The organism is Pandoraea pneumonica (assembly GCF_902459645.1).
GTDB classification, from domain to species: domain Bacteria; phylum Pseudomonadota; class Gammaproteobacteria; order Burkholderiales; family Burkholderiaceae; genus Pandoraea; species Pandoraea pneumonica.
Map to the genome: position 1 here is coordinate 115,344 of NZ_CABPSK010000003.1, position 57,671 is coordinate 173,014.

A 57,671-nucleotide genomic window follows, 5' to 3' on the forward strand; every position below is an offset into this window, starting at 1 on the left:
GCGCTGACCCGGCAGGCTGCCGCCGCTGCGACCAGCGCGCAGACCTTCGTGACGGGTGTGGCGCTCACTGCGCTCACCACGTTCGCTACGGTCCGAACGCTCGGTTCGTTCGCTGCGCTCACCGCGCCCATCACGATCATCGCGCGAACGGCTACGGCGCTCCAGCACCAGTTCGCCGCGCTTGAGTTCGCGCTTAATCAGCTTCTCGATTTCGACGAGATGCTTGCGCTCGTCCGGTGCGCACAACGAGATGGCTTCACCCGACGCCCCGGCACGGCCCGTACGGCCAATGCGGTGAACATAGTCTTCCGGGTTGTACGGCAAATCGTAGTTGATCACGCCCGGCAGATCGGAGATATCCAGACCACGTGCTGCCACGTCGGTGGCCACTAGCGCCTGAATGCCGCCTTGCTTGAAGGCTTCGAGCGCTTGCATGCGCTCGTTCTGCGACTTGTCGCCGTGAATGGCCGCCGTCACCACGCCGTCGCGCTCGAGCTGACGCGCCAGACGGCTTGCACCGATCTTGCTGTTCACGAACACGATCACCTGCTTGAGGTCGCGTTCGTTGAGAATCTGCACCACAGCGGCGCGCTTGTCGTCTTCCGGCACTTCATAGACGACTTGCTCGACCGTATCGGCCGTCGCATTGCGACGCGCCACTTCGATGGTCAGCGGGTTGGTGAGATAGCTCGAAGCGAGCTTTTTGATTTCGTTGGAGAACGTTGCCGAGAACAGCAGCGTTTGGCGCTGCTTGGGCAGCAAATTCAGAATGCGCTGGAGATCGGGCAGGAAGCCCATGTCCAGCATGCGGTCGGCTTCGTCGAGCACCAGCATCTTGACCTGCCCCAGATTGACCGTCTTTTGCTCGACGTGATCGAGCAGACGTCCCGGGGTGGCGATCAGAATTTCGACGCCGCGGCGCAGCGCGTCCTTCTGCGGGTTCATGTCGACGCCACCGAACACGACCGTATTGCGCAGCGGCGTGTGCGAGGCATACAGGCGCACGTTTTCGGCCACTTGGTCGGCGAGCTCACGCGTAGGCGTGAGAATCAGGGCACGTACCGGGTGACGGGCGGGGGAAGCACTCGTATTCGCGTCGGGCAGCAGGCGCTGGATGATCGGCAGCGAGAAGCTGGCGGTCTTGCCGGTACCCGTTTGCGCAGCACCCATCACGTCACGGCCGGAAAGCACCACGGGAATCGCCTGCGCCTGGATCGGCGTGGGACTCGTGTACCCCTGCTCGGCGATGGCCCGCAAGATGTCCGCATGCAGCCCAAAGCTATCGAAGCCAGGGGTAGGAACAGCATTCACATCAGCCATGGTGAAGGGACATCTCTTTTAAAAAAAACGGGGGCCGCCACGCGGAAAAGGTCCGCATCAAAGCACACTCGCGAAGATTCAAGGGGCGCAGAGCGCCATGCTCAGGGCTGGCGCAGGAGGGGGCTGTCAGAGGACAGATGCGTCGGGCGCCGCCGGACCTGGGAGGTCATTAAGAAGCGAAACAGACGCAATTCTAGCACTTGCGCACGACCAACGTGTGACAGCGAGGCTTTGCGGCCCGATATCTCGGCCTGCGCAGCCCCGCGCCGCGCCTGATGGCACGGGATGCGGGACGCGGTTTTCGACGTGAGGATCGCTGCCGTGCTTAGCGGCCAGCGCCAGCGTTTGCGCTAGCGTCGGACTTGGCGGCCTTGGCCACTCCGGCCTTACCGGCTTTCGCCTGTGCGGCGCGCTGCTTGGTCGCATAACGTTGCGCGAGTACCGCGCAGACCATCAGTTGCATCTGGTGAAACAACATCAGCGGCAGCACAATCGCGCCGAGCGGGCCGGTGGCAAACAACACCTTGGCCATCGGGATACCGCTTGCCAGGCTCTTTTTCGAACCGCAGAAGACGATGGTGATTTCGTCTTCGCGCGAGAACCCGAGCCAGCGCGCCGCAAACGTGGTGAAGGCGAGCATCACCGCCAGAATGACCGCGCAGCAGCCCAGCAGGCCGAGCAACGCCAGCGGCGGAATCTGATGCCACAGGCCGGTATTGACCGCCTCGCTGAACGCCGTGTACACCACCAGCAGGATCGAGCCCTGGTCGACGAATTTGAGCAACGCACGATTGCGCTCGACCCAGCCGCCAATCGCCTTGCGCGACAACTGGCCGGCAATGAACGGCACGAGCAGTTGCAGCATGATGTTGCCGATGGAATCGAACGGCGACGCCCCGGTGTTGCCGTCGTGATGCACCACGATCAGGCCCACGAGTACCGGCGTAATGAAGATGCCAAACAGGCTGGAGGCCGACGCGCTGCAGACGGCGGCAGGCACGTTGCCGCGCGCGATCGACGTGAAGGCGATGGCCGACTGGACCGTGGCAGGCAAGGTGCACAGAAACAGAATGCCGAGATACAACTCAGGCGTCACCGCCCAAGAGAGCACCGGCTTGAGCACCACACCCACGAGCGGGAACACCGCGAACGTGCTGGCAAAGACGAGCAGGTGCAGGCGCCAGTGCGTAGCACCGGCCAACACCGCTTCACGCGAGAGTTTCGCGCCATGCAGGAAGAACAGCGCAGCAATTGCGACGTTCGTGAGCAGGTTGAAGGCAACTTCACCCTCACCGTGCGCCGGCAGGAAGCTGGCGAGCGCTACGGTCGCCACTAACATCAACGTAAAGTTGTCGGGAAGGAAACGCGGTCGGGCCATCGTCAATCTCGGGTCGATCTCGAGGAAATCTCGGCAGAGTTACAAAAGACAAAGCCCGTACGCCAAGACACAGCACGCTGCGGCGTGGGGCCGGCAGCGCCGTCGACAATCAATCGGTGCGCGATCGAATGTGACCGGAAGTGTGCGCTCGCGATACGGGTTTTCACGTATTAAAGCGCAACGACAGTTAAAATACAAATTCATTTAAAAAATTTATTCATACCAATAACGCATGAATATCTCGCTGCGCCAACTCAAGGTCTTCCTCGCCGTCGCCGAGCACGGCAGCTTCAGCCGGGCCGGCGAGGACATCGGTCTGACCCAACCGGCCGTGAGCCGCTGTATTCGAGAGTTGGAACAAGAACTCGGCCTCAAGCTGGTAGACCGCACCACGCGGGAGGTCACCCTCACCGAAGTGGGCGCTAGCCTCTCGGCCACGCTCGCCCGGGTGCTCGATGAACTCGAGAGCGCGTTGCGTGACACCCACGGCTTGGCGGAGGAGCGGCGCGGCCGCGTGCGTGTGGCCAGCGCGCCCACCATCTCGGCGAACCTCATGCCCGAGTGCATCTCGGCCTGCGCCGCCCGGTATCCGGACATCACCTTGATGTTGCGCGATCAGGTGCAGACGCTCGCCACCGACAGCGTGCGGCACGGCGAAGTGGACTTCGGCGTAATCGTCGCCTCGGAAGGGACCGACGACCTCGTGGGCGAGCCCATCATGGTCGAGCCGTTCCTCGTGGTATGCGACCGCTCACATCGCTTCGCCAAGCAGTCGCAAGTCACGTGGAAGGATTTGAACGGCGAGAAGCTCGTGCTGCTCGACTATGCCTCCGGCAGCCGACCGCTCATCGACCGGGCGCTGGCCGAGCATGGTGCCTACTGCCAGGTCGCGCAGGAAGTCGGCCATGCGATTACCGTGTTTCGCATGGTCGAAGCCGGAATCGGCATCAGCATCATGCCGGCGCTGGCCTTGCCCGCCATGCCCGGCCTGCCTGAGAGCGGCGGGCAGCTGGTCGCCCTGCCCCTCGTGCCGCAGATCGACCGCACGATCATGCTGGTGCGCCGGAAGAACCGCACGCTGTCACCCGCCGCGCAATCCGTGTGGGAGTTGATTCAGCAAATTACCGCCAACACGCCACATGCCCTCGCAGCGAAGGCAAGCAAGGCGGCCAAGACCTCCAAACCCAGCGACAAACCCTGACATCATTGGAGATAAGCGTGGTTACCTGACGTAACCCGCGCGTTGGCCGCCAATGAATTCACTTATTGCTCGTGCGACAGCTTTTTGGGGCGAAATGTAAGTGAGCACCTGCTACAATTGCCCTGCGTCGACTCCCCCCGAAAGCGCCTGACTGTCGTGTGAGGACTCACCAGCTTCTCACCCCACCATGCCTCGACGCCATGCCCGCACCCCTGCGGGCATTGTGTTTCCGGTATGGCGTCATGGACTTGTTCATCAAATACTTCAGCCCGCTGTGGCTTTTTCACGCGGCAGCCGATCTGTCGTTCTGGCAGCGGCATCAACTCGACGCGCGCATGCAAATCGTGAGCCGCTTCATGTGGCGTTACGTCATGCGCTGGTCTGTCGTCACTGCCGTGCTGCTGGTACCGGCGGCCGTGATGGCGCACGGTCTTGCTGCGACTGGATTCGCCCTCGCAGGCGGACTGTCGGCCAGCGTGGCGGTACTGATGGCCGCGCTCGCGCTGGGCTGCTTGATTGGTTCGCGCCTGCGCTGAGCGGTTCGCGCTTGCGCTAACCGGTCCGCTCCCGCGCCAAGCCTCGACGCGCCGCACCCAACACCCGAATCTCCGCGACAAATTGCCCCGGCACGGGACCGTGCCGACCGTATCGTCATGTGCGTCGACTATGATGAAACGGCTCGCATCGCACCGCCGATCGCCGGCCGGTTGTGACGCAAGCCACTTTGCCCCTTCACCCCCTTAGGAGCATTTCATGGCCAACGCCAAGATTCTGGTGGTGTTCTACAGCATGTACGGGCACATTTTTACGATGGCCGAAGCGGTCGTCGAAGGCGCGAAGAGCGTCGCCGGTGCCGACGTCACCCTGATGCAAGTCCCCGAACTGGTTCCCGACGAAGTCCTGGAGAAGAGCGGCGCCAAGGCAGCGCGCGCGGCGTTCGCCCACGTGCCCGTGGCGCGCGTCGAGCAGTTGGCCGATTACGACGCGATCATTTTCGGCACCCCCACGCGCTTCGGCAATATGACCGCGCAGATGCGCAACTTCCTCGATCAAACCGGCGGCCTATGGGCCAAGGGTGCGCTGATCGGCAAAGTCGGGAGCGTGTTCGCGAGTACCGGCACGCAACACGGCGGGCAGGAAACCACGATCACGAGTTTTCATACGACGCTGTTGCACCAAGGCATGGTGATCGTCGGTGTGCCTTACTCCGAGCCGGGGCTCACCAATATGCAGGAAATCACGGGCGGCACGCCCTACGGCGCCACCACACTCGCGGGCGCCGATGGCTCGCGCCACCCCAGCGCTAACGAGTTGAAGATCGCCAAGACACAAGGCCGCCATGTGACGGAAATCGCGTCGGCGCTCAAACACGGCCGTACGCTGTAACCAGCGCCTGAATTCGGCAATCTCACGATGGCGGGAGCTGGCCTCCCGGCAAACTCCCGCCATCACGTAATGTCACGCGACATCAAAGCGCGACGTCAATCCGATGCCGCCGCAGCGGTGACACAACCTCAGATCAACTTCAAATCCTTCATCACTGCCCGTGCAATGCGCGCACGCTTGGGGGCATCGTCGTCGCTGTGCATGTCCATATTCATCGCCACGGTCGTAATCTTGCCGTCGCGCTCGACCCAGCCAACCCACCAGCCGATGTCGTGCTTACCGTCCACATACCAGCCGGTTTTGGCGTGCATCACGTAGTCCATGGTCGCTTCGGCAATGGAGATCTGCCGCACGATGTCTTGCGTGCGTGCCGAGAACGGCAACTGTCCACGGGCAAGCCGTTGCAGAAACACCACCTGTTCGCGCGCTGAAATTTGCAGGCTGTCGTCCACCCAGTACGCATCGGCGGCACGCCCGATCGTGTGGTTGCCGTAGCCGACCTCGTTGAGCTTGGCCTGCGCGTATTGACGGGGAATCTTGTGCGAGACGACCTGATAGCACGGCAGACACGACACCCGGAACGCATCGCGCAAATTCATCGCAGCATTCCAGCGCGCGAAGTGGCGCGGCTTGCCATCCCAAGGAATGATCTCGCGCTCGTTGTCGAGTGCCCCCGAATCGAGTGCCAACAGGCTATTGAAAATCTTGTAAGTCGATGCGGGCGACATGCGTTGGTTGGCGCGAATGCTGTCGTAGGCCTGATAAGCACCCGTGCGCTCGTCGAGCACGATGATCGTGCCCTTGGCGCCTTCCGCCTCGAAGTACTTGCCCCAGTCGGGTCGTTCTACGATTTTTGGGGCGACCGGGGCGGCATCGGCAGCAATTGCCGGCGCTACGAACCCGGCGGGAGACAGCAATGCGCAGACGATCCGTAAGACCGCGATCCGAGTGCACCAGCGAGAGAGATTCATCATTTTGGAGTCCTGATGTCAGTGGGTAGACGTACGCCATGAACGAATGTCATAGGCGGATATCGATAAGCGCTGGCCGGGCGCTCGCTTCCGAAAGCGCTTGCAGGATAGGAGGTGTTTCGGCACATGAAAAGACACACTGCCGTAACCGATGTAACCGCCGTATCATTGCCGCGAATCCGGCGCACAATGCCGGTTATTGCCGCCTCTTAGCGCACATTTTTCCGGCACGCCGCCATGCCAGATCCTCGCGTTCCCCCGTCATCCGCGACGCACGCCGCAGTCATCGAACCCGTCAGCGCCCCCGGCGGCGCGCCGCCCCTCGTCATTCGTCTCGACGCGCCTCAGCAGGTTGACGACCAGCCGGTGCGATATCAGAGCCTATGGCTGCTGATGCGCTTGTATTACGCGGCGCGCTACGAAGCGTCGCCCGTGCCGCTTGCCGCGCTCAAGTCGCGTTTCGCGCAGGCGGGCGACCTGCGCATGCTGGTCAGCCGGGCGTTTGCCGATTTCGGCGATTGGGGCGTGCAAGCGGGATGGGGCGACGACCGGCACGCCGACGCGCGCCTGTTACCCAAGCGCGGACGAGGCAAAGGGCCGTTCTGGCTAGCCGCCGATGAACTCGCGCGCATCGTGGTCACGATAGGCGGTGCCGCCCCCAGCGATGAGCAGCGCACGCTCGCCACGTTCCTCGGACTCGCCTTAGACGCACCGTCCACGCTCGACACCCCGGCACTCGACTACGTGATGCAGGACATCGCGTTCTGGCATCACGTCACGCTGGGCAAGCGCGATATGCAGGACGGCATCTTCTTCGCGCCCGCAGAACCCGCGCTCCAAGCCCGTTCGCGCACGCAACGCACGGGGGCCATTCCGTCGTTTCATGCGGCGCAAGTCTGCGCGGTCGACGACGTGCAGCGCGGCATCGCCTTGCTGGCTGAGACCATCGTTTGGCGGCGGATGGGCGACGTGGCGCGCGCAAAACGCACACTCACGGCGCTCGCGGAAACGTTCGGCACGCAGGCCACGACGCAGCATTCGTCACCGACATTGCGCGCGATGCACTGGATCGTGCAGGCGTGGCAAGCGTATGCCTTGCGCGATGAAGCCGGTGCGTTCGCGCACTTGCAGCGCATTAGCGACGACGCCACGCTCGCGCCCTGTCTCGTCTACAACCCGCGCATTCGCTTCGAAACACGCAATTTGCAGGCCTTGCTGTACAAAACGCATGCGGCGCGGCCCGGCCCGCAACCCGCGCGTGCGCAATCGGCAGCCGACGCCCTCGCCGCCTTTTCCGACGCGCTGCAAGCCGCCTTCGAAGCCGACTCCATCGAACTGGCGCAGCACGTGGCCGCCAACATCGGCTTGTCGTTGTGGCTGTTTTGGCAGGATTCGTTGATCGATCCGGCACGGCGTCTTGCGGTGGCCGATGTGCAGCGCCAGGCATTGCGCTGGATTGGCCTGTCCGAGTGGATCTGCGACCGCTTCGGTGTCGGTGGCAACTCGGTGTGGAATACGGTGTTTTTGCTGCGCATCGCGCGCGGCGCGGTGCCCGTGCGGCGCGATCCCGATTTGGCAACGCTGCGCGCGAGCACGCCGCTCGCCGTCGACGCGTTTCTCGACGCCGTGCAGCCGTTCGGCGCACCGTTCTCACGCGCCAAAGGTTTTTCGAAGTGGACCGATGTGGTGGCGACGACACTTGCCGATCACGAGGAAGGACGCGTGCGCTTCGAGCCGTTGCAGCTCGCCAACTTGTGGTTCGAAATGTTGTGGTTTGCGCTGCATCAGGATGGCGATTCGCCGCAGGCGACGCACGCGGCCCAATCGCTCGGGCGCGTGCTGCCCATGCTGCCCCCGCCCGACCGGCGGTTTTTCCGCGACGCGCTACGTCTCATGCCGCGCGAGTTTCAGCGCGAGGTGCGCATCGCGGAGTAATGCCAACGGCATCGCGCTTAGCGCACGCCTTGCGGTGTCTTCGGCAGCGGCGAGCGGAACGAGATCGCCAGACGATTCCATGCGTTGATGGTGCCGATGGCGAACGTCAAATCTGCAATTTGCTTGTCGTCGAAGTGCTCGCGCAGGTCGGCGAAAACAGCGTCGGGCACATGGCCGTCCTGCACGTTGGTCACGGCTTCGGTCCACGCCAGTGCTGCGCGCTCGGCCGGTGAATACAGTTCGGTTTCGCGCCACGCGTCGAGCAGATGCAAACGGCGCGCTTCGATACCGACTTTGAGCGCGTCGGCCACGTGCATATCGATGCAGAACGCACAGCCGTTCAGTTGCGAAGCGCGCAGCCACACGAGTTCCAGCAAGCCGCCCGGAAGGCCGCAATCGTGGAAGTAGCCGCTCAGTGCCGCCATGTGTTCGTAAGCGCGCGGGGCGGCTTTGATGTAGTTCAGTCGCATCATGATTCTTGTCTCCGTTAAAGGTCGGAAAACACCGCTGACGTCGGCCCGCCATCTGGGTGCCGATGCCGCCTGCGCTGTGCGTCGATGGATGCAACGATACGGGCTCTTGGCCCCCTTCGGAAGAGCCAAAACAGAATAGAATCGGTAGGCCAAAAAGTAGGCCAATCCACCCGAGATGCCGGTGCCTTAGCGGAGCCCCCTCACATGTCTGATTCGTCCAACGTGTCCGAAAGGTCCGAAAGATCAGAAAGCTCCGACCTCAGCGCCCTGCACCTCGGCGACGCCGCACACGCGACCGGCATGCCGACCTATCGCGCGCTGTACGAGCGAATTCGCGAAGGCATTCTCTCCGGCAAGCTCGCCCCGTCGTCGCGCTTACCGTCCACACGTGCGCTGGCGAGCGAACTAGGCGTGGCACGCGGCACCGTCGAGGCCGCCTACGAGCGGCTCGTTGCCGAAGGCTTCGTGATCGGACGCGGCGCGGCTGGTAGCCGCGTCAATCCCCAACTCAGCGCGGCCCGTCTGGACGCTGCCGCCAAGGTACTGACCAGCGATGCCGGTCGGCGCAAGGGTGTCGGCGCTAACGTCCCCAACAGCGCCCCCACTAGCGCCCCCAACAGCGCCGCCCTGCCGCCGTCGGTCTCGGCACGCACAAAGGACAGCCCACCGGCCCCAGGCCCCACCGCCGAGAGCCCGAGTCACGTGCCGCTCAGCGCACACGGCACGCCAATGCCGCTGCAAAACGGCATGCCAGCATTCGACGAGTTTCCCCGCAAGCTCTGGGCGCGACTGGCAGCGCGGCATGCCCGTCATCTCCCGTCCGACGCCTTGAGCTATCAAGACGCCGCCGGTATCGCCCCCCTTCGAGAGGCCATCGCAGGCTATCTGGCGATCGCGCGCGGCATTCACTGCGATCCGGCCCAAGTCATCGTCACCACCGGCTTTCAAGGCGCACTCGCGCTGATCACCCGCGTACTGCTCCAACCGGGCGACGCCGTGTGGTGTGAAGATCCCGGCTACTTCCGGGCGCATGAAGCCCTGCGGATGGCGGGTGCGGCGTTGGTACCGGTGCCCGTCGACAACGATGGCCTCGACGTTGCCGAGGGAGAGCGCCGAGCCCCGAATGCGCGGCTCGCCGTCATCACGCCATCGCACCAGTCGCCGCTGTCGGTCGCGCTGCCGCTTGAACGGCGTCTCGCCTTGCTGGCGTGGGCGCAGGCCAATCAAGCGTGGATCGTCGAAGACGACTACGACAGCGAATTCCGCTACACGGGCGCACCGCTGCCCGCGCTCAAGAGTCTGGATGGCGGCGAGCGCGTGCTTTATGCGGGGTCGTTCGGCAAGGTGTTGTTTCCTGGGTTGCGGCTCGGCTATCTCGTCGTGCCACCTGAGTTGTGCAACGCATTTATCGCGGCGACCGCCCTCCTCAGCCCCGTGCACGGATGGATCGAGCAGGCCACGGTTACCGACTTCATGACGCAAGGGCATTTCAGCCGCCACATCCGGCGCATGCGCCAGCTTTACGGCGAGCGTCGCGCCGCGCTGGCTGACGCGCTGCGACAACATCTCGGCGGCCGGATCGAGCTCGCGCAACAAGCGGGCGGCATGCATTTGCTGGGCTGGATCGAACCGCATCGCAACGATCGGGCGGTATCCCGTGCGGCCCACCCGCATGGTCTGGCGCCCGGGGCGCTGTCGTATTTCCGTATCGAGCGCGAGTTGCCGCCAGCGCTCGTGATGAGCTTCACCAATGTGCCCGTCGCCAGCGCAGACGACGTCGCGAAGCGGCTCGCCCGCGCCTTCGACGACGACGAAAAATTCCGCCTCGTATGACGCAGCGCACCATTTTTCGGATGTCGCATCGGAACAATTTTCGGATGGTTTTCGGGACACATCGCGCTTGTGTTCGCCCGTCATGTCGGTGTATCGTTGCCGCAAAGCTAGCGCAGGGGTCCTGCAACGTGAGTTGTGGGTGAGAAATACCCTTAGAACCTGATCTGGATAATGCCAGCGCAGGGAGCGTAGAAGTCACTCGCCCCCGTTCATGCTCCTGAGCCGCTTTGCGCCGAATTTGTCGGCGTCAACACGTGCCCCGCCAGGAGACATTGCATGAACGCCAATCCGAAGTTCCTCTCAGCCAACGCGCGCGTGGACGAAGCCGCGATCGCACCGCTGCCCAATTCCCGCAAGATCTACGTGAACGGTTCGCGCCCTGACCTGCGCGTTCCGATGCGTGAAATTTCGCAAGCCGATACGCCCACGAGCTTCGGCGGTGAAAAGAACCCGCCGATCTTCGTCTACGACACGTCGGGCCCGTACACCGATCCGGACGCCAAGATCGACATCCGCTCGGGCCTGCCCGCACTGCGCGCCGCCTGGATCGAAGAACGTGGCGACACCGAAGCGCTGCCCGGCCTCTCGTCGGCCTATGGCCGCGAGCGCGCCGACGACTCGGCCACGGCTGAACTGCGTTTCCCGGGCCTGCACCGCACGCCGCGCCGCGCCAAGGCCGGCAAGAACGTGACGCAGATGCACTACGCGCGTCAGGGCATCATCACGCCCGAGATGGAATACATCGCCATTCGCGAAAATCTGCGCCGTCAGGAATACATCGAGAGCGTGCGCAACGCCGGCCCGCAGGGCGAGCGTCTTGCCAAGCTGCTCTCGCGCCAGCATCCGGGCCAGCACTTCGGTGCCAGCCTGCCCGCCGAAATCACGCCTGAATTCGTGCGTAGCGAAATCGCCCGTGGCCGCGCCATCATCCCGAACAACATCAACCACCCGGAATCGGAGCCGATGATCATCGGCCGTAACTTCCTCGTGAAGATCAACGCGAACATCGGCAACTCGGCCGTGACGTCGTCGATCGGCGAAGAAGTCGACAAGATGACGTGGGCCATCCGTTGGGGCGGCGATACGGTCATGGATCTGTCGACCGGCAAGCACATTCACGAAACGCGTGAATGGATTCTGCGTAACAGCCCGGTGCCCATCGGCACGGTGCCGATTTATCAGGCGCTCGAAAAGGTCAACGGCAAGGCCGAAGACCTGACGTGGGAAATGTTCCGCGACACGCTCATCGAGCAGGCCGAGCAGGGCGTCGACTATTTCACCATCCACGCCGGTGTGCGCCTCGCGTACGTGCCGATGACCGCTAACCGCATGACCGGCATCGTGAGCCGTGGCGGCTCGATCATGGCCAAGTGGTGCCTGGCTCACCACAAGGAAAGCTTCCTGTACACGCACTTCGAAGAGATTTGCGAAATCATGAAGGCCTACGACGTGGCGTTCTCGCTGGGCGACGGCCTGCGTCCTGGCTCGATTTACGATGCCAACGACGAAGCGCAGCTCTCGGAGCTCAAGACGCTGGGCGAACTCACGCAAATCGCCTGGAAGCACGACGTGCAGGTGATGATCGAAGGCCCGGGCCACGTGCCGATGCAGCTCATCAAGGAGAACATGGATCTCCAGCTCGAGTACTGCGACGAAGCCCCGTTCTACACGCTCGGACCGCTCACGACGGACATCGCCCCCGGCTACGACCACATCACGTCGGGCATCGGCGCCGCGACGATCGGCTGGTACGGCACGGCCATGCTCTGCTACGTCACGCCGAAGGAGCACTTGGGTCTGCCGAACAAGGACGACGTGAAGGAAGGCATCATCACGTACAAGCTCGCTGCGCACGCCGCCGATCTGGCCAAGGGTCACCCGGGCGCACAAATTCGCGATAACGCGCTGTCGAAGGCACGCTTCGAATTCCGTTGGGAAGACCAGTTCAATCTCGGTCTCGATCCGGACAAGGCGCGTGAATTCCACGACGAGACGCTGCCGAAGGACTCCGCCAAGGTGGCGCACTTCTGCTCGATGTGCGGCCCGCACTTCTGCTCGATGAAGATCACGCAGGACGTGCGCGACTACGCGGCCAAGCAAGGTATCTCGGACGAAGCCGCGCTCAAGCAAGGCATGGAAGTCAAAGCGGTCGAGTTCGTGAAGAAGGGTGCCGAGATCTATCAACGCACCTGAAGCCCACGGCTTTGATAGCTTGCGTATGAAAAACGCGCCCGGAGCGATCCGGGCGCGTTTTTTTATGCAGCGTTAAATGGTGGCGGTGTCGGTGCCAGATCAGGCATCGGGATATTCGTAAGACACTTCGTCTTCATCCCCGCTCAGCGCACGCTGCGTTGGCACCCCCAGCGCCGTCATCTCGTTGCGTAGCCGCAGGCACGCCACCTCGGGGCGCAGCGACGTATGCATCGACGTCGCCAAGGCCATGAACGACGGCGTGTTGGTTTGCGGCAGCCGTGCCGACTGCATGACGTCGGTGTGGCGCATCCCCCAGTGCGCGTCGCCGGTCTGTTCGATACCCAGCGCCAGCTTCGCCCAGTCGTTGGAACACACCGCGACAGTTGCCGGAAGATCGGTACGCGCCATCGCTTGTTGCATCGGCGATCCGGTGGAAAGCGCCACGCGCAGCATCCACTCGGTGGCGTCGGCAGCCGGCAACGTACGCTTCCCCTCATGCAAGCGCTGATTGACCTGACTCACGAACGAATGCACCGGCTCGCGCACCAGACAGGCCCGTTCCCACTCCTTCTTGCCGACCAGATCGGGTTTGCCGGTCCAGCGGCGTGCCGTATCGCCAACCGTCTTGGCAACATCGGAACGAACGACCTCATAAACCGAAGTGCCGTTGCGTCCGTCCGTGCCGATTAGCGAGCCGCCCACGACGTCGTTGCATACCTGCCCGCGTTCGCTGCGTGCGTCCGGCATCAACACCGGATGATTCGCAAACTCCGTCGCCGCCGGGCGTGGCGATCCCACGGCGGGTCCGGCACAAACGTACAAGGTTTGCACCGACGACGGACACAGGACGGGCACTGCGCGCTGCGTGCCGTTTTTGGGGGCCTGCGCCGCAAACCCATCGCTCACACCGGAAAGTTGGCTCGCGCTCGATGCGTAGTCCGCACGAAACGCATCGCGCAGGGCACTGATTGACGGGCGGGCCGCTGCCAACGCCAACGCGCTTCCCAGACGCGCAAAAATCGGACGCCCGCCTTCGATGTTGCTCACGCCGTCCAACGCCGCGTCCGTCATGCGTTCCGGCGAAGGCGCCTGGGGCGAGTGAAAGGGAACCGGCGCAGGCGCGCCGGAAGCTTGCCCAAGGGCATTCCCGCCAAGTCCGCCATGTCCGCCCGGAAAAGCTTGTAAGCCATTCATCGTGAAACCCTCCATCAGTGCGGTGAACGTGGTGATCGACCACGGCCCCGACATGGTGTCGAAGCGGCGTTCACGATGCCCGACGGCGCTGAGCAACATTATCGGTTCTGCACGCCGCCCCGCTCAACTTGCGCAAGCCACCGCTCGTCAGGCGACAGTCAACGCCCGTCGGGAAACAGGAGGGGCGGCGGGAGGGGCGGCGGGTTGCCGCTGTCGGGGCGACACGGACTTATGGCATGCTATCGGTCAGCGGCACAGCCGACGCGGCTGCTGCGCTCCCGAGGATTCGCATTGCGCAACGCTTCCCGGGGACGCGCTTTCCGCACCCCAGCCCGAAGGCATCTCAAAATGACGGCCGTCCGGCCTTGTTTCGAAATGTCTCCGCGCAACCGGTCAAACCTCAGTTCCGAGGCGCGACCGCCTTGCTCCCGTCGCTGCTGTGCGCCTGACTTTGTACTTACAGGTGACAACAATATGAGTGGTTACGGCTTTCTTTTCAGTATCTTGTTGCTGGTTCTGGCGAGCGCCTTCTTTTCCGCCGCCGAAATTTCCCTGACCGCCGCCAAGCGCACCAAACTTCAGGTGCTCATGGAAAAGGGCGACCAACAGGCGATCAAAGTGCTCGCACTCAAGGAGCAACCCGGCAACTTCTTCACCGTCGTACAGATCGGCGTGAACGCGGTCGCGGTGCTGGGCGGTGTGCTCGGCGAGAGTTTTCTGACCGGCTATCTGTTCGACTGGCTCTCGTCCTTCACCGATCAGGCGATGGCCCTGCGTCTCGCAGGCATCGGTTCGTTCCTGTTCATCACGATTGCTTTCATTCAGTTTGCCGACCTGATTCCGAAACGGCTCGCCATGGTCAACCCGGAGCGCGTGGCGATGGCGATCATCGACCCGATGCTGCTCTGCCTGAAAGTGCTTCGCCCGCTGGTGTTCATCTTCAACGGCATCGCCAACATGTTTCTGCGCATTTTTAAGCTGCCGACGCATGCCATCGAAAACATCACGTCCGAGGACATTGCCGCTATGGTCGGTGCCGGTGCCGAAGCTGGCGTCCTGCGCAAACAAGAATTGCACCTGATCGAGAACGTGTTTGAGCTCGAATCGCGTACCGTCGGCTCGGTGATGACGTTTCGCGACGACGTGGTGTATTTCACCATCGCGGAAGAAGAGCGCAGCATTCGCCAGAAGATCACCGAAAGCCCGCATTCGAAGTATCTCGTGTGCCGCGGCGAAATCGACAACGTGCTGGGCTATGTCGATTCGAAAGACTTGCTCCAACGCATTGCCAGCGAAGATTTGTCGAGCGTGATCCGCAATCTGGACCGCCTCTACGCGAAAAAACTGCTCGTCATTCCCGACACACTCAACCTCTCGGAAGCGCTGGCCCGCTTCAAGGAAACCCGTGAGAGCTTTGCCGTCATCATCAACGAATACGGCATGGTGGTGGGCGTGGTCACCCTCAACGACATCGTCGGCGCGCTCATGGGCGACGTGGTCCACCCGGCGGACGAAGACCAAATCGTGCAACGCGACGAGCACTCATGGCTCGTCGACGGCGTGACCTCGGTCGAAGACGTGAAGAAGGCGCTCGATATCGACGAACTGCCCGGCGAGGGCGATTACGAAACCATCGCTGGCTTCATGATTTATCAGCTCAAACGCATTCCCAAGAAGTCGGAAGCGACAGAAGCGATGGGCTATAAGTTCGAAGTGGTCGACATCGATAACTACAAGATCGACCAGTTGCTCGTCACCCGTCTCGGGTCGCTCGCCGAAGCGGCGATTGCCGCGCAAAAGCAGACGTCCTGACGAACGCGCGGGTCATGAGGGTATCGCCTCGATGACCTGCGCCAGTCGATCGGTCAAACCACCATCGCGCTGTGTCGGGCGCAGAATCGCCGACGCGATCACTTGCCACGGCGCATACAGCCACGCCTGACGCCGCGCGCGCGTCACGCCGGTATAGATCAACTCACGCGACAGCACGCGGCTCGACTGTTCGGGCAGCACGATCGCCACGCGCTCGAATTCAGACCCTTGCGACTTGTGAATCGTCATCGCAAAGGCCGTCTCGTGCGCTGGCAGGCTCGCCGGTGAATATAGCCGGTACCCGCCGTCCGGCGTTGCAAACGCCACGCGCAACGCACCACCGGGCCCCAGCGGCAGTGCGATGCCGATATCGCCGTTGAACAGATTGAGTGCGTATTCGTTCTGCGTGATCAGTACCGGACGCCCCGCAAACCACGCACCGCCCCCGGCATTGAGGGCGACACCCGCGCGGCGCGCCAGTAACGCGGTGAGTTGCGCCCCAAGGAATTCAACGCCACGGCGTCCGCCTCGGGTCGCGCACAACACCCGGAACTGACCGAACGCCACGAAGACCGGCTGCGCCACCATGGCGATGTCGCCTGCCGTGGCCGCTCCCGGGTCACCGAGTTGACCGATCAGCGTGACAGCGTCGGTCAACGCGTCGAGGTACGCGCCGTAACCGTCGGCAAGTGCGTTGAGGTTCGCTGTGGAAAGTTGCACGCCGCCGTCTTCGCTCAAGCTCACGCGATCGGGTGCGGATGTCGACGACGCGCAATCGGTGGAAAACGCTTTGCGCGCGTCGGTCGCGCGTCCTGTTTTGATCGCCGTTGCCAATCGACCAATCGCCGAGTTCTCGCCGAACCGGTACGTACGCTCCAGCCAGACCACGGCATCTTCCAAACCGCGCGACGTGCTGCCTTGCGCACTGGCGGCTAATGGCCCCTGCACAGGCGGTGTCGCTTGCGGCCAGCCCAAGGCACCCAACAACTGCTCGCGCATGTCGGCAGAAAACACGCGTTTGGCACTCAACTCCCCGAACACGGCGCCCGCTTCGACGGCGGCCAACTGATCCTTATCGCCCAGCAGAATCAAGCGCGCGCCATCGGGCACCGCTTCGAGCAATTGCGTTGCCATCGACAAATCGATCATCGAGGCTTCGTCGACGACGATCAGATCGTAAGGCAGCGGATTGCCCGCGTGATGGCGAAAGCGGCGACCGACTTGCTCGGCCGACTCGGGTAGCACCCCCAGCAGGCGGTGGAGCGTGAGCGCCGCTTCCGGCAACGCCTGACGTACCGCTTCTGGTAGGTCCTGACGTGCAGTGAGGGCCTCCTGCATCCGCTGCGCCGCTTTCCCTGTGGGCGCGGCCAGCGCCACGCGCAAATTGGCATCACGTTCGAGCAGGCACGCGAGCAGGCCCACCACCGTCGTCGTTTTCCCCGTTCCCGGCCCGCCGCTGAGCACCACGAGCGAGCGTTGCAACGCCAATGCTGCGGCAGCCATCTGCCAATTGGGTTCGGGTTGACCGTCTGGCGAGGTAAGCACCCCGTCACCGAAATACTTGCGCAGGCGGGCGCGATCCTGTGCGGTGACAGGCGTCGTTTCCGAACTCGCCAGCTTGCGGCCTAGCGCTGCCGCAAGACGCGCTTCGTAGACGTAGTAGCGCGCAAGATAGAGGCGATCTTTCTCATCGAGCAAAAGCGGCCACGCGTCGGATTGCGCATCACTGGCCAACGTCAACGCGAGGTCGGCAGGTGCACACAGACCGCTGGCGAACAGCGCATCGCGCCAAACCGACAGCGAAGGTGCGTCGTCCGGAAACAGTTCGCCGCTCGCCTGCGCGTCGAGAAAGTTGTCGAGCGGCACGCACACATGCCCTTCGGCCGTTGCCAGACTGACCGCCAAGGCGGCACGCCAAACGTACCGACAAGTCGATTCGTCGGCTCCCCGCCCACGGGCGAGCATCGTCATGCGGCGCGCAAAACCCTGCGCTAGCCTAACAACGCCAGTGTCCGCGAGTGTGCTCGCTGCTGGATCGTTTTGATGGAGGACTTCGCTCATGCGTTCGTCTCCCCGGCATCGACGTCATCGCTACCATTACGGCCGTCCAGGGCCAGCGCCTCGGCCAACGCGGTGTTCTCGCCCGCAGAGAACAACCCGTCAAGCGCATCCACCATCTCGCGCGACGGCTTATCGAAGTACACCCCCGGCACATGGTCCTCCAACTGATTGGCCTCGGCCCAATCGGGGCGCACACCCCGCACAAAAAGGTAAAGACTTCCCGCCATATCGCGGTCGTAATCGTAGTCAGGCAAGCGGCGGCGCAAATAGCGATGCAACGCCAGCGTATAGAGCAGGTATTGCAGGTGATAACCGTGATCGGCCATGGCTTCGCGCAGGCCGTCCGGACCGTAGTTCTCGGGGGCGGTGCCCAGATAATTGGACTTCCAGTCGAGAATCCACCACTGCCCGTGATGACGAAACACCAAGTCGATGAAGCCCTTCAGATAGCCGCGTAATACCGTGGCGTCGAGCGGAAGATCGGGGTAACCGTGCTGACGCAGCAGACCGCGCAAGGCGTCGAGCGACACCGCGTCGGCCGGATACGTGAACTCCATTTCCGTGAGCCGCTCGGTCGTCGCCACGTCGGCCAGCCGAACACCTGGGCGAAGCGGTGTGGCCAATGTGTCGGCCAGCATGTTCATCATCATCGCCCGCCAGAGATCGTTCTGTTCCGCACCGCGCCCGGGGGGGCGCTCGCGCAACGCACGTGTGACGGCCTGCGGCCATTGGCTGCGCGAGGTGAAATCGGCCAGCTCGAACACTCGGTGCAAGCTTTCGCCCGCCGCCGGGCCACGGGGAAACCGCAGAATATCGTCGGCAGGCGGCCAGGTATCGTCGCCCTCGGGCGGTAGTGCAAACGTCGGGCCTGCGTTGGCTTGCGCATCGTAATCGGGGCGGGTGCGCTCTGGCGCACTGAGTTGACCGCCGCCCAATTGTGGTCCGGTATGCATGCCCGCCAACAAACCCGAGAAGCTGCCGATACGCCACACTTCCCGTAGCGCGCGCGTACTCGTGCGCGTGGCAAGCTCGGGAGCGGCATCGTGCCCAATGCGCTCGCCAGCCCCCAACGCGTCGCCGACAGGCAGCGGAATCACGTCGATGGGTCCACCGGCAAGGGCGGTCCATGCGGTGCGAATCGCGTCGACGCGTGCATCGGCATCGACGGTCGTGGCAATCCAATCGTCAAACGATGTGCCCTGCCCTGCGGCCAGCCAGTTGAGCATGCCGCCGCACGCCTCTTTCACGCTACGCCGCGAAGTGTAGATGCCCGCAGCGAGATAACACCGATAAACCGCCCGGGTGAGTGCCACGTACAACAGCCGTGCTTGTTCGGCCGATTGCTCACGTCGTAGCGCGGCATGGGCTGGCGAGCCCTTGGCGCCCGCTTCGGTGAAATCGATGACGGCATCCGGCCCGTCGTGATACTCCAGCCCGTCGAGACCGCCGCTGTCTCGCACCGCGCCGTCCCACAGGAATGGGCAGAACACGACACCGTATTCCAAGCCCTTCGACTTGTGGACCGTCACGATCTGCACGAGGTTTTGATCGGACTCGAGACGCAATTGCGCTTCTTCGCCGCCACTGCCGTTGCGCTGCGAGGCCAGCCAACGCAGCAAGGCGGGCATGCCGGGCTGCTCGGCCCAGCGGGCTTGCGCCAACTCGGCCAGATGCATGAAGTTGGTCAGACGGCGCTCACCACCGGACTGCGCCACCAGCCGCGCGGCCAGCCCAAGTTCGCGCATGAGCGTGCGCCACATCGCCGAGAAGCCGCGCTCGATCCACAACTGCCGATAGCGTTGCAGCCGTTCGATCCAGGCGATAGCCTCGGCGTCGGACGCGTCGCTCGTCTGCATACGGAACAGTGCCATGGCGTCGAGGCCGAACAATTCCGTAGCGAGCGCCGCGCGCAATGCGCGCACATCGCCCGGCGACTCCACGGCACGCAGCACGCGCAGCAGCGTTTCAGCCTCGTCGCTGGCGAACACGGAGTCCTGCGTGAGCTCGACGCTGCCTACGGCGTGTTCGGCAAGCATTGCCTTCATCAGCGCGCCCTGCCGGTGCGTTTGCACGATGACTGCGATGTCGCCCGGCGCTAACGCATCGTTGCCGATGAGGACATCACCGCGCGACGCATCGCCAAGCAAGCGTGCGACTTCAGCCGCCGTGGCCCGCGCGCAGGCTTGCTGTGCTTCGTCCTTGGACAGCGGGCCATCGCCTTTGCCTTCGTCACCGCTCTCGCCTTCCGGAAGCCACCATACGGTGAAGTCGGCTACCGCGCGCCCGTCGGTCAGCGGTTCCCGGCGGCGTTGCCCCGGACGTACCGGTGGATACTCAAGCCCGTCGAGCACAAACGCCCGGTCGTTCGCGCCGAACAATCGGTTGCCCGCTTCGATCATCGCGGGTGTCGAGCGTTGATTGACGGCAAGGGTGTACGCCGCGTCGGCATTCTCGCGCGCGGACAGATACGTGTGAAGATCGGCGGCGCGGAAGCTGTAAATCGCCTGCTTCGGATCGCCGACCATGAACATCGGGCCACTGCCGCCCCGCTCGCTTTCGGCGCTTTCGGCGCTTTCGGCGCTTTCGGCGCTTTCGGCGCTTTCGGCGCTTTCGGCGCTTTCGGCACGGTACACCGCGTTGAAGATGGCAAATTGCAGCGGGTCGGTATCTTGGAACTCGTCGATCAGCGCGCACGGATAACGAGTGCGCAGGGCTTCGGCCAAGTCGGGATGTTGCGTGAGCGCGCGCGCAATATTGCCCAGCAGATCGTCGAACGACACCACGCGCAGTTCGCGTTTTCGCTGTGCCAGTTGATCCGGCGCCTGCATCAGCCATTCACGCAAGATACGAAGCCACGCCATTGCATAGCGTTCGTCGGCGTCGGCGCGTGCCTGTACCAGCACGTCGGCCAGCCCGAAGAACCGGTGATCGGGCGGTGTCTCGCCTTTCTTGATGTCCTTGGCCAAGCGCGTCGTCGTCAGCAACTCAGCCTTCGCGTGAAGCAACGCACCGACATCCTGCGCATTGAGATACCGCTGCCACGCGGACACCGCCTGTGCGAGCGACGCCTCGTGATAGATATTCTTCTTGAACGACGGCAACGCCTTGCGCATCAATTCGGCAATACCCTGCGCGTCGGCCTCCCAGCACTCGCGAGCGTCCGCGTAGGTTGCCAGCAACGCGGCATCTACCGCCGTCGTCGCATCGGCTTGCACGGCTTCGGGCCAACGCAATGCCGACATGGGCTTCTTCAGACGCCGGGCCAGCTGATCGGTCAACGTCCCCGGCGAGCGCTTACGATCCACCAGCCACGCGGCGAACCCGTCGTCTTCGGCGGCCAGCGGCTCTACCACACGACGCCAGAACTCCACGGCCAAATCGTGCCGCACACCGTTATCGTCCGGCACCAATTCGTAAGCAAACGGCAAGCCCGCCGCAAAAGGCACTTCGGCAAGCGCCCGCTGGCAGAAGCCGTGAATCGTGTGAATCGACGCCTGATCGAAACCGCGCAACGCCGCTTGCAGGCACTCGCGAATCTGCTTCACGGACATCTCGCCGCGCTCGATCAACCCGGCAATCATTACCGTGAACAGCGGATCGTCGCTTGCATGGGGATCGAAGTCGGGAAAGTCATCGTCTCCGTCGGCTTCATCCTCGCCCGCGCCGTCATCCGCCGCATCGAACATCGGTGCCATCGCAGCGACCAGCCCCGACAACCGGCCGCGAATGCGCTCGCGCAGTTCGGCCGTCGCCGCATTGGTAAACGTCACCACGAGGATCTGCTCGACGGTGAGATTTCGCTCGAGCAAGAGCCGCACATAAAGCGCGCAGATATTCCACGTCTTGCCGGTCCCGGCCGACGCTTCGATCAGGCAGACCCCATCGAGATCGCAGTGAAAGACGTCAAGATCGATAAGCTGCGTCATGCGCCCTCCACGAGTTCGAGATGGGCGACCAACGGGCCGAAAACGGTATTCGCGAGCAGATCGAACGGCGAAGCCAGCGGATCTTCCACGCCTCGCCACACCAACCGGGTGTAGGGGTCATCGGCATCGCCGCGGGCAAATGCCGACCCCTCCCACTGGCTCTGCGCGTCGCTCGGCTTACCCGTACTTGCCAATTTCCACGCACTGCGTGCAAAGAACGGCAGCGGCCGCGTTTGCCCAAGCCGGTACAACGCGACCAATTGACCGAGCAATGTCTCGGCGTTCTCCACGGGGCGCAGCGCAAACGTATCGTCCTCGCCGTACCAAAGCGTGCGTGCCGCCACATCCAGCCCGGCGTGCTCCGGCTGCTGCAAATGGGCGCACAGCGCGAGGTGAGATAACCACGCCGCCAACAAATCGCTCGGCCGCAGGCTGCCGTAGCGGTACATCACCAAACCGTAACGCGACACGGGCGCGAGCCGTCCTTGCAACAGGCACGGTGCCGAAAGCGTCGCATCGCCGTGCCATGCTGCCCCGGTCGCCGCCTCCCATCCCTCAGGCAGCGCAGGTGCCACCGGCAACATCGTCAAGATCTCTTGCGTGCCTTCCGCCTGCGCTTCACGCACTTGCGAAGCCAACGCACGCAAGCCGCCCAGTTCCCGACGACGCCATACGGCACCCGTCGCGCCTCCGGGTAGTTCATGGCTGACGCGCGCAATGCGCTCAATCGCGTCGGCGCGCATTCTTGCGTCGCCATCTTCGGCACGCAGCAGGCGCGGTAAAAGCCGCGCCGCCAATGCGTCGCGTCCCGCCCAGTCGAGGACGAACGGTTCGTCGTCTTCGACTTCCGTGAGCACGTCACCCAGCGTGAGGCCCAGCCGGTCACGCGCCCACGCCCGCCCGGGATGCCGCCAGAAGCGCAGCAAATCATCGAGCGTGAGGTGCGTTTGCGCGACCGCCGGTAGCGGCTCGCTCACAAATGGGGCAGCCGGGGCTTCCGGTGCTGGCGCGGCCATTTGTGCCGCCAGTTGCCGCGCGGCTTCACCGTTGGAGACGTCGTAGCTGTATAGCGACGGATGCTGGCCGTCGAAATATGCGGGCGAGAACGGCTGCAACGGGTGCAGCACAACCAGCCGCTCGCGAGCCTCGCGTTGCTCGTCCGCATGAAACCCTTGCGACGCCGGAGCTAGCAGTTGCGCCGTGAAGTCCAGCAACTCGTCCACCGCTGTCGACGGCGGCAATGGGGCGTTGTCGCGCACACTGCGTCCGGTGTAGGTGACCAAGAAGCGGTCCTGCGCACACAGCAGCAGATCGAGAAAGAGATTGCGCTCGTCGTCGCGCCGCTGGCGGTCGCCACGTTGCGGCAATACGCGCATCAGGTCGAATTCGTCGGCTCGCACGCGTCCCGGCAACACGCCATCGTCCATCCCGAGCATGCAAACGACACGGTATGGCAGCGAGCGCAGGCTGGGAATCGCGGCGAACGTGACGCGCCCGGACGGCACACCGCCGCGCGTCGGGTCGTCCAAGGCGTCGGCCAGCACGCGGGCGACCACCTCCACGGGCACGCGCACTTCCGGCGCGCCGTCGGCAATGGCCGAGCCGATTTGCTCGATCGCCATGCGCACTTCCGCCACGTCGTCGGCAAAGCGCGAATCGTCGGAGAAAAACTGCTCCAACATGGCGAGCAACTGATCGCGCCATGCCAGCCCCGTGCGCTCGGTTTGCAGCGCCACCGCCGTGGCATCCAGATCGTCGATCAGACGCGCCAACTCCCCCAGCAATTCCGCACGGCCGCCTTCGATACCGCCCACCGGCAACCAGTCGTCGACCGGCAGCGCATCGTCCGGCAGGGCATAGCCGAGGAACAATCGCATCATCGCGTCGCCTAGCGTGTGGCGCTCCAAGGCGGGGGTGGCGGTTGGCACATCGGGCCCTGCTTCCTGCTCCCTCGCCCCTCCCATGCCCCGCTGCGCGCCCTGTGCGTCCAACCGCAACAGCGCATCGCCGCGCCAGCCGCGTCGCGCGCCAGCCGCGTGCAACCAGTTCTGAATCGAATCGAGCACATTGCCCGCGAGATCGTAGCGCTGTGCCACGGCTTCCGTGCGCGCCAACTCCACGAGATCGGATGCTGCCACGCGCAATTGCGGCAACGCCAAGATCGAAGCGAATGCTCGGGCAACGGGGTTGGTACGGGTAGGCGGCAGCCCGGTCACCAGATAGGGGATGCGAGGCGTCGCCGTGCCGAAAACGGCATCGATCAGCGGCGCGGCCTTGCCTAGATCCGGCACGGTAATCAGTACGTCGTCGGGGCGAAGGTCCGGTATCTCGTCAAAACACGCCAGCAGACGGTCATGAAGCACCTCGATCTGGCGCGCGAGGCTATGGCAGACGTGCACTTGCACCGAGCCATCCGCACTCACGCCTTCCGGCACCCCGTAACGCCCGTCGTCGAGCGTCAGCATGCCGTTTTGCAGCGCGGCGAGCAGCGTCGGCGCAGGATTCGGCTGGAACAGCGCACGGTCTTCGACCGCCTGCTGGGCAAGATCGGCATACAGCGCATCGATGTGCGACTGCGTCTGTCGCCCCCACTCGGCCAGCAGCGGGTGACCGACCTCGCGGTGCGCCGTGCCGTCGCGCCGCTTCAAATAGGACAAACGTGACGGCGGCACGATATCGAACCAGTAGCTCTCGCACGGGTTGAGCACGTACAAATGCACGTCCATCAGGCGCGACATCGCCTTGAGCATCACCATCGAGAGCGGCGGCATCGACGACAGCGCGAATACCGACACACGCGCAGGCCAGCCGGATGGCAACGTCTCGGGGGTCAATTGTTCGATCTGGTCGATGGCGCGCAGCGTCGGGTGGCGCTCACGAATATTCAAGTGCTGCAACGCGCGCCGCCACAAGTCGCTCTGCCAGATTTCGTCGTCTCGCTGAACATCGCCCCAGCCAGCCGCCCCGCCGACGGGAATCTTGTCGCCCGTCTGCCAGCGCTCGAGCCAGTTCGGCCGGTAGGTCAGATATTGATCGTAGATGTGGGCCAGCCGCTCGGCCAACTCAAAGCGCATAACGTCGTCGGCTTCAGCTAGATAGCCTGCCAGCCGAGGGGATGTTTTGACCCACGGCTGGGCAAGACATTGGTAAAGCGGCCAGACAAGGCGGTCCGGCGCGAACGGCGAGCTCTCGGGCACCGTCAGCAGCTTGCCCGCCATGTCCCACAACCATTGCGCCAGATAGGTCAGACGCACGTTCGCGCACACGCCGAACACGTCGGCATAGTCCAGTTCGAGCCGACGGCGTACCGCCACACTTGGCACGACGATGGTTTCCGAATGCAACGGATCTCCCGGCGCCTGCGCGAGATCGCGCAACAGGGCAGCTTCAAGCGTGGTGAACCGGTTAGAAAAGAATAGATGGAGCATTCGGAGGTGGGCTGGGGAGACTGTTCGCAAGCATAACAAAAGGCCCGTGCCAAAGCCCATCGGAGCGGTCCGAAAACTCGGGCCGGTCGGCGTCACAGCACACGGCGGGCAGGCATGTAACCGGCAGTATCCCCTCTTCGCGCTACGCGGGCGTTCGGCTAGACTCCTGTCTGCGCCGTGCGCTACCCGCCGCGCGGCCGGCTTTGCAGCGGAACCCTCGCACCCGACGCATGGACTACCAGACCGATATCAAGAAGTTCCTCTATAGCCACTACTTTTTCACCGGCACCCGCCAAGCCTTGGGTGTCGTCTTGCCTGCGCTCGTATTGTTCTGGGGGCTGGATCAGCACCTGCTCGGCATCGAAGTCGCCTCGGGCGCGTTGTGCGCCAGCGTCGTCGACATCAACGGCCCGCTGCGCCACAAGCACACTGAATTGCTGAGTTGCACGCTGCTGGGCGCCCTCACCGTGCTCATCACCGGCATGGCCACCGCCGCCCAGCCGTGGCAACTCTGGCTCACCACGCTGATCCTCACGTTCGGCCTGTCGATGCTCGTGGTCTATGGCTTTCGCGCGTCGCTCGTGAGTTTTGCCTGCCTGATGATGATGGTGCTCAACGTCGAGGCCGATCTCACCCGCCATCAGGCCGTGCTCGATGCTGGCGCGGTGCTGATCGGTGGGCTTTGGTACACCTATTTCAGTCTGGTGGTTTGTCGTGTCTGGTGGTTTCGCATCGAGCAGCAAACGCTGGCCGAATGCTTCTTCGTCACCGCTCAGTATCTCGAAGCGAAAGCGGCGTTCTACGACTCGACGACCGATATCGACGAATGCTACCGAAACCTGATCGCCGCGCAGGTCAATGTCGTCGAGAAGCAGCAAGCCGCACGCGAAATCATTCTGCGCAATCTGCCCCGGCTGCGCACCGGCAGGCTGGAGCCTCGCCGCACGATGCTGTTCAATCTGTTCATCAACATCGTCGACCTGCATGAGGTGGTGGTGTCGGTGCACACCGACTATCCGATGCTGCGCCGCGAGTTCGCCAATCAGGACGTGCTCGTCTTCTTCCGCGACATGATTCGCAAGATCGCCGTCGAAGTCGATGCCATCGGCTACGCCATCGCGACCAATGAGCCGTCGCGCGCGCAGCGCAGTTGGCGCGCGGAATTCCGCGCTATCGAGTATGAAATCGACGCGATGCGCAAGCAGCAGTTGCCGCAGCAGGCACCCGAGGCGTATCAAGCCGTCACCAGCACGTTCCGGCGGGTGTGGAGCGCCACACGTGTGCTCGAGCGCATGCATCGCAATACGAACATCACGACCGCCGCCTCGGCCACGGAAATGCAGATCGATCAGGCGCTCGTGCGATTCACGTCCCGGCAGAGCTTCTCGCCCAAGCTGCTGCGCAAGAACCTGACATTCGCTTCACCGAGTTTTCGCCACGCGTTGCGCGTGACAATCGCGATCACCGCGGGCCTCATCATCTGCGAGAACTGGTCGTTACTCGCTGGGCAAGCCCATAGCTATTGGGTGCTGCTCACGATCATCGTGATTTTGAAGCCCGGCTTCAGCCTGACGAAGCAGAAGAACGCCCAGCGTCTGACCGGCACGCTGCTCGGGTGCGTGAGCGTGCTCGTCATTCTGTCGTTCGTGCACAAGCCGTGGGTGCTGTTCGCGCTGATGTTCTTCTGCATGGTGATGGGCAACAGCCTCTCGCTGTTCAACTACGGCTTGTCTGTGGTGTTCATGTCGTCGTACGTGCTGCTGCTGTTCCACTTCCTGCTACCGGGCTCGTTGTCGGTCGTGGGCGAGCGCGCTATCGACACGTTGATCGGCTCGGCGGTCGCCTTGGTGTGTTCGTATCTGTTCCCCTACTGGGAATACCGCCTGATGGGGCCGTTGATCCGGCAAGCGGTGCAATCGACGCGAACTTATCTGGAATCGTGCGTCGGTCGTGACGGCGTACGCGACGATCTGGCGTATCGCATGGCGCGCAAGGACATGCATATTGCGTTCGGGAATTTTGGGGCGGCGTTCAAGCGGATGATGCTCGAACCCAAGTCGAAGCAAGTGTCCGTCGGTGAGCTCAACGACTTGCTGGTGCAGAACCACGTCATGGCGTCGTACATCACCGGCATCTCCGACGTGCTGCCGCGTCAGATCGCTGCCGACAAGAGCGGAGAGCTTGGGCAAGTCGTCTCGGCCATCAGCGACTTGCTTTCGCAGGCGGTCGCGGCCCCTGCCGCCTCGGTGCCCACCGACGCGCAAGCGGCCAGCGAGGCGATGCGCGACTACACGCGCCGTCTGGACGCACTCGTCGTCACGCAAGAGCAGCAAGCCGACGCCCCCGACGCCAGCGTGCAAGAACTCAAGCAAGTGGTGCATCAACTCAAACAAATGCTGCGCGCGGGCGAGCTGATTCTGCGCGATATGCGAGGTATTCGGCTGCCCGCTTGAGTCTGATGCGTGAAAGGTGTGGATGGGTTGCTGTGAGTGAGCGAGCGGGCGTCGAATCAGGTGATGCCCGTTCGCGTTGCGTAGTGATAGAGATCGACATCGCGATCCAGCCCGAGCTTGCGCATGGCGTTGGTCTTTTGCGAGCTGACCGTCTTCACGCTGCGGCTCAGTTTGAATGCGATTTCGCTGATCGTCAGGCCCGAGACAAAGAGCCGCACCACTTCCACCTCACGCCCCGAGAGTTTCGACGCGTCGGCTTCGGCATCGTCGACCACCGAGTCATGTAGTCGTGTGGCCAACCCGGCGGGAATGTAGCGGCTGCCGTCCGCCACCACGCAGACGATATCGGCAATCGAACTCTGCTCGTCGAGCTTCGAGAGAATCGAATGCACGCCCAGTTTGAGCATGCCGCGCAAGATCGCCAGATTCTCCAGCATCGTGACGACGATGATCTTGATGTTGGGAAAGTACCGGCGCACGTAGCCGATCAGAAATAGCCCGTCTTTGAAGTGACCGCCGGGCATCGAGAAATCGGTGACCAGAATGTCGCACGGGGCCTTGGCCAACAAGGTCACCAACTCCGACGAGTTGGACGCCTCCCCTACCAGCTGAATCATCTCCCGCTCTTCGAGCAAGCGGCGTATTCCGTAACGCACAATCGGATGGTCATCTGCGACCACAACGTTGATTGTCATAGCGGCCCCCTCCTTGTTGTCATCTGGCAGAACTGCCGCAGCAACACGGCGCTTCGCGCCTGCCATCGCAGCGAAGTGGGGCCATTCTGGCAAAAGGGATTGGCGCGCCCCGCTGGGAGATTGCCCATAGGCAATTCACCAAAGCACGCTTGCTACGCGGTGTGGTCAACGCGCGGAATGTCCGGCCGCTGCCTCATAGAGCGGGCACTGCGGGCGAAAGGCTTGATTTCATTCGCTCGAACGTGAAAACACTCATGCCCGCCGGTGGCCGCTTTGTGCTACTCGCGTCACAGGGCGTCAGACGATTCGCGGCATGGGCTGCCGCGATTCTGAGCGCGAACTTCGGAATTAGCTTAAACACCAACGCGGAAAAAGGTGATCCCCCCCGCAGGTACTCGGAAACGGATCAGCCCGCCGACGCCCCCGAAGCCGTCGCGGGGGGATTCGGTGGGACGGCACCGTCCGGCGGCGTCGATGCACTCGGCGCGCTCGGCCCGCCGTCTTCCGGCGGCAAGCCATGCCAGCCACCGCCCAGCGCGGTCACCAGCAACACGTTCGCCGTGAACTGACGGCCAAGAATCGTCAGCGACGTACGTTCCGTGCTGTACGCCGTGGCTTGCGCCGTCAGCACGTTCTGAAAGCTGACCGTACCCGCCTTGTATTGATTCAGGATGAGTTGCAGCGCCTCGCGCGACGATTGCACGGCCTGCGTCTGCACCGTCGCCTCGCGGCCCAAATAGTTCAGCGCCGCCAGATTGTCTTCGACCGACTGGAACGCCGTGAGCACCGTTTGACGATAGGTCGCCACCTGCGCGTCGTAGGCCGCGATGGCCGCGTCGGTCTGCGCGCGACGCAGTCCGCCGTCGAAGAGCGTTGCGGCCAATGCCGGGCCCACCGACCAGAAGCGGCTCGGCAGCGTCAGCCAGTTGGCGAAGCTGCTGCTCTGGAAGCCACCGGAGGCGGAGAGCGAGAGCGTTGGGAAGAACGCCGCCTTCGCCACGCCGATCTTGGCATTCGCCGAGGCCACTGCGCGCTCGGCCGATGCGATATCCGGGCGACGCTCCAACAGTTGCGACGGCAGGCTGCCCGGCACCGTCGGCAACGCCGCACGCAGCGGGGCCACGCTCAGCGAGAACGCCGCGGGCGCCTTGCCGACCAGCAGCGCGATGGCGTGTTCCAACTGGGCGCGTGTCACCTCAATGTCGATGGCCGACGCCTGCGCCGATTGCAATTGCGTTTGCGCTTGAATCACGTCGGAGCGCTGCGCCACACCGACGGCGTACTGATTCTGCGTGAGCTTGAGCGTTTGCTCGTAGGCCGTGACGGTGCGATCGAGCAACGCCTTCTGGGCATCGGTTACGCGCAGATCGAAGTAGTTCTGTGCGAGCAGGGCTTGCGCAGACAAGCGCGCGTTCGCCAGATCGGCCGCACTGGCCGCCGCACTCGCGTCGCCCGCTTCGACCGAGCGGCGCACGCTGCCCCAGATGTCCGGCTCCCAGCTTGCCGTGCCCGACACGCTATAGCTATTTGACAGACCGCCTGCACCGGAGCCGCTCACCGCCGTGTTGCTCACACGCGAGCTGCTGCGCGTCACGCTGGAACTCGCGCCGATGGTCGGGAAGAACGCCGAGCGCGCCTGCGATGCCACTGCCAACGCCTGTCGGTAGTTCGCCTCGGCCACCTTGATGTTCTGGTTATTGACGTCGACCTGCGCCATCAACTCGTTCAGTACCGGGTCTTGATAGATCGCCCACCATTCGCCCTTGGCAGCGGCGTCGTTCGGCTCTGCGAGCTTCCAATCGCCGGTTTCCTTGAACGCGGCTGGCGTATCCATCTCCGGGCGCACGTAATCGGGCCCGACCGCACAACCCGCCAGCCAGAGCACCGCGCTCGCGGCCAGAAACGCGGCAGTACGGCGCGTGCGCAGCGATGCACCGGCACGTCCCGTGGCGGGGTGGCGGGCAGCGTTGACTTGACGATTCAGAGTACGGGACATGGCACGAGCCGGCTCATTGGCCGGGGCAATAGAGTCAAATTCGGGAACGGCCGCCGATGTGGCAAACCCGTCGGCAGGCAAGCGCGGTGTGGCCGGTGAGGTCAGCGACGCCAGTGACGTCGGTAACAAGCGACGATCAGCCATGGCTCACCTCCGCATCGCCGTGGCCGCGGGCACGCCAGCGCGCCCAGCGCAGCCGCACGCGGTCGAGATACAGGTAGACCACCGGCGTCGTATAGAGCGTCAGCACTTGGCTCACGAGCAGGCCGCCCACGATCGAGATACCGAGCGGCTGACGCAGTTCTGCGCCGTCGCCCGTGCCCAATGCCAGCGGAATCGCGCCGAGCATGGCGGCCATCGTCGTCATCATGATCGGGCGGAACCGCAGCAGACACGCGTGATAAATCGCATCGCGAGGCGCCATGTTCTGTCGCCGTTCCGCGTCGAGCGCGAAGTCGATCATCATGATGGCGTTCTTCTTCACGATACCGATCAGCAGAATCACGCCGATGAGCGCGATGATGCTGAACTCCGTGTTGAACAACAGCAGCGCCAGCAGCGCGCCCACGCCCGCCGAGGGCAGCGTCGAGAGAATGGTGAGCGGATGGATGTAGCTCTCATAGAGCACGCCCAGCACGATATACACCGTGAGCAACGCCGTCAGAATCAAGAACGGCTGCGACGAGAGCGCCGACTGGAACGCCTGCGCCGTGCCTTGGAAGCTGCCGTGCACCGACGTCGGCATGCCCAGACGCCCCACCGCATCTGCGATGGCCGCCTGTGCCTGCGACAGCGACACGCCCGGCGGCAAGTTGAACGAAATCGTGCTCGCCGCAAACTGCCCCTGATGCGAGACGCCCAGCGCCGTGTTCGTCGGCCGGTACTTCGCAAATGACGAGAGCGGCACTTGCGCGCCTGCCGAGGTCACGACGTAGATGTCTTTGAGCGACTCAGGGCTCTGCCACCACTGCGGCGCCACTTCCATCACCACCTTGTACTGATTGAGCGGGTTATAGATGGTCGACACCTGCCGCTGGCCGAACGCGTCGTTCAGCACGTTATCGATCTGGCTCATCGTGAGGCCAAGGCGCGAGGCCTGATCGCGATCGACATCGAGCGTGGTTTGCAGCCCCTTGTCCTGCTGATCGGTATTCACGTCGGCCAGAATCGGCAGCCGCGAGAGCGCGTTACGCACCTTCGGCTCCCACTCGCGCAGTTCCTGTAAATCGTCGGCCTGCAACGTGTATTGGTATTGCGCGTTGCTGGAACGCCCACCCACGCGGATGTCCTGCACTGATTGCAGATAGAGCTGCGCGCCCGGCTCTTTGGCCAGTTTCAACCGCAAGCGCGCAATGATCTGGTCGGCGGAGAGCTTGCGCTCGGACAACGGCTTCAACGTCACGAACATCGAGCCGCCATTGCGATTCGAGCCGCCGGTGAAGCCCGTGACCGTCGCAACAGCGGGGTCGGCCTGCACGATCTTGATGAAGTCGGCGAGCTTCTTTTCCATCGCCTGGAACGAGATCGCCTGATCGGCCTGAATGAAGCCGATCATGCGCCCGGTGTCCTGTTGCGGAAAGAAGCCCTTCGGCACCACGGTATAAAGCCAGACGTTCAGACAGATGGTCGCGAACAGAATGATCAGCATCAGCGGCCCGTGGCGCAACGCCCACGACAGCGAGCGCTCGTACTCGCGCAGCATCGCGGCGAACATGTGCTCGGTCCAGTCACCCATGCGAGTCCAGATCGACGGACGGCGTGGCGCTTCGGTAGCCAGCGGTGCAGCGCCTTGCGGCACGCCCGGCGCCGGTTTCCCCTTGAGCAAGCGCGCGCACATCATCGGCGTGGTAGTGAGCGACACCACCAGCGACACCATAATTGCCGCCGAGAGCGTCACCGCGAACTCACGGAACAGCCGCCCGACAATGCCGCCCATGAGAAGCAGCGGAATGAACACGGCCACCAGCGAGATACTCATCGACAGCACCGTGAAGCCCACTTCGCGCGTGCCCTTGAGCGCCGCCGCAAAGGGACTTAAGCCCTCTTCGATATGGCGAGAGATGTTCTCCAGCACGACGATGGCATCGTCGACCACGAAGCCTGTCGCAATGGTCAGCGCCATGAGCGACAAGTTATCGAGGCTGAAGCCGCACAGATACATCACGCCGAACGTGCCGATCAGCGAGACCGGCACGGCCACGCTCGGAATCAACGTCGCGCGCCAGTTCCGCAGGAAGAGGAACACCACGCCGATCACGAGCGCAATGGAGATCAGCAACGTGCGCTCGACTTCACGCAGCGACGCGCGAATGGTCGGCGTGCGGTCCATCACCACATCGAGGTTGATGGCCGCAGGAATCGACGCCCGCAAGTTCGGCAGAATGGCGTTGATGCCGTCGACCGTCTCGATGATGTTTGCGCCCGGTTGCGTGGTGATCACCAGCAGCACGGACGGCTTGCCGTTGGCCGAACCCGCGTTGCGCAGATCTTGCACGGAGTCAACGACATCGGCGATATCGGCCAGACGCACCGGGCGACCGTTCTGATAGCTCACGATCACCGGCAGATATTCCTTGGCCGTCTTCGCCTGATCGTTCGCGAGAATCTGCCAGCGGCGGTCGCCGTCTTCGAGCGCGCCCTTCGGCCGGTTTGCGTTCACCGCCTGAATCGCCGTGCGCACCGTCTCGATGGGGATCTGATACTTATTGAGCGCAGTCGGATTGAGTTCGACACGCACGGCAGGCAACGAACTGCCGCCCACGGTCACGTCGCCCACGCCTTCGAGCTGCGAAATCTTCTGCGCGAGGATGGTCGACGCCGCGTCGTACATCTGGCCGCGCGTCATGCTCTCGGACGTGAGCGCGATGATCATCACCGGCGCGCTGGCCGGATTCACCTTGCGGTACGTCGGATTGCTCGGCAGCCCCGTCGGCAGCAGGCTGCGGGCGGCGTTGATGGCGGCCTGCACGTCGCGCGCCGCACCGTTGATGTCTCGGTTCAGATCGAACTGCAACGTGATGCGCGCCGAGCCGAGCGAACTGCTCGACGTCATTTCCGTCACCCCGGCAATGCGCCCGAGCGAGCGTTCGAGCGGCGTCGCCACGCTCGCTGCCATCGTCTCGGGGCTGGCGCCCGGCAGCGAGGCCGAGACGGAGATGGTCGGGAAGTCCACTTGCGGCAACGGCGAGATCGGCAGCAGGCCGAACGCGACAATGCCCGCGAGCGTGACGCCGATCGTCAGCAGAACGGTGGCGACCGAGCGCCGGATGAAGACGGCCGATAAGTTCATCGCGTCTGACCGTCCGGGGTGTCGACGACGCTCGGGCCGCCATGACCACCATGGTCACCGTCGTCCGACGGGCCAAAGCGTCGCTCGCGCCACGCACGGGCGCGCAGCGCCAGACGATCGAACCACAGGTAGATCACCGGCGTGGTGAAGAGCGTCAGCACCTGACTGACCATCAAGCCGCCGACCATCGTGATACCGAGCGGCTGGCGCAATTCGGAGCCGACGCCCGAGCCGAGCATCAGCGGCAGCGCGCCCAGCACGGCCGCCATCGTCGTCATCAGAATCGGGCGGAAGCGCAGCAGACACGCCTGATAAATCGCCTCGCGCGGCGCCATGCCGTGCTCGCGCTCGGCCTCCAGCGCGAAGTCGATCATCATAATGGCGTTCTTTTTCACGATACCGATCAGCAAGATAATGCCGATGATCGCGATGATGCTGATGTCGTTGCCCGAGACCATCAACGCGAGCAGTGCGCCCACGCCAGCCGACGGCAGCGTCGACAAAATAGTAATCGGGTGGATATAGCTCTCATAGAGCACACCCAGCACGATGTACATCGTTACCACGGCAGCAAGAATCAGCCACAGCGTGTTCGATAACGACGCCTGGAACGCCTGCGCCGCCCCTTGGAAGGTCGTCTGCGTGCTGATCGGCAAGCCGATGGACGCTTCGGCGTCGGTAATCGCCTTGACGGCATCGCCGAGCGATGCGCCCTTCGCCAGGTTGAACGAGATCGTGGCCGCCGGGAATTGGCTCTGGTGGTTGATCGCGAGCGGCGTGGGTTTCTCGATAATCGTCGCGAACGATGCGATCGGCACCTGCACGCCGGTGGTCGAGGCCACGTAGATGCCCTTCAACGCATCGGGGCCGCGCTGGAAGTCGTCGGCCACTTCGAGCACCACACGGTATTGCGAGGCCTGCGTGTAGATCGTCGAAATGAGGCGCTGACCAAACGCGCTGTACAACGTCTGATCGACGGCCGCAGGCGTCACGCCCAGACGGCTTGCCGTGTCGCGATCGATCTCCACGTACGCCTGCAAGCCATTGACCTGCAAGTCGCTCGTCACGTCGGCCAGTTGCGGCACGTGCTTCAACTTGTCGACCAGCTTCGGCACCCAAATGCCCAGCGTGTCGAGGCTCGGGTCTTGCAGCGTGAATTGATACTGCGTGCGGCTGATGCGGTCTTCGATGGTCAGATCCTGCACCGGCTGCATGTAGAGCGAAATGCCCGGCACGCGCGCCACTTCGGGTTGCAGGCGGCGGATCACTTCCGAAGCGTCGAGCCCGCGCTCGCCCTTCTCTTTCAGGTTGATGAGCAAGCGGCCGCTATTGAGCGTGGAATTCACACCATCCACGCCGATGAACGACGACACGGATTCGACGGCTGGGTCTTTGAGCACTTCCGACACGAGCGCCAATTGCCGCTCACCCATCGCGGCGAACGAAATCGACTGCGGCGCTTCGGAAATCCCCTGAATCACGCCGGTGTCCTGCACCGGGAAGAAGCCCTTCGGCACCCACATATAGAGCAGCACCGTGAGCACGAGCGTGCCGAGCGCAACAAACAGCGTGGCGGTCTGACGGTCGAGCACCCACGTGAGCCACTCGCCGTACTTCGCGATGATGCGGTCGAACATCTCGCCGGTCTTGCGATAGAACTTGCCCTGCTTCTCTTCCGGCACGTGGCGCAGCAGCTTCGCGCACATCATCGGTGTGAGCGTGAGCGACACCACCGCAGAAATCAGGATCGAGACCGCCAACGTGACCGCAAATTCGCGGAACAACCGGCCCACGACGTCGCCCATAAACAGCAGCGGAATCAGCACCGCGATCAGCGAGAACGTGAGCGAAATAATCGTGAAGCCGATCTGCTCGGCACCCTTGAGCGCGGCCTGTAACGGTTTCTCGCCCTGCTCCATATATCGTGCGATGTTCTCGATCATCACGATGGCATCGTCGACCACGAAACCGGTCGCGATGGTCAGCGCCATCAGCGTGAGGTTATTGATCGAGAAGCCTGCGAGATACATCACGCCGAAGGTGCCAATCAGCGAGAGCGGCACGGCCACACTCGGAATGATGGTGGCCGAGACGTTACGCAAGAAGACGAAGATCACCATCACCACGAGGGCGACGGCGAGCACCAGTTCGAATTGGACGTCGGAGACCGAGGCGCGAATCGTCGTCGTGCGGTCGGTCAGCAGTTTCATGTCGATGCTGCCCGGCAGCGAGCCCTGCAACTGCGGCAGCAACGCCTTGACCTTGTTGACCGTCTCGATCACGTTGGCGCCCGGCTGGCGCTGCACGTTCACGACGATGGCCGGCGTGGTATCGGCCCACGCGGCCAGCTTGGTGTTCTCGGCACCGTCGATCACATCGGCGATGTCGGACAAACGAATCGGGCCGCCGTTCTTATAAGCGATGACGAGATTGCGGTACTCGTCGGCCGACGCCAGTTGATCGTTCGCGTCGATGGTCGATGCGCGCAGCGGGCCGTCGAAACTCCCCTTCGCCTGATTCACGTTGGCCGCGGCAATCGACGTGCGCACGTCTTCGATATTCAGCCCGTACGACGTAATGGCGCGCGGGTTGACCTTGATACGCACCGCCGGGCGCTGCCCGCCCGAAATGCTCACCAGACCGATGCCCGGCAACTGCGAGATCTTCTGCGCCACCCGCGTGTCGACCAGATCCTCCAGCTTGGGCAGCGGCATGGTCTTCGACATGATCGCCAGCGTAATGATCGGGGTGTCCGCCGGATTCACCTTGCTGTAGATCGGGGGCATCGGCAAATCGCTGGGCAGCAGGTTGCTGGCGCTATTGATGGCCGCCTGCACCTCCTGCTCCGCAACGTCCAGGCCAAGATCGAGCGAGAACTGCAATGTAATCACCGACGCGCCGCCCGAACTCGTCGACGACATCTGATTGAGGCCCGGCATCTGACCGAACTGGCGCTCGAGCGGGGCCGTGACCGACGACGTCATCACATCGGGGCTAGCGCCCGGATACAGCGTGACGACCTGAATGGTCGGATAGTCGACCTCCGGCAGCGCCGAGAGCGGCAGCAGCCGGTAGGCGACGAAACCGGCGAGCAGAATCGCCAGCATCAGCAACGATGTGGCAACCGGTCGGAGAATAAACGGGCGGGACGGATTCATTGGCAGCGTCGGGGGTGCTTCTCTATGGGCGGCGTGCGCACGGGTGCCGGGCTCTGCATCGCGTGCGCTGTGTCGGTCAGGAGGGCGGGCAGGAGGGTGAGCAAACTCACGCCCGATCGCCCCTTAGTGCGCCTGACGGCGATTGCCGCCATTGCTGTTGCGCTTCTCGCCCGGCTGACGCGGTGCGGTCGCCGCCGCGCGGCTCTCCGCGGTAATCACTTCCACCTTGGCGCCATCGCGCAGCTTGTCCATGCCGTCGATCACGAGCTTCTCACCCGGCTCGATGCCCGATTCCACAGCAACATTGGTGCCGTCGGTGGGTCCGAGCTTCACGGTCTTGAGCTTGACGGTCTGGTCCGCCTGCACCGTGTACACAAAGCTGCCTTGCGTGCCGCGCTGCACTGCGGCGCTCGGCACGAGCGTGGCGTCCTTGAGCGTGTCGACCAGCATCTTCACGTTGACGAACTGGTTAGGGAACAGCATGCCTTCGGTGTTCGCGAACGCCGCCTTGAGCTTGACCGTGCCGGTCGTCGTATCGATCTGATTGTCGATGGAGGCGAGCTTGCCGCTGGCCAGCTTGATCTTGCCGGCGCGGTCGAAGGCTTCCACCGGCAGGGTTTCCCCGGCGCGCGTGCGCTTGACCACGCGCGGCAGATTGTCTTCGGGGATGGTGTAGACGACTGTGATCGGCGTGACTTCGTTGATGATGACGATGCCGTTGGTGTCCGAAGCGTGGATGATGTTGCCCGGATCGACCTGACGCAGGCCGGCCAGCCCCGAGACGGGGGCCGTGACGCTGGCGTAGCTCAATTGCAGGCGGGCATTGTCCAACTGCCCCTGATCGGCCTTGACGGTGCCTTCGTATTGTTTGACGAGCGCGCGCTGGGTATCTACGGTTTGGGAAGCGATCGAGTCTTGCTTAAGCAGCGTCTCGTAGCGCGCCAGATCGAGCTGCGCATTCTTGAGCAGTGCTTGATCGTGGGCCAACTGCCCTTCTTGCTGCGTCACCACCACTTGGAACGGGCGCGGGTCGATTTCAGCGAGCAACTGGCCTTCCTTGACCATGTCGCCTTCTTTGAAATGCACCTTCATCAGTTGGCCGTCCACGCGCGAGTGCACGATGACGCTGCGCGTCGGCGTGACCGTACCCAGTCCGTTGAGGAACACCGGCAGGTCGCCCTTCTTGGCCTCGATCGCCGTCACCGGCGTGGCTGGCATGCCTGCTGCCCCCGGCGCCCCGCCCGGCGGGCCACCCCGGCGGCCGCCCTGCTGGGCCGGCCCTTGGGCATTTTGATTGTGCACGCGGTAGTAAACACCCCCAGCGATGAGCACCACGATCAGCCCGATCACGCCCGGCACGAGCCAGCGGCGCTTGCGCGAGGCCGGTGGGGTCGCCCCCATGTCGCGGCGCGCCCCGGCGGCGGGGGACGTGGGCGGCACTGACGAACGACCGGAATCGTTCGGTTGGTCGGAACCGTGGGGACCGTGCTCGGTCATGACTTCCTCGTAACAACGGAGTGTTTAGCGGATTCGTCCGGTGCGGACGACGTTATTTTTTCTGATTGCTGCGGCGCGGCAAACCGGCTGGGAGAATGCCCAGCCCCATGCCTTGCCGAAATCGGCTGATCAGCATAGCAGACGGACATGACACCTTTGTGCGGCGATACCAAAAAGCGGTCAACGCCGTAAGTGACCCGGCACACGGGAGATGGTTCGATGTCTGGCGATGCTTCGCAGACCTGTCTATTCTCGTGAGCCGCGCCTTGCAATGCCTGACCGCAGCGTTCTCGTCATGCGTCTGTCGCAGGCTTGCCATGCGTGTGAAGCGGCATGCAAGCGGCGTACAGCGGCATTTAGGCCGAGAAAGTGCGGCTGGGTGTGCGTGGAAGTGGTGATGCGCAGACAGTGCGAAGCTTAAAGGATGGGCGCGGATTTCGTGCGCCGATAGGACAGGCTCTATTATTACGCATGATTACAGGTGACCAACACTGTAATGCCCGGAAACAAAACGCGTGCAAAGCCGCACGGGGAGGCCACTATCATGACGACACAACCTGTCAAAGCGAATATGAAGATTCTTGTTGTCGACGACGATCCCGATTTGCGTGACCTGCTGCGTGAGTATCTCAGCCGTCACGGCTTCTCTGTGGCTGTGATGCACGACGGCGACGGACTGGCCGCACGTCTCGAGCGCGAACGCCCTGCGCTGATCGTGCTTGACCTGATGATGCCCAAGGTCGATGGTCTGACGGCGCTGCGCGATTTGCGCGCTCGCAATGACGACGTGCCCGTCATTCTTCTCACCGCGCGCAGCGACGAGATCGACCGCATCGTGGGTCTCGAGATCGGTGCCGACGATTATCTCGGCAAGCCGTTCAGCCCGCGCGAGCTGCTCGCACGCATCAATGCCGTCTTGCGCCGTCGCAAGTCGCCCGATGCCGCCGTGCCCGAGCAGCGCGAGAACTACACCTTCGGGCCGTTCGTTCTGGACTTCCGCAGCCGCACGCTCACGCGCGACGCGCAGTTGCTCACGCTCTCCGACGGCGAATACGGGTTGCTGCGTCTGCTGGTGAATCACGCCATGCAGGTGCTCTCGCGCGAACGCATCATCGAATTGCTTTACGGCGCCGACAGCGACGTGAACGATCGCGGTATCGACGTGCAGATCTGGCGCCTGCGCCGCCTGCTCGACGAAGACGCACAAAGCCCGCGCTTTATCCAGACCGTGCGCGGGCGCGGTTACATCTTCGTACCCGACGGCCAGCGCGCCGATATGGCTGCCGGCTAACACGCCGCGGCCCGGGTCGGTTGTGACACCGGCGTCGTACGCTATTTCCCGAAGCCTCTTATTAGAGAGGCTTCGTCCATCGGTCTGGCAAGGACTCCGGCAATGCTGTTTAACCCGGGCCACATGCGGAGCCCCGCATGAAAGGCCGTTTCGATACGCTGTTCGGCCGTCTGGCGCTGCTCATCATTGCCGCGCTGGTCATCAGCCATTTCTCTTACTTGACGATCCTGCGCAGCGATCACGACGATACGCGCGTACAGAACGCCGCCGAGCAGATGGCGTTCATCATCAAGGCCGCCGCCGAGGTCCATGAAGGACACTCGGAACTCATGCTGCCCGATCTCGTGCAGGTGGTGCCCGCCACGTTCGCCCATGGCGATGTGTTCGAACCGCCGACCAAGACGGCGAGACTCACGACCGAACTAGCCCGCCGCTTGCCGGCCGGCACGCAGTTGCGCGTGGAGCGCACGCCGCCGCCGCGTATCTGGGCGCGTCTGCCGGGTCGCGATTACTGGATTGCCACGCCGGTGCTTTCGGTGCGCAACCCGCCTGGCACCGCCACGATCCTGCCCGGCCTCGCGGCAGTGCTCGGGATCACGGTCATCTTTGCCCTGTTCGCCGCCTGGCAATTGCAACGGCCCGTGCGCGATATGGCCGCCGCCGCCGAACAACTGGCCACCCATCGCATTCGCACGCCGGTCAAAGAGCGCGGTCCGCTGGAAGTGCGCCAACTCACCGAGCGCTTTAACCGGATGAGTCACGACATCGTGCAAACCGATCGCGAGCGCAATACGATGCTCGCCGGGATCGCCCACGATCTGAAGACGCCGCTCGCACGGCTGCGGCTGCGCGCCGAGATGCTCGACGATGTGCAGATGAGCGAGGGCATCACGCGCGACGCTGAATCGATGACGCGCATCGTCGACCAGTTCCTGCTGTTTGCACGGGGAATCGAATCGGATAGCGCCGCCTCGCCGGTAGAGGCGCGCATGCAGTCGTTGATTCAGCCGTTCCTCGATCAGGGCTATGCGATCGAACTGGATCTGCAAGCGGGCCCCAGCTTCAAGCTCAAGCAGACGTATCTCGAGCGCATCGTCAATAACCTGCTCGATAACGCCGTGACTTATGGGCGCGCACCGATGGCGATTCGCACGTCGCAGGACGCGAGCGGCTGGCAGTTGGTCGTGGAAGATAGCGGCCCGGGCATTCCCAACGAAGACATCAACCGAATCATCCGCCCCTTCGTGCGGCTGGACCCGGCGCGCGGCGGCAACGCGCACTGCGGGCTGGGATTGGCGATCGTCGACAAGCTCACGCAACAACTGGGCGGACGCGTTTCGTTTAGTAATCGCCCCACAGGCGGGCTGCGGGTGACGCTGATGTTCCCGCCGGACGATCCGGGGGCGCAGTAGCCTGCGAAACGTCGCACGTCGCACGACGCGCTCGGGGCAGACGTCCCATTTGAACCGCCCATGAAAAAACCCGCCGTCCAAGACTGGACGGCGGGTTTTGTTCATTACGGGCACTGCATCACATCAAGCCACAGCCAGGCGATCCGGGTTGGGGGGCAATGCGACTACTGGGCTGCTGCTTTACTGCTCTCAGGGACACGGCGAAGATGGCGCAGCGCGACGTAAGTGACAACATCGGCACAACGTCGCATCCGGCTCCCCGTTCCGCCTTCCCTGGCATGTGACCGGCAATGCCAGTCCGGCAACTACACCGGCTTATTACTTGATCAGGAACTTCTCTTTGTTCTTGCCAATCCACTTCGGTGCGCGACCACGGCCCGACCAGGTTTCACCCGTCGCCGGATTTGCGTATTTGGCGGCGAGCGGTGCGCGCGTTGCGCGGCGACGGCCATCGGTCGTGGCAAGGCCAAGATCCTTGGCGGTCAACTCGTACTCTTGAATCTTTTGCTTCAGTTCCGCGATGACCTGCGAAACTTCCCGTGCGCGAGCTTCGTCGGCTTGCTTCTCGAGCTTTTCGATCTGCGCGCGAATTTCCTTATAGTTTGCCATCTGGCGTGTCCTTACATTGTTAAAATGGATCGCCACTTAAAATAGCACGAGTTTTAATAAATTGAAAACAGCATTTCCGAAGAATGAGTCTGCGAGCGCACAAATCGCATTGAATTCCTGGCACTCAACTTCGGAATATGCACAGAATCAGGGCATGAATCCCAGAATTTCCCCAGCATTCCTCCCCTCCATTACCCGCCACTAATGTTCTGCAATGCCGCGCATTCCGGCAGAAATACCGATGCCGGTCGTCAGGACTCCGCATTTCCTGAGACTTGTCCGCCGTATTACGCAACATTCGGCAAGACTTCGTAAGGATTCGCAACAAACATCGACGTGAAGCAACGCAGATCGGCGTCAGCAATAAAACACCGCGCCAAAATATACGATCACAAATATTTAAGTGCAGTCCGATTAGTCTGTTATCCAAAACACTACCGACATTCGGGGATTTCACATCGGAGTACCGCAATTTTCGGATAAGCGCTACGCAGAATTTACGCAAGCGATTGGACGGCATTCAGGCCACGCGTGATGCGTGACATGGGAAAGTTCCTCACTCGTTCAACTAAATGAACACCCGTGCAATATCCCCGTATATCTCCCTGGAATTGGGTGGCAAACGATGCTGCATCGCGGCATCGATAAATCGGGACCGAAATTATTTCGTTAACGTATACGTCAATTCGCTATTGCGCAGCCATGCGTCAATGTCATTTCCCCATGCCGTCCGGTTTCCGTAAGATGGGAATATCCGTCTATACCGATTCACCTTGAAAATCGCCCAAAGCCCCGTCAGGCGGGGCACAGCGCCCCCTCAAAGGCGTAAGATCGGGGCATCCGGAATTAAGCAATTGACGAATTGCCGCTCTCGCTCCGGCTTCGGTCCGGTTTCAGTCACTCCGCAACGCAATTACACCGCCGTCATTGAATCGCCCAATTCGCATGCCAACTTTGCCCGCCCCCTCGGAATCGCCCGAACCTCGTGATGTGACGCCGGTCACGCTTACCACCGATCGCACCGTGCTCAGGCCATGGCGCACGGAAGACTTACCCGCCTTTGCCGAGCTCAATGCCGACCGGGAAGTCATGCGTCACTTCCCCACGACACTCGACCGCGCGCAAAGCGACGCGGTGGCCGAACGCCTGCGTAACCATATGCGCAAGCACGGCTTCGGTCCGTGGGCGCTGGAGATTCCGGGCGTCACGCCATTTGCGGGGTTTGTCGGGCTGATGCGCGTCGGCTTCGACGCGCCGTTCGTGCCGGCGGTGGAAATCGGCTGGCGGCTGGCCCGCCCTTGGTGGGGAAAGGGATACGCGAGCGAAGCCGCACGGGCGGCCGCTCGATTCGCGTTCGACGTTCTGCAACTCGATGAACTGGTGTCGTTCACCGCCCCCGCCAACGCGCGCTCGCGTGCGGTCATGACACGCATCGGTATGCGCCACTGTCCCGACGAAGACTTCCTGCATCCGCTCATTCCGCCGGGCCACCGGCTGCGCCGTCACGTGCTGTACCGGTTGAGCGCCGAGGAACTGGCTCGCGCGACACCCGCCTGATATTGGCGGCGCACACGCCATCGGCGTCGTCTTAGCGATTGAAGGCGGTGCGCGCGTTATGGGACAATCTAGCTCTTTGCGCCAGCCGTCCCCCCCCATTGTGTCGCGCGCCGTCATTATTCCGCTCATCATCGCTTGCGCCCTGTTCATGGAGAACATCGACGCCACGGTGATCACCACCTCGCTGCCAGCCATGGCACGCGATCTGCACCAAGACCCTATTTCGCTAAAGATGGCCCTCACGGCCTACGTCGTGGGGCTGGGTATTTTCATTCCGATCTGCGGCTGGGTCTCCGACCGTTTCGGCGCACGAAACGTCTTTCGCACCGCCATCGGCATCTTCATGGCCGGCTCGATCCTGTGCGCGCTGTCGTTCTCGCTGCCGACGTTTGTATTTGCGCGATTCCTGCAAGGTGTGGGCGGCGCGATGATGGTGCCGGTCGGCCGACTCGTCATCTTCCGTGCCGTACCGAAGCATGATTTGGTCAAAGCCATCGGCTACCTGACCATGCCCGCGCTGCTCGGCCCGGTGATCGGGCCGCCGTTGGGCGGTGCCATCACGGCGTATTTGCATTGGCGCTGGATCTTTTTCATCAACATCCCCGTCAGCCTGCTGGGCATCTACCTCGCCGGGAAGTACATCGACAACGACCGCGGCGGCGATGCGGGCAAGCTCGACACGGTCGGCTTCGTGCTATCGGCGTTGGGCAGCGGCCTGTTGATGCTGGGACTCGCGATGATTGGCGAGCATCAGGTCGCCGACAGTGTCGTGATCGTCATGTGCGTTTTGGGCGCGGTGTTTCTCTATGCCTATTGGTGGCATGCCAATCGCACCGAAGCGCCGCTGCTCGACTTTCGGTTGCTGCGCATTCCCACGTTCCACGCGAGTGTGATCGGCGGTTCGCTCTTTCGTATCGGTTTAGGCGCTGTGCCGTTTCTGCTGCCGCTGGCGTTGCAGGAAGGCCTGCACATGGACCCGTTCGAGTCCGGCATGATCACCTGCGCCTCGGCCTTCGGCGCCATTTTCATGAAAGCCATCGCGCAGCGCGTGCTGGCGCGCTTCGGCTTCCGGCAGGTGCTGATGGTCAACGCGGCGCTCGCAGGTCTGGCGCTGGCGTCCTATGGGCTATTCACGCACAACACGCCGGTGTTGGTGATGCTGGGCGTCGTGGCCTTCGGCGGCTTCTTCCCGTCGTTGCAGTTCACGTGTCTGAATTCGATCGTCTATGCCGACATTGCCAGCGAAGACGCCAGCCGGGCCACGAGTCTGGCGAGCGTCGTGCAGCAGCTGTCGCTGGGCCTTGGGGTGACGATTGCCGGGATGGTCTTGCAAGCAAGCAGCCGCCTCGCAGGTCACACACAACTGACCGCGGGCGATTTCCTGCCCGCGTTCCTCGTCATCGGCCTGTTCTCATGGCTCTCGATTCCGATCACGCGCCGCCTACCTGCCGACGCAGGCACTGAACTGGCAAGAAAACACTGACACGGCTGAGCGGGCGGCGGCGCATCGCGCTTCGCCGCTCGTGCGTCCCTACGCTCAGGACTTCGCCGCCCGTGCAGGCAGCATTGCGTGAATTGCCATACCTGCAAGCATCGCCAAGACGAATATCAGCCCCTTGCCCGACCCTGCACCGAGCAACACGAGCGCCGGCCCCGGGCAGATACCGGCAACACCCCATCCGACGCCGAAGAGCAACGCACCGAGTACCAGACGCTTATCGAGCCCATGCAGGCTCGGCCACGCGCGCGGCTCGCCGGTCCACGCCATCGGCTGCGCGCGAGCGAGTCGAAAGCCCACGAGACCGACGGCAATCGCACCGCCCATCACAAACGCGAGCGACGGGTCCCACCGTCCAGCGATATCCAGAAAGCCAAGTACCTTCGCCGGATTCGCCATGCCCGCGAGAATCAGACCGAGGCCGAAGATCAGCCCGCCAACGAACGCCAGTGCGAGCTTTTTCATGCGGCACCTCCCACATGCAGTACATGGCGCACGACGAACACGGTAAGAAAGCCTGTCGCCATAAAACACAACGTGGCGGCCAGCGAACGCCACGACAGGCGTGACAACCCGCAAACACCGTGGCCGCTGGTACACCCCGACCCCAACCGAGTCCCGAAACCGACAAGCAGCCCAGCACCGACGAGCATGGCGAAACTGGCATCGATTTGGGCTTCGGGCACCACGGCAAACGCGCGGTATGCCCACGGTGCCGCCATCAGCCCGACGATGAACGCGAGCCGCCAGCCAATGTCGCCCGACCGTGGGCGCAGCAAGCCCCCGACGATGCCGGAGATACCGGCAATGCGCCCGTTGGCAAGCATGAGCCAGACGGCGGCCACACCAATCAGTACACCGCCAGCAAGCGCGGTCCACGGCGTGAAATGCAGGGTATCGAAGGTCATGAGCGGTCGGTCAAACAAAAGAACACGGAAGGCGGCAACGCGCCGTCACGGCTGAGGGCAAAACTGGTCGTAGAGGCAAGAAAGCACGGCGAGCAGCGACGCATCGCCGACGGCGTAGTAGATGCGTTTGCCATCGCGCCGCGTGCTGACGAGTTGCTCGGCGCGCAGCACGGCGAGCTGCTGCGACAGGGTCGGCTGACGGATATCGAGCTGCGCCTCCAACTCCCCAACCGACAACTCGCCCTGCGTGAGCTGGCACAGAATCAGCAGCCGATCTTCATTCGCTAACGCCCGCAGCAGCTTGGTGGCGTCGCGCGCAGCGCTACGTAAGCGCGTGACGTCGAGCGGCGCAGCCACAGCGCCGCCGGGCGAACTATCGGGCGTGGCGGCGGGGATGGGTTCGAGGGCGTCGTCGCGCATAGGTGACGAAGTGGCTCGTGGCATGGCAGGATCGAGGCAATTCGGGAAAGGGATGGAATTGGTGAAAGTGGCGCAAATCGTAGAAAGCGATGCGCGACGCTTTGTCACGCATATCGCGTACACTTTACTCGTTTATAATATATCAATCGATAAACTTTTGCTGGAGCCCGGTCATGTCTGCTACATCAGCCCACATCGAAGCCTTCTTCGACAAAGGCACCTCGACGGTGACCTACGTCGTGTTCGATGCGCCGGGCGGTCGCGCGGCGATCATCGACCCGGTGCTCGACTACGACCCGAAAGCCGGTCGCACGCACACTGGCTCCGCCGAACGCGTGCTGGCGTTCCTCACGGCCCAAAAGCTGACAGTCGACTGGATTCTGGAAACGCACGCCCACGCCGACCACCTGTCGTCGGCACGCTGGCTTAAGGAGCGTGTGGGCGGGCTGATCGCCATCGGTGCGCATATTCGCGACGTGCAGCACGTGTTCAAGAAGCTGTTCCATCTGGGGGCTGACGTGCCGCCCGACGGTTCGCAGTTCGACCACCTGTTCGACGATGGCGAGACGTTTGCCATCGGCAATCTGCAAGCCGAGGCGATGTTCGTGCCGGGCCATACACCGGCCGATATGGCGTATCGCGTGGGCGACGCGGTCTTTGTCGGCGACACGCTGTTCATGCCCGACGTCGGCACCGCGCGATGCGACTTTCCGGGCGGAAATGCCCACACGCTGTATCGCTCGATCCGACGCCTTCTGTCGCTGCCGGAAGACACTCGCCTGTACATGTGCCATGACTACCCGCCCGCGAGCCGCGCGGTGAACTGGCAAACCACGGTGGGCGAGCAACGCCGCGCGAACATCCACGTGCACGACGGTATCGACGAAGACACGTTCGTCGCGATGCGCGAGGCGCGCGACCGCACGCTCGACATGCCCACACTGATCTTGCCCGCGGTACAGGTGAACATCCGTGCAGGCGACATGCCCGCGCCCGAATCGAACGGCACGCGTTATCTGAAGATTCCGCTAAACGCGATTTGAGCGGCTTGGCTTAGGCCCGATTTAGGTTCGGCGCCGATCCGGCTTAAGCCCTCTGCTTAGTTGAGCGCTGTTGGCGCGGCGAGCTGCGACGCCAGCGCTTGGCGCGCCTGTGTGACCCAGTCGGGTTCACCGCGACGCGCCGGGAGCAAATGAAACTCCGCTTCCGGCAGCTTCGGCAAACGACGCCCTTTCACCAGCTTCTCGATGCGCATGAGCGACGGCCCCGCAGCCGACGCATTCAGGCACGCCACCCCGAGTCCCGCACTCAACGCCAGTTGTAACCCCGCCACCCCCGACGCCACATGCGCGATGGTGTACGGCACGTGATGCGTGTCGAGCCATTGCGTCGTGAATCGATGGAGCGCACACGTGTCCGGCAACACGAGCAATGGCAGCGGCGCGCCGGTATCGAGGACGAAATCGGGTGCGGCCACCCAGTCGAGCGTTTCGCGCGATAGCGCCTGCGTCCCCGCAACCCCTTCGCGCGCCATCGACTTCCCGAGTATTCGCATCGACACCCCGATATCGAACTCGCCGGTGTCGTAACCGGTTTCGATAATGCCGCTCTTGAGAATCGTCACGTGAATGCGCAGCGCTGGATACACCACACCCAAATGCCGCAGCATGCGCGCGACATCGCCGGGGCGGAAGTAGTCGGTAATCGCCAGCCTCAATTCGCCCGAGAGCGAGAAACCCCGCACGTCGTGCCACGCCTGCTCGCTCTGCGCGAGCAATTGCCGCGCGTGGCCTAGCAGACGATCGCCCGCCGCCGTTGTCGCCACGCCCAGCTTGCCGCGCGTGAACAGCGACACCCCGGCCCGCGCTTCAAGCTTGCGAATCTGCTCGCTCACCGACGATTGCGAGAGAAACACCAGCGGGGCCGCCGCCGACAAACTGCCCGCGTCTGCGACCGCGACGAACGTACGCAACTGATCGAAATCGAATCCCGGCGCCATGATGTTATCCATTTGATAAACCGATGGATCAAATCGTATATTCCCGCTTTTCCGATGTCAATCGACTCCCTAAACTGATGTCGTGGTTAGCAACAACCGTGCGCTGGCGATCCATGTTTCGCGGCGTATCCTTCACGACTTCAGGAGTTTCGTCATGCCTCATCTCGTTCTGCAACTCTCCGGCACGCCCAACGATGCCCTCTCGCGCGACGCCGTGCGCGCCGTCTCGCAACTCACGGTAGACGTGCTGCACAAAGCGCCCGAAGTGATCGCCGTCACCGTCGAGTACATTCCCCACGAGCGTTGGTTCATCGGCGGCGCGCCGCTCTCCGAGCAGGGGAAAAACGCCTTTCATCTCGATATCAGCGTGACCGACGAGACGAACACCAAGGCCGAAAAAGCGCAGTACATTGCGCAAGTGTTCGAAGCGCTCTCGGGCTTGCTTGGCAATGTGCACGCGTGCTCGTACATCCACGTGATCGACGCGCGTGCCGCGGCTTACGGGTACGGCGGGCGCACGCAGGAATTCCGTCATCAACGCGCCGGTCAGTAATTCGCACGCAAGCCCGTGCATCCGGGGGGCCGATCGGCAATCCCGACCGCCTTCTGGTTTCCCGGAATGCTGCCAAAGCCGCTGTCCACGCGGCTTTTCGGCCAACAGAACGAAACAATTCGAACACTTTCTTACGACTATTTGTTTCGTGATTTGCCGGTTCACCTCGTACGATGAAAGCGCATTCAAAGACATCGCTTTCAAGGGGGCGAACATGAAAAAACTGACTCTTACCATCGCGCTCGTTGCCGCCACGCTCGGCGGTATTGCTGTAGCACCGGCCCACGCTCAGGTGGGCGTATCGATCAGCATCGGCGCACCGCCGCCGCCGCGTTATGAAGTGGTGCCGCCGCCGCGCGTCGGCTATGTGTGGGCACCGGGCTTCTGGGATTGGGACGGCCATCGCCACGTGTGGAACGGCGGTCACTGGGAACGTGAGCGCCCGGGCTACGCCTACCGTGCGCCGGAATGGCACCAAGGCCCGCATGGCTGGGCGCTCGATCGCGGCGGCTGGGGCCATGGCGGCCCGGACCGTCATGACGACCGTCACGACAACCGCCACGATGACCATCGCGACGACCACGACCGCTATCACGGATAACCCCCGGTCGATGCTGCGCGCGTGCGCATGACCTCGCTCGCAGCAGATCTCCGCTTCAATATCTCCGAACGCCGGCGCTTATCAGCGCCGGCGTTTTGCTAAGGAAAATCGATTGGTTGGGCGCGCGCCAGTGCCCCGTTATCTTGTGAAGCTCGCGTGTGAAACCCGCTCGCCGCTATCCGTAGCGAGCCTCCGCCGAACCCTGTCCGGCTTACTTCCGGCGGTATCGAGTGAAGGTTTCATGCGTTTCACAAAAACGGAGCCCATCAGGCCATGCAAAACATCCATCGCACACCACGCGCACAACGGGTTGGTTCGATCTTCGCCGCCGCCCTCTTTTCCGCCGCCGCATTGCTGCCGCTCGCAGCGCACGCCGACAAACTCGACGACATCAAGAAAGCGGGCGTGCTGCGCGTCGCCACGTTCGACAGTAATCCGCCGTTCGGCTATGTCGACGCCAAGTCGCACAAGATCGTCGGCCTCGATGTGGACTACGCCAAGGCGCTCGCCGACAAGCTCGGCGTGAAGCTCGAACTGCAACCGACGAACCCCGCCAATCGCATTCCGTTCCTGACGTCGAAGAAGGTCGACCTCGTGCTCGCCAACTTCACGATCACCGACGAACGCGCCAAACAGATCGACTTCAGCATTCCGTACTTCTCTTCGGGCCAGCAATTCCTCGCGAAGAAAGGCACGCTTTCGTCGCCCGATCAGTTAAGCAAGCTGCGCGTAGGCGCCGATAAGGGCACCACGAACGAAATCACGCTGCGCGAGAAATTCCCGAGCGCGACCATCGTCGCCTTCGACGACACGCCGTTTGCTTTTGCAGCATTGCGCGCGGGCACCGTGCAAGCGATTACGCAGGACGGCCCGAAGCTGGTCGGCCTGCTCGCCAACGTGCCTGACAAGCAGAACTACGAAATCCCTGCATTCACCATCTCGAACGACTACATGGGTGTGGGCGTGCCCAAGGGCGAGGAGCGCCTGACGGCCTTCGTGAACGACACGCTGCGCGGGCTGGAGAAGGACGGCACCGCCGCCAATATCTACGACCGCTGGTTCGGCCCGAAAACGGCACAGCCGCTGCCGCGCCTGTTCAAGATCGGCGATAAGGCGTGAGGCGTGAGGCTTGGGCGCTAAAGCGACGCATTGAGTCCGCTTAGCGTTATTAGCCTGCCAGCCGGGGCACAAGAGGGAACCACCTCGTGTGCCCCGGCGTTTTTGCTTGGATACACCGCGTCATGATCGATTGGCTCGCCCCGAAGTACCTCAGTTGGTTGTTCCATGGTTTCGTCGTGACCATCGCGCTGGCGGCGGTGACGAGCGCCGCCGCCACGTGGTTGGGCTTCGGGCTCGCACTGGCACGCAACTCCCACAGCGCAGTATTCGCGCGCCCTGCCGCAGCGTTCGTCGCCGTCATGCGCAATACGCCGCTGCTGGTGCAACTGTTCTTTTGGTATTTCGGCGTCGCCGCGCTGTTGCCGACGAGCGCCGTCGAATGGCTTTCACAGCCGCACGCGTGGCATCTGGTGCTGTTCGATATCCGCTGGCCAGCGCTTGAGACCCTCGCCGGATTCGTCGGCCTCACGCTCTACACCACGGCATTCATCGGTGAAGAAATTCGTGCCGGGTTGCGCGGCGTTGCCGCCGGTCAGACGCAGGCCGCTGCCGCACTGGGGCTCAGCCGCTACGCGATCTTCCGTCACGTGGTGCTGCCGCAAGCCGTGCGCATCGCGTTGCCGCCACTGTTCGGGCAGTACATGAACGTAGTGAAGAACTCGTCGCTCACGATGGCGATCGGGTTGGCCGAACTCTCGTATGCGTCGCGTCAGGTCGAGACCGAAACGTTCAAGACGTTTCAGGCGTTCGGCATTGCCACCCTGCTCTACGTAGGCGCGATCGCGCTGATCGAAGCCGTGAGTCTTGCGACGACGCACCGCCATGCCGCCGCCCCTTCCCGCTGACTGCTGACCGCTTGGCGCTGACCATGAACTTCTCTGCCGTTCTCGATAACCTGCCCTACCTGCTCTGGGGCGACTTCCCCGAGGGTCCGCTCTCGGGCGCCGCGCTCACGCTGGTACTTGCCAGCACGAGTGCAGTGGCATCGGGCCTGCTCGGGCTAGCGGGCGGCATTGCGCTCGCGATGCTCAACGGTCCAGCGCGCTGGGCACTCACGCTCGTCATCGGCTTCTTCCGGGCGATTCCGGTGCTGATGCTGATCTTCTGGACTTACTTCCTGCTACCGATCCTCTTCGGCGTGAACGTCCCCGACCTGGCGACCGTGGCGTGCGCACTCTCGCTCATCGGCGGCGCGTATCTCTCGCACACGGTCTATGCCGGAATTCGCGGGGTGGGCACGGCGCAGTGGCAAGCGGGCATGTCGCTCGGCCTCACGCGCGTGCAAACGCTGCGGCATGTGGTGCTGCCGCAGGCGCTGCGCATGATGGCGCCGTCGTTCGTGAACCAGTGGATTTCGCTCGTGAAAGACACATCGCTCGCCTACATCGTCGGTGTGGCGGAGCTGTCGTTTCTGGCGACGCAGGTCAACAGCCGGTTGATGGTGTATCCGGCGGAAGTGTTCGCCTTCGTCGCGCTGATCTACTTCGCGATGTGCAGCACGCTCGAATGGATTTGCGGGAAGGCGTTCGGGCAGGCGGTGCCGGGAAAGAACGCCCAAATCAAAACGCAAACGCCCCGACGCGGCTGGCAGCGCATCAAAACGATACGTCTGCCCAGCGTGCCGGGGCGTTTGCGCCGACGCTCGGCGCCGGGGGCTTTACCTACCCCCGAGCGCGAGCGCCGCGTCGACTTCAGTCACGATTGGCCTGGATGACCGTGAGCGCCGTCATGTTGATGATGCGTCGCACGGTCGAGCTGGAGGTCAGCACGTTGACCGGTGCACCCACGCCCAGCAGGAACGGGCCGACGGCAACGTTGCTGCCCGCGCCCGTCTTGAGCAGGTTGTAGGCGATGTTGCCCGAGTCCACGTTCGGGCACACCAGCAGGTTGGCGGCACCCTTCAGACGCGAATGCGGCAGGATACGGCTGCGCAGCGCTTCGTCGAGTGCGCAGTCGCCGTGCATTTCGCCATCGATTTCCAGATCCGGCGCTTGTGCCGACACCATCTCCAGCACGCGGCGCATCTTGGTACCCGACGCGGCGCTGCCCGAGCCGAAGTTCGAGCGCGAGAGCAGCGCGACCTTCGGGTTGAGGTTCAACCACGACATCTGCTTGGCAGCCGCCAGCGTGAATTCGGCGATCTGCTCAGCGGTCGGATCGTCGTTGACGTGCGTGTCCACCAGCGCCACGGTGCGCTTGTCGAGCAGCAGGATGTTCATGGCCGCGTAGGTATTCGCGCCCGCTTGCTTGCCGATCACTTCGTCGACGAAGCGCAGGTGGTCGTGATACGCCCCTACCGTGCCGCAGATCATGCCGTCGGCGTCGCCCAGACGCACCATCATTGCGCCGATGAGCGTGAGACGGCGGCGCATTTCCACGCGTGCCATTTCCTTGGTGATGCCGTCGCGGCAACGCAGTTCCCAGTAGTTCGTCCAGTACTGGTGGAAGCGCTCGTCGTAGTACGGGTTGGTCACTTCGACGTCTTCGCCCAGACGCAGGCGCAGACCGAATTTCTCGATGCGCGCAAGCAGCACTTCCGGACGGCCCACGAGAATCGGACGTGCCAGCTTTTCGTCGACGATCACTTGCACGGCGCGCAGCACGCGCTCTTCTTCCCCTTCGGCGAACACGATGCGCGCTTTGCCGCCGTCGCGCACGAGTTGCTTAGCCGCCGAGAAGATCGGCTTCATGAACGCGCCCGAGTGGTACACAAACTGCTGCAACTGGTCGGCATACGCGCCGAAGTCGGTGATCGGACGCGTCGCCACGCCGTCTTCCATGGCGGCACGCGCCACGGCCGGTGCGATACGCACGATCAGGCGCGAATCGAACGGCTTCGGAATCAGGTATTCCGGCCCGAACGAGAGGTCATAGGCGCCGTAGGCGGTCGCCACGGAATCGTTCGGTTCTTCCTGCGCCAAACCGGCAATCGCGTGCACGGCAGCGATTTCCATGTTGCGCGTGATGGTGGTCGCGCCAACGTCCAGTGCGCCACGGAAAATGTACGGGAAGCACAGCACGTTGTTGACCTGATTCGGGAAGTCCGAACGGCCCGTGGCCAGCACCACGTCGTCGCGAGCTGCACGCGCGTCTTCCGGGAAGATTTCCGGCGTCGGGTTGGCAAGCGCCAGAATCAGCGGGCGCGGGCCCATGGTCTTCAACATTTCCGGCTTGAGCACACCACCGGCCGACAGGCCGAGGAACACGTCGGCGCCTTCGATCACTTCGGCGAGCGTGCGCTTGTCGGTCTTCTGGGCGAAGCGCGCCTTGTCCGGGTCCATGCCGACTGCGCGGCCTTCATAGACGACGCCGTCGATGTCGGTGGCCCACACGTTTTCGATGGGCAGGCCGAGATCGACCATCAGGTCCAGACACGCCAGGGCAGCCGCACCGGCGCCCGAGGTCACGACCTTCACTTCCTTGATGTCTTTGCCCACGACCTTCAGGCCGTTGATGAACGCGGCCGAGACGGTGATGGCGGTGCCGTGCTGATCGTCGTGGAAGACGGGAATCTTCATGCGCTCGCGCAGCTTGCGCTCGACGGTGAAGCACTCGGGGGCCTTGATGTCTTCGAGGTTGATCCCGCCGAAGGTGGCTTCGAGGCTGGCGATGATGTCGACGAGCTTATCGGGGTCGCTTTCGGTGACTTCGATGTCGAAAACGTCGATCCCGGCAAATTTCTTGAAGAGGACGGCCTTGCCTTCCATCACCGGCTTGGAGGCGAGCGCACCGATATTGCCCAGACCCAGCACGGCCGAGCCGTTGGTGATCACGCCCACGAGGTTGCCGCGCGCGGTGTAGTTGAACGCCTTGGCGGGGTCGGCCGCAATTTCCTGACACGGGATGGCAACGCCCGGGGTGTAGGCGAGCGCCAGGTCGCGCTGCGTGACGAGCGGCTTGCTGGCCGTCACGGAGATCTTGCCCGGCGTGGGGAACTGGTGATATTCCAGGGCGGCCTGGTGATCGTTGTTGTTGCTCATGGGCGTGTCGTCCTCGTTGGATGTCGTCTCTCTCGCGCGCCGTCCGGCCGTTCTATTCGACGGTTGCCGCCCGGCGCACCTGATTGCGAAGCCATTCTAGGCAGCCGCTATTGGCACGCGATTCTGAATTACTATGGGGCCATCATGTTTTCGTTATGAGCGTACGTTCCCCGCCCGGCGGGGGCTGGGCGCTCGCAGGATTCGGGGATTCAGGGGGTGGGAGTGGTGCCTTTCGATACGGGCGAGGTGGTGCGGCGTCTGACGACGCGGCTCAAGATGCGCCATCTGGTGCTGTTATTGCAGATTCAGCAGCATGGCTCGCTCACGCGCGTAGCGGAGCATATGGCGACCAGCCAGCCAGCCGTCACCAGCGCGCTCGCCGAGCTGGAAAGCATGCTGGGCGGACCGCTCTTCGACCGCACGCCGCGCGGCATGACCCCCACGCCACTGGGCGACGTGGTGCTCGCCCGAGCGCAGGCGATGGTGCACGATCTCGACCACCTGACCCGCGACATCGAGGCCGTCATGGCCGGGCACGCAGCGCGCCTGCATGTCGGGGTGATTCCGTATATCTCGGGCAAGACGCTTGCCGCCGCCATTCAGCAAACCCTCGCGCAGTTGCCGCAACGGCTCACCGTCACGCTGCACGAGGGCACCAGCGAGGCCCTTATGGCGCAGTTGCGCGATCACACGCTGGATGTCGTGATCGGGCGCGCCGCCGCCAGTGTCGATCTCACACAAGTGCAATTCGAAGTGCTGCATCACCAGATGCCCCGCGTTGTGGCCAGCCGCCGGTTAGCGGCGCGTCTGGGCCGAAGTGCCCCGGTTTGGGCGCAACTCGCCGAGCTGGACTGGGTGATGGGTGCGCCCAACACGCCGCTGCGCGATCAACTGGCCGATTTGTTCCTGCACGCGGGTGTGGTGCCGCCGGTGCCGATCGTCGAGAGCTTTTCGTCGCGGCTGACCGGCGAATTGCTCGCCAGCAGCGAGCGCGCCGTGTCGCTGCTGCCTGCCGACATTGCCGAGGAACTGGTGCGTGTGGCGGGTGTGGCCGTGGTGCCGTGGTCGCTGACGTGGACGTTGCCGCCGGTGGCGATGTTCACCCGCCGCGAGAACCCGCGTGAGACGCATCAACGCTTCACGCAAGCGCTGCGCACCCAATATCAGGCGATGACGGGTGCGGGGTAAGTAAGGCATCGAAAGGGTTTTCGGCCGAAAACACCGGCAAAATCGCGAAATAACCGCCTTTTGCCGTGTTTGTCCGCCGATTGCCTCCCGGGTGCCAGAAGTAAGGTAAGGGCATGAACGATGCCGTCCCTCCCCATACCCTCTCAGTCAACGCGCCCGCCGTCGCGCCGTTTGCCCAATCCCCGCGCCAGATCTTTCTCGCCCCGGCGTTGCTGCCGACGCAGGTCGGTCCGGCCGGGTTGCGTTTCGATTTCAACGATGGCGCACGGGTCGTCATTCCCGACTTCGGTCAGCCCCTGCCGTGGCGCGTGCGGCTATTCGACACGCGCAACGACGCCACGCTCATCGAGACCGAGTTGTCCTCGGGTGTCGTTCGCAGCCCGGCCAAGTTCTTCGTACCGTATGGCATCACGATCTGGCTGAACAACGTGGTGGTGTTCGAGCATCGTTTTGAGGTCCGCGATCAGTACGTGCTCGTACAGTTTCCGCTGGCGGCCTTGGGCGACGTTCTCGGCTGGCTGCCTTATGCGCTGCGTTTCGGCCGCGAGCATGGCTGCCGTTTAGCCTGTGTCGTCACGCCTGCCGTCGCTGCGCTGTTTCGGGACGCCTACCCTGAGGTGGACTTTGTCGCGCAGGAGAACGTTGAGCGGCGCAAGTATTACGCGACTTACAACGTCGGACTCTTCTTCGACGATTGGGACCTGAAGCAGCAACCACGCGATTTCCGCCAGACGGGGCTGCATCGCACGGCTGCACACATTCTCGGCGTGGACGACGCGGAGGCCACGGCCACGCTCTGTTTGCCCGATGACTCTCGCCCGCTCGCGGAGCCTTACGTCTGCATCGCTGTGCAGAGTACGGCGCAGTGCAAATACTGGAATCGCCCTGAAGGCTGGGAGACGGTGGTTGCCGCATTGCGTGCGCGCGGCTTCCGGGTGATTTGCATTGATCAGAAGGCGCGCCATGGCAAGGGCGACTTTTGCCAGGAAATTCCGGCAGGTGCCGAAGATATGACCGGCGATTTGCCGCTCATTGAGCGCGCGCGCTGGTTGCGGCACGCGAGCGCCTTTATCGGCCTGTCGAGCGGGTTGTCGTGGCTGGCGTGGACGGCAGGCACCCCGACCGTGCTGGTATCGGGATTCACGCTGCCGCATAACGAGTTCTCGACGCCTTATCGCGTCAGTGCGCCGGAACGTACGCCGGAAGTCTGCACCGGCTGCTGGCACGATCCGGCCTTGCCCTATCGCCACGATGACTTCCACTGGTGCCCGCGCCACCACGGCACCCCGCGCGCGTTCGAATGCTCGCGCGAGATTACGCCGGAACAAGTGCTGGAGGCGGTGGATCGGATTTCGGGGATCAGTTCAATTGCTTTCGCAGCGCGGCGCTCGATATAGCGTCGATATGGCGAAACGCCGGCGCGATGCGGTCGATGTCGGCGGCACCGACCGAAAACTCGTCGAAGAACACTCGCCATTCGCGCACGACTCGCCAAACGTCGTCGATCAACTGGCAAGCATCACGCCGCGACAGCGTAAAGCGCTCATGTGATTCGAGCGCATTGTCGAGCGTGGCCAGTCGTCCTTGCGGCCCCACGCCAAGATGCAGGACTCGCTCATGCGCCGCACTGCTGCGAGGCATCACATCGTAAAGCGGACTGAGACGCCAGCCGCCAAGGTGTGCGTCCCAAAGAAATCCGTGATTGCGCAGATGATCGTCGTCGTTGCTCACGAAGATGTTGTAAATCATCCGCTTGAAGAGTTCTGCATTGTCGCGCCGGATAACGCTCGTATGACAGTAGCGTCGCACGGCATCGGCAAGATCCGCATAGGCCTTCGTGTGCGATTCGGTTTCGTCGCAGCCTACGAACGTCAAACCACTGACAAACGGGATGCGCCGTTCGACATGCCCCTCTTCCGGTCCAACGCAGGAAAGTGCGGCATCGGCACGGGCGTCTTCGTCGGGCCCCGCCCAGAACCGGTCAAAGCGACGAATCAACATCACTTGACGCTCCCCCAACTGACGAATATGCACCGCTGGCACCGTCAATCCAGCACGCTCAGCTAGGCGTAAGGTCGCACACTCTAGGATCGGCACGCTAAACGGGTCATTGCGGCTGGGAAATTTGGCAAGCCACAACACCCCGGTTTCATCTCTCACGGAAGCCTTGGGACGCGCGCCACCAAGCGCAGAGCCATCGACAAAAATGGCGTCAAGATGCGCGGGCACGGGCAACCCCGCCTCGATCCGGTCAGCCGCCTCCACCAGATACGCCAGCGATTTCACGCCAGTCACGCCCGCCGATGGCGCGTCGTCCAAGGTACGCCGCACGTCGAG

At 63.2% G+C, this 57,671-nt stretch carries 40 protein-coding genes and 1 riboswitch (2 of these 41 cut by a window edge); of the genes, 20 read left to right on the forward strand and 20 right to left on the reverse strand.

The features are described from left to right. Together PPN31114_RS16030 and PPN31114_RS16035 are read right to left on the reverse strand one after the other, a co-directional pair. Positions 1-1,320: the 5' portion of a DEAD/DEAH box helicase gene (locus tag PPN31114_RS16030; RefSeq protein ID WP_150680535.1), read on the reverse strand. The gene continues 192 nt to the left of window position 1, outside the view; 1,320 of the gene's 1,512 nt are visible here — the first part of the coding sequence; it begins with the start codon at positions 1,318-1,320; its stop codon lies beyond the left edge, outside the window. Between the two features lie 325 nt (positions 1,321-1,645). Further along, the gene (locus tag PPN31114_RS16035) at positions 1,646-2,698 is read right to left on the reverse strand and encodes a bile acid:sodium symporter family protein (RefSeq protein WP_150680536.1); all 1,053 of its coding nucleotides are present in this window, start codon (positions 2,696-2,698) and stop codon (positions 1,646-1,648) included. A gap of 232 nt (positions 2,699-2,930) precedes the next feature. On the opposite strand from PPN31114_RS16035, the gene PPN31114_RS16040 reads away from it, so the two are divergent. From PPN31114_RS16040 to wrbA, 3 genes are all read left to right on the forward strand, one after another. Further along, positions 2,931-3,899 (forward strand): LysR family transcriptional regulator, encoded by a 969-nt coding sequence (locus PPN31114_RS16040; protein WP_150680537.1) that lies wholly within the window; start codon positions 2,931-2,933, stop codon positions 3,897-3,899. A 242-nt stretch (positions 3,900-4,141) separates the two neighbouring features. Continuing rightward, complete coding sequence (locus PPN31114_RS16045; RefSeq protein ID WP_150680538.1) at positions 4,142-4,435, forward strand: hypothetical protein; 294 nt, start codon at positions 4,142-4,144, stop codon at positions 4,433-4,435. 217 nt (positions 4,436-4,652) lie between these two features. Beyond that, positions 4,653-5,285 carry an NAD(P)H:quinone oxidoreductase gene (wrbA, locus tag PPN31114_RS16050; RefSeq protein WP_150680539.1) on the forward strand — a complete coding sequence of 211 codons (633 nt, stop codon included), beginning with the start codon at positions 4,653-4,655 and terminating at the stop codon, positions 5,283-5,285. A gap of 128 nt (positions 5,286-5,413) precedes the next feature. Here wrbA and blaOXA read toward each other — a convergent pair whose 3' ends face one another. After that, complete coding sequence (gene blaOXA / locus PPN31114_RS16055) at positions 5,414-6,259, reverse strand: class D beta-lactamase (protein ID WP_150680540.1); 846 nt, start codon at positions 6,257-6,259, stop codon at positions 5,414-5,416. A 234-nt stretch (positions 6,260-6,493) separates the two neighbouring features. Here blaOXA and PPN31114_RS16060 point away from each other — a divergent pair, with 234 nt between their 5' ends. Continuing rightward, entirely contained in the window at positions 6,494-8,191 is a 1,698-nt protein-coding gene (locus PPN31114_RS16060; RefSeq protein WP_150680541.1) for a hypothetical protein, read from the forward strand. 17 nt (positions 8,192-8,208) lie between these two features. Here PPN31114_RS16060 and PPN31114_RS16065 read toward each other — a convergent pair whose 3' ends face one another. After that, positions 8,209-8,664, reverse strand: coding sequence for a carboxymuconolactone decarboxylase family protein (locus tag PPN31114_RS16065; protein WP_150680542.1), 456 nt, complete (start codon positions 8,662-8,664; stop codon positions 8,209-8,211). A 204-nt stretch (positions 8,665-8,868) separates the two neighbouring features. Between PPN31114_RS16065 and pdxR the strand changes: the two genes are divergently transcribed. Next, the gene (gene pdxR, locus PPN31114_RS16070) at positions 8,869-10,497 is read left to right on the forward strand and encodes a MocR-like pyridoxine biosynthesis transcription factor PdxR (protein ID WP_217426957.1); all 1,629 of its coding nucleotides are present in this window, start codon (positions 8,869-8,871) and stop codon (positions 10,495-10,497) included. 104 nt (positions 10,498-10,601) lie between these two features. Further along, a riboswitch (TPP riboswitch) is annotated at positions 10,602-10,700 on the forward strand. A gap of 73 nt (positions 10,701-10,773) precedes the next feature. Next, entirely contained in the window at positions 10,774-12,690 is a 1,917-nt protein-coding gene (gene thiC, locus PPN31114_RS16075; protein WP_150680543.1) for a phosphomethylpyrimidine synthase ThiC, read from the forward strand. A 99-nt stretch (positions 12,691-12,789) separates the two neighbouring features. On the opposite strand, the gene PPN31114_RS16080 is transcribed toward thiC, so the two are convergent. Then, a complete protein-coding gene (locus PPN31114_RS16080) occupies positions 12,790-13,983 on the reverse strand; it encodes a hypothetical protein (protein ID WP_150680544.1) in 1,194 nt (397 codons plus the stop codon). Positions 13,984-14,358: 375 nt separating this feature from the next. On the opposite strand from PPN31114_RS16080, the gene paeA reads away from it, so the two are divergent. Next, positions 14,359-15,696: a polyamine export protein PaeA gene (paeA, locus tag PPN31114_RS16085; RefSeq protein ID WP_150680545.1), complete on the forward strand. Its 1,338-nt coding sequence runs from the start codon at positions 14,359-14,361 to the stop codon at positions 15,694-15,696. A 12-nt stretch (positions 15,697-15,708) separates the two neighbouring features. On the opposite strand, the gene recD is transcribed toward paeA, so the two are convergent. Genes recD through recC form a run of 3 tightly spaced genes read right to left on the reverse strand, consistent with a single transcriptional unit; the run spans position 15,709 to position 25,111 of the window. Continuing rightward, the gene (gene recD / locus PPN31114_RS16090) at positions 15,709-17,757 is read right to left on the reverse strand and encodes an exodeoxyribonuclease V subunit alpha (protein WP_150680546.1); all 2,049 of its coding nucleotides are present in this window, start codon (positions 17,755-17,757) and stop codon (positions 15,709-15,711) included. Then, positions 17,754-21,683, reverse strand: coding sequence for an exodeoxyribonuclease V subunit beta (gene recB, locus PPN31114_RS16095; RefSeq protein WP_150680547.1), 3,930 nt, complete (start codon positions 21,681-21,683; stop codon positions 17,754-17,756). The genes recD and recB overlap by 4 nt, the downstream gene beginning before the upstream one ends. Then, positions 21,680-25,111, reverse strand: a complete 3,432-nt coding sequence (recC, locus tag PPN31114_RS16100) for an exodeoxyribonuclease V subunit gamma (RefSeq protein WP_150680548.1) — start codon at positions 25,109-25,111, stop codon at positions 21,680-21,682. The genes recB and recC overlap by 4 nt, the downstream gene beginning before the upstream one ends. A gap of 230 nt (positions 25,112-25,341) precedes the next feature. Between recC and PPN31114_RS16105 the strand changes: the two genes are divergently transcribed. Beyond that, on the forward strand, positions 25,342-27,564 hold the full coding sequence (locus PPN31114_RS16105) for an FUSC family protein (protein ID WP_150680549.1): 2,223 nt from the start codon (positions 25,342-25,344) through the stop codon (positions 27,562-27,564). 56 nt (positions 27,565-27,620) lie between these two features. Here the strand turns inward: PPN31114_RS16105 and PPN31114_RS16110 are convergent, their stop codons facing one another. The 5 genes from PPN31114_RS16110 to PPN31114_RS16130 form a co-directional block, all read right to left on the reverse strand. Continuing rightward, positions 27,621-28,259, reverse strand: a complete 639-nt coding sequence (locus PPN31114_RS16110) for a response regulator (protein ID WP_150680550.1) — start codon at positions 28,257-28,259, stop codon at positions 27,621-27,623. Between the two features lie 406 nt (positions 28,260-28,665). After that, on the reverse strand, positions 28,666-30,255 hold the full coding sequence (locus tag PPN31114_RS16115) for an efflux transporter outer membrane subunit (protein WP_246182595.1): 1,590 nt from the start codon (positions 30,253-30,255) through the stop codon (positions 28,666-28,668). Between the two features lie 136 nt (positions 30,256-30,391). Next, positions 30,392-33,544: a multidrug efflux RND transporter permease subunit gene (locus PPN31114_RS16120; RefSeq protein ID WP_150680551.1), complete on the reverse strand. Its 3,153-nt coding sequence runs from the start codon at positions 33,542-33,544 to the stop codon at positions 30,392-30,394. Then, positions 33,541-36,708 (reverse strand): MdtB/MuxB family multidrug efflux RND transporter permease subunit, encoded by a 3,168-nt coding sequence (locus PPN31114_RS16125; protein WP_281350996.1) that lies wholly within the window; start codon positions 36,706-36,708, stop codon positions 33,541-33,543. The genes PPN31114_RS16120 and PPN31114_RS16125 overlap by 4 nt, the downstream gene beginning before the upstream one ends. Positions 36,709-36,825: 117 nt before the next feature. Continuing rightward, positions 36,826-38,199 carry an MdtA/MuxA family multidrug efflux RND transporter periplasmic adaptor subunit gene (locus tag PPN31114_RS16130; RefSeq protein WP_246182596.1) on the reverse strand — a complete coding sequence of 458 codons (1,374 nt, stop codon included), beginning with the start codon at positions 38,197-38,199 and terminating at the stop codon, positions 36,826-36,828. Positions 38,200-38,740: 541 nt separating this feature from the next. On the opposite strand from PPN31114_RS16130, the gene PPN31114_RS16135 reads away from it, so the two are divergent. After that, a complete protein-coding gene (locus PPN31114_RS16135) occupies positions 38,741-39,490 on the forward strand; it encodes a response regulator (RefSeq protein ID WP_449005503.1) in 750 nt (249 codons plus the stop codon). Positions 39,491-39,627: 137 nt separating this feature from the next. Continuing rightward, positions 39,628-40,902 (forward strand): ATP-binding protein, encoded by a 1,275-nt coding sequence (locus PPN31114_RS16140; protein ID WP_150680553.1) that lies wholly within the window; start codon positions 39,628-39,630, stop codon positions 40,900-40,902. Between the two features lie 318 nt (positions 40,903-41,220). On the opposite strand, the gene PPN31114_RS16145 is transcribed toward PPN31114_RS16140, so the two are convergent. Then, positions 41,221-41,511, reverse strand: a complete 291-nt coding sequence (locus PPN31114_RS16145) for an H-NS histone family protein (protein ID WP_150680554.1) — start codon at positions 41,509-41,511, stop codon at positions 41,221-41,223. 945 nt (positions 41,512-42,456) lie between these two features. On the opposite strand from PPN31114_RS16145, the gene PPN31114_RS16150 reads away from it, so the two are divergent. Together PPN31114_RS16150 and PPN31114_RS16155 are read left to right on the forward strand one after the other, a co-directional pair. Next, positions 42,457-43,068 (forward strand): GNAT family N-acetyltransferase, encoded by a 612-nt coding sequence (locus PPN31114_RS16150; RefSeq protein ID WP_150680555.1) that lies wholly within the window; start codon positions 42,457-42,459, stop codon positions 43,066-43,068. A 58-nt stretch (positions 43,069-43,126) separates the two neighbouring features. Next, positions 43,127-44,551 carry an MFS transporter gene (locus tag PPN31114_RS16155; RefSeq protein ID WP_150680556.1) on the forward strand — a complete coding sequence of 475 codons (1,425 nt, stop codon included), beginning with the start codon at positions 43,127-43,129 and terminating at the stop codon, positions 44,549-44,551. A 54-nt stretch (positions 44,552-44,605) separates the two neighbouring features. On the opposite strand, the gene PPN31114_RS16160 is transcribed toward PPN31114_RS16155, so the two are convergent. From PPN31114_RS16160 to PPN31114_RS16170, 3 genes are read right to left on the reverse strand one after another with little or no spacing between them, the layout of a single operon-like run. Next, the gene (locus PPN31114_RS16160) at positions 44,606-45,031 is read right to left on the reverse strand and encodes a DUF6691 family protein (protein WP_150680557.1); all 426 of its coding nucleotides are present in this window, start codon (positions 45,029-45,031) and stop codon (positions 44,606-44,608) included. Next, positions 45,028-45,474 (reverse strand): YeeE/YedE family protein, encoded by a 447-nt coding sequence (locus tag PPN31114_RS16165; RefSeq protein ID WP_150680558.1) that lies wholly within the window; start codon positions 45,472-45,474, stop codon positions 45,028-45,030. Before PPN31114_RS16165 ends, PPN31114_RS16160 begins: the two co-directional genes overlap by 4 nt. A 45-nt stretch (positions 45,475-45,519) precedes the next feature. Continuing rightward, entirely contained in the window at positions 45,520-45,918 is a 399-nt protein-coding gene (locus tag PPN31114_RS16170) for an ArsR/SmtB family transcription factor (protein ID WP_246182598.1), read from the reverse strand. Positions 45,919-46,067: 149 nt separating this feature from the next. Between PPN31114_RS16170 and PPN31114_RS16175 the strand changes: the two genes are divergently transcribed. After that, positions 46,068-46,937: an MBL fold metallo-hydrolase gene (locus tag PPN31114_RS16175; protein ID WP_150680559.1), complete on the forward strand. Its 870-nt coding sequence runs from the start codon at positions 46,068-46,070 to the stop codon at positions 46,935-46,937. Between the two features lie 56 nt (positions 46,938-46,993). Here PPN31114_RS16175 and PPN31114_RS16180 read toward each other — a convergent pair whose 3' ends face one another. Beyond that, entirely contained in the window at positions 46,994-47,893 is a 900-nt protein-coding gene (locus tag PPN31114_RS16180; protein WP_246182599.1) for a LysR family transcriptional regulator, read from the reverse strand. A 154-nt stretch (positions 47,894-48,047) separates the two neighbouring features. Here PPN31114_RS16180 and PPN31114_RS16185 point away from each other — a divergent pair, with 154 nt between their 5' ends. The 5 genes from PPN31114_RS16185 (at position 48,048) to PPN31114_RS16205 (ending at position 51,880) form a co-directional block, all read left to right on the forward strand. Continuing rightward, on the forward strand, positions 48,048-48,446 hold the full coding sequence (locus PPN31114_RS16185; RefSeq protein WP_150680561.1) for a tautomerase family protein: 399 nt from the start codon (positions 48,048-48,050) through the stop codon (positions 48,444-48,446). A 214-nt stretch (positions 48,447-48,660) separates the two neighbouring features. Next, positions 48,661-49,047 (forward strand): YXWGXW repeat-containing protein, encoded by a 387-nt coding sequence (locus PPN31114_RS16190; protein WP_150680562.1) that lies wholly within the window; start codon positions 48,661-48,663, stop codon positions 49,045-49,047. 273 nt (positions 49,048-49,320) lie between these two features. Further along, the gene (locus tag PPN31114_RS16195; protein WP_150680563.1) at positions 49,321-50,166 is read left to right on the forward strand and encodes an ABC transporter substrate-binding protein; all 846 of its coding nucleotides are present in this window, start codon (positions 49,321-49,323) and stop codon (positions 50,164-50,166) included. A gap of 122 nt (positions 50,167-50,288) precedes the next feature. Next, positions 50,289-51,011 carry an amino acid ABC transporter permease gene (locus PPN31114_RS16200; RefSeq protein WP_150680564.1) on the forward strand — a complete coding sequence of 241 codons (723 nt, stop codon included), beginning with the start codon at positions 50,289-50,291 and terminating at the stop codon, positions 51,009-51,011. Positions 51,012-51,034: 23 nt separating this feature from the next. After that, positions 51,035-51,880: an amino acid ABC transporter permease gene (locus PPN31114_RS16205; RefSeq protein ID WP_150680565.1), complete on the forward strand. Its 846-nt coding sequence runs from the start codon at positions 51,035-51,037 to the stop codon at positions 51,878-51,880. Here the strand turns inward: PPN31114_RS16205 and PPN31114_RS16210 are convergent. After that, the gene (locus tag PPN31114_RS16210) at positions 51,858-54,146 is read right to left on the reverse strand and encodes an NADP-dependent malic enzyme (RefSeq protein ID WP_150680566.1); all 2,289 of its coding nucleotides are present in this window, start codon (positions 54,144-54,146) and stop codon (positions 51,858-51,860) included. The genes PPN31114_RS16205 and PPN31114_RS16210 overlap by 23 nt on opposite strands. 225 nt (positions 54,147-54,371) lie before the next feature. Here PPN31114_RS16210 and PPN31114_RS16215 point away from each other — a divergent pair, with 225 nt between their 5' ends. Then, positions 54,372-55,334, forward strand: a complete 963-nt coding sequence (locus tag PPN31114_RS16215; protein ID WP_150681092.1) for a LysR family transcriptional regulator — start codon at positions 54,372-54,374, stop codon at positions 55,332-55,334. 113 nt (positions 55,335-55,447) lie between these two features. Next, the gene (locus tag PPN31114_RS16220; RefSeq protein ID WP_150680567.1) at positions 55,448-56,731 is read left to right on the forward strand and encodes an autotransporter strand-loop-strand O-heptosyltransferase; all 1,284 of its coding nucleotides are present in this window, start codon (positions 55,448-55,450) and stop codon (positions 56,729-56,731) included. Here PPN31114_RS16220 and PPN31114_RS16225 read toward each other — a convergent pair. Next, a protein-coding gene (locus PPN31114_RS16225) for a type II toxin-antitoxin system HipA family toxin (RefSeq protein WP_174988137.1) crosses the window boundary here: on the reverse strand, positions 56,694-57,671 show its 3' portion. Its footprint extends 369 nt past the window's final position; 978 of the gene's 1,347 nt are visible here — the last part of the coding sequence; its start codon lies off the right edge, out of view; it ends in the stop codon at positions 56,694-56,696. The genes PPN31114_RS16220 and PPN31114_RS16225 overlap by 38 nt on opposite strands.

Bases quoted from the DNA above. Each gene is read 5' to 3' on its own strand.
- PPN31114_RS16035 (WP_150680536.1), bottom strand. From the start codon at position 2,698: ATGGCCCGACCGCGTTTCCTTCCCGACAACTTTACGTTGATGTTAGTG.
- PPN31114_RS16040 (WP_150680537.1), top strand. From the start codon at position 2,931: ATGAATATCTCGCTGCGCCAACTCAAGGTCTTCCTCGCCGTCGCCGAG.
- PPN31114_RS16045 (WP_150680538.1), top strand. From the start codon at position 4,142: ATGGACTTGTTCATCAAATACTTCAGCCCGCTGTGGCTTTTTCACGCG.
- wrbA (WP_150680539.1), top strand. From the start codon at position 4,653: ATGGCCAACGCCAAGATTCTGGTGGTGTTCTACAGCATGTACGGGCAC.
- blaOXA (WP_150680540.1), bottom strand. From the start codon at position 6,259: ATGATGAATCTCTCTCGCTGGTGCACTCGGATCGCGGTCTTACGGATC.
- PPN31114_RS16060 (WP_150680541.1), top strand. From the start codon at position 6,494: ATGCCAGATCCTCGCGTTCCCCCGTCATCCGCGACGCACGCCGCAGTC.
- PPN31114_RS16065 (WP_150680542.1), bottom strand. From the start codon at position 8,664: ATGATGCGACTGAACTACATCAAAGCCGCCCCGCGCGCTTACGAACAC.
- pdxR (WP_217426957.1), top strand. From the start codon at position 8,869: ATGTCTGATTCGTCCAACGTGTCCGAAAGGTCCGAAAGATCAGAAAGC.
- thiC (WP_150680543.1), top strand. From the start codon at position 10,774: ATGAACGCCAATCCGAAGTTCCTCTCAGCCAACGCGCGCGTGGACGAA.
- PPN31114_RS16080 (WP_150680544.1), bottom strand. From the start codon at position 13,983: ATGTTGCTCAGCGCCGTCGGGCATCGTGAACGCCGCTTCGACACCATG.
- paeA (WP_150680545.1), top strand. From the start codon at position 14,359: ATGAGTGGTTACGGCTTTCTTTTCAGTATCTTGTTGCTGGTTCTGGCG.
- recD (WP_150680546.1), bottom strand. From the start codon at position 17,757: ATGAGCGAAGTCCTCCATCAAAACGATCCAGCAGCGAGCACACTCGCG.
- recB (WP_150680547.1), bottom strand. From the start codon at position 21,683: ATGACGCAGCTTATCGATCTTGACGTCTTTCACTGCGATCTCGATGGG.
- recC (WP_150680548.1), bottom strand. From the start codon at position 25,111: ATGCTCCATCTATTCTTTTCTAACCGGTTCACCACGCTTGAAGCTGCC.
- PPN31114_RS16105 (WP_150680549.1), top strand. From the start codon at position 25,342: ATGGACTACCAGACCGATATCAAGAAGTTCCTCTATAGCCACTACTTT.
- PPN31114_RS16110 (WP_150680550.1), bottom strand. From the start codon at position 28,259: ATGACAATCAACGTTGTGGTCGCAGATGACCATCCGATTGTGCGTTAC.
- PPN31114_RS16115 (WP_246182595.1), bottom strand. From the start codon at position 30,255: ATGTCCCGTACTCTGAATCGTCAAGTCAACGCTGCCCGCCACCCCGCC.
- PPN31114_RS16120 (WP_150680551.1), bottom strand. From the start codon at position 33,544: ATGAACTTATCGGCCGTCTTCATCCGGCGCTCGGTCGCCACCGTTCTG.
- PPN31114_RS16130 (WP_246182596.1), bottom strand. From the start codon at position 38,199: ATGACCGAGCACGGTCCCCACGGTTCCGACCAACCGAACGATTCCGGT.
- PPN31114_RS16140 (WP_150680553.1), top strand. From the start codon at position 39,628: ATGAAAGGCCGTTTCGATACGCTGTTCGGCCGTCTGGCGCTGCTCATC.
- PPN31114_RS16145 (WP_150680554.1), bottom strand. From the start codon at position 41,511: ATGGCAAACTATAAGGAAATTCGCGCGCAGATCGAAAAGCTCGAGAAG.
- PPN31114_RS16150 (WP_150680555.1), top strand. From the start codon at position 42,457: ATGCCAACTTTGCCCGCCCCCTCGGAATCGCCCGAACCTCGTGATGTG.
- PPN31114_RS16155 (WP_150680556.1), top strand. From the start codon at position 43,127: ATGGGACAATCTAGCTCTTTGCGCCAGCCGTCCCCCCCCATTGTGTCG.
- PPN31114_RS16160 (WP_150680557.1), bottom strand. From the start codon at position 45,031: ATGAAAAAGCTCGCACTGGCGTTCGTTGGCGGGCTGATCTTCGGCCTC.
- PPN31114_RS16165 (WP_150680558.1), bottom strand. From the start codon at position 45,474: ATGACCTTCGATACCCTGCATTTCACGCCGTGGACCGCGCTTGCTGGC.
- PPN31114_RS16170 (WP_246182598.1), bottom strand. From the start codon at position 45,918: ATGCCACGAGCCACTTCGTCACCTATGCGCGACGACGCCCTCGAACCC.
- PPN31114_RS16175 (WP_150680559.1), top strand. From the start codon at position 46,068: ATGTCTGCTACATCAGCCCACATCGAAGCCTTCTTCGACAAAGGCACC.
- PPN31114_RS16180 (WP_246182599.1), bottom strand. From the start codon at position 47,893: ATGGCGCCGGGATTCGATTTCGATCAGTTGCGTACGTTCGTCGCGGTC.
- PPN31114_RS16185 (WP_150680561.1), top strand. From the start codon at position 48,048: ATGCCTCATCTCGTTCTGCAACTCTCCGGCACGCCCAACGATGCCCTC.
- PPN31114_RS16190 (WP_150680562.1), top strand. From the start codon at position 48,661: ATGAAAAAACTGACTCTTACCATCGCGCTCGTTGCCGCCACGCTCGGC.
- PPN31114_RS16195 (WP_150680563.1), top strand. From the start codon at position 49,321: ATGCAAAACATCCATCGCACACCACGCGCACAACGGGTTGGTTCGATC.
- PPN31114_RS16200 (WP_150680564.1), top strand. From the start codon at position 50,289: ATGATCGATTGGCTCGCCCCGAAGTACCTCAGTTGGTTGTTCCATGGT.
- PPN31114_RS16205 (WP_150680565.1), top strand. From the start codon at position 51,035: ATGAACTTCTCTGCCGTTCTCGATAACCTGCCCTACCTGCTCTGGGGC.
- PPN31114_RS16210 (WP_150680566.1), bottom strand. From the start codon at position 54,146: ATGAGCAACAACAACGATCACCAGGCCGCCCTGGAATATCACCAGTTC.
- PPN31114_RS16220 (WP_150680567.1), top strand. From the start codon at position 55,448: ATGAACGATGCCGTCCCTCCCCATACCCTCTCAGTCAACGCGCCCGCC.